This window comes from Enterobacter cloacae complex sp. BZL2005 (genome assembly GCF_049238885.1).
Lineage (GTDB): Bacteria > Pseudomonadota > Gammaproteobacteria > Enterobacterales > Enterobacteriaceae > Enterobacter > Enterobacter roggenkampii.
Genome location: NZ_JBMKGI010000003.1, coordinates 1 through 56,930, shown reverse-complemented (window position 1 = coordinate 56,930; position 56,930 = coordinate 1). Strand labels below are relative to the sequence as shown.

50 protein-coding genes and 3 pseudogenes (1 of these 53 running past the window's edge) are annotated in these 56,930 nt (G+C 56.7%); 16 read left to right on the top strand and 37 right to left on the bottom strand.

What is annotated here, in order from left to right:
• Both ACOTXI_RS07625 and ACOTXI_RS07620 read right to left on the bottom strand, forming a co-directional pair.
• Nucleotides 1-463: the 5' portion of a helix-turn-helix domain-containing protein gene (locus tag ACOTXI_RS07625; RefSeq protein ID WP_021240222.1), read on the bottom strand. 179 nt of this gene lie to the left of the window's left edge; only the first 463 of its 642 coding nucleotides appear in the window; it begins with the start codon at nt 461-463; its stop codon lies beyond the left edge, outside the window.
• Nucleotides 464-584: 121 nt separating this feature from the next.
• Nucleotides 585-1,916, bottom strand: a complete 1,332-nt coding sequence (locus ACOTXI_RS07620) for a 2-hydroxycarboxylate transporter family protein (RefSeq protein ID WP_023327567.1) — start codon at nt 1,914-1,916, stop codon at nt 585-587.
• A 415-nt stretch (nt 1,917-2,331) separates the two neighbouring features.
• Between ACOTXI_RS07620 and ACOTXI_RS07615 the strand changes: the two genes are divergently transcribed.
• Nucleotides 2,332-4,017, top strand: a complete 1,686-nt coding sequence (locus ACOTXI_RS07615; RefSeq protein WP_058654498.1) for an NAD-dependent malic enzyme — start codon at nt 2,332-2,334, stop codon at nt 4,015-4,017.
• A gap of 44 nt (nt 4,018-4,061) precedes the next feature.
• Here ACOTXI_RS07615 and ACOTXI_RS07610 read toward each other — a convergent pair whose 3' ends face one another.
• From ACOTXI_RS07610 to ACOTXI_RS07560, 11 genes and pseudogenes are all read right to left on the bottom strand, one after another.
• On the bottom strand, nt 4,062-5,063 hold the full coding sequence (locus ACOTXI_RS07610) for a Kdo(2)-lipid IV(A) acyltransferase (RefSeq protein WP_021240225.1): 1,002 nt from the start codon (nt 5,061-5,063) through the stop codon (nt 4,062-4,064).
• Between the two features lie 184 nt (nt 5,064-5,247).
• Nucleotides 5,248-5,478, bottom strand: a complete 231-nt coding sequence (gene pptA, locus ACOTXI_RS07605; protein WP_008501760.1) for a tautomerase PptA — start codon at nt 5,476-5,478, stop codon at nt 5,248-5,250.
• A gap of 37 nt (nt 5,479-5,515) precedes the next feature.
• Entirely contained in the window at nt 5,516-6,133 is a 618-nt protein-coding gene (locus ACOTXI_RS07600; RefSeq protein WP_058654499.1) for a glutathione S-transferase family protein, read from the bottom strand.
• Between the two features lie 41 nt (nt 6,134-6,174).
• Nucleotides 6,175-7,062, bottom strand: a complete 888-nt coding sequence (locus tag ACOTXI_RS07595) for an ABC transporter substrate-binding protein (RefSeq protein WP_058654500.1) — start codon at nt 7,060-7,062, stop codon at nt 6,175-6,177.
• Nucleotides 7,063-7,071: 9 nt separating this feature from the next.
• The gene (locus ACOTXI_RS07590) at nt 7,072-7,845 is read right to left on the bottom strand and encodes an amino acid ABC transporter ATP-binding protein (RefSeq protein ID WP_008501763.1); all 774 of its coding nucleotides are present in this window, start codon (nt 7,843-7,845) and stop codon (nt 7,072-7,074) included.
• Complete coding sequence (locus ACOTXI_RS07585; RefSeq protein ID WP_103786757.1) at nt 7,829-8,755, bottom strand: amino acid ABC transporter permease; 927 nt, start codon at nt 8,753-8,755, stop codon at nt 7,829-7,831. The genes ACOTXI_RS07590 and ACOTXI_RS07585 overlap by 17 nt, the downstream gene beginning before the upstream one ends.
• A gap of 9 nt (nt 8,756-8,764) precedes the next feature.
• Nucleotides 8,765-9,274, bottom strand: coding sequence for a GNAT family N-acetyltransferase (locus ACOTXI_RS07580; RefSeq protein WP_008501765.1), 510 nt, complete (start codon nt 9,272-9,274; stop codon nt 8,765-8,767).
• Between the two features lie 9 nt (nt 9,275-9,283).
• Nucleotides 9,284-11,547 (bottom strand): annotated as a pseudogene (locus tag ACOTXI_RS07575) (NtaA/DmoA family FMN-dependent monooxygenase).
• Nucleotides 11,548-11,563: 16 nt separating this feature from the next.
• A complete protein-coding gene (locus ACOTXI_RS07570) occupies nt 11,564-12,685 on the bottom strand; it encodes an amidohydrolase (protein ID WP_058654502.1) in 1,122 nt (373 codons plus the stop codon).
• Nucleotides 12,682-13,683, bottom strand: a complete 1,002-nt coding sequence (locus ACOTXI_RS07565) for an LLM class flavin-dependent oxidoreductase (protein ID WP_058654503.1) — start codon at nt 13,681-13,683, stop codon at nt 12,682-12,684. Before ACOTXI_RS07565 ends, ACOTXI_RS07570 begins: the two co-directional genes overlap by 4 nt.
• 110 nt (nt 13,684-13,793) lie before the next feature.
• Nucleotides 13,794-14,333, bottom strand: a complete 540-nt coding sequence (locus ACOTXI_RS07560; protein ID WP_039266486.1) for an AAA family ATPase — start codon at nt 14,331-14,333, stop codon at nt 13,794-13,796.
• 340 nt (nt 14,334-14,673) lie between these two features.
• On the opposite strand from ACOTXI_RS07560, the gene ACOTXI_RS07555 reads away from it, so the two are divergent.
• Nucleotides 14,674-16,209 (top strand): methyl-accepting chemotaxis protein, encoded by a 1,536-nt coding sequence (locus ACOTXI_RS07555; protein WP_058654504.1) that lies wholly within the window; start codon nt 14,674-14,676, stop codon nt 16,207-16,209.
• Here ACOTXI_RS07555 and ACOTXI_RS07550 read toward each other — a convergent pair.
• The gene (locus ACOTXI_RS07550; protein WP_021240234.1) at nt 16,206-16,604 is read right to left on the bottom strand and encodes a (R)-mandelonitrile lyase; all 399 of its coding nucleotides are present in this window, start codon (nt 16,602-16,604) and stop codon (nt 16,206-16,208) included. The genes ACOTXI_RS07555 and ACOTXI_RS07550 overlap by 4 nt on opposite strands.
• Nucleotides 16,605-16,712: 108 nt before the next feature.
• Here ACOTXI_RS07550 and ACOTXI_RS07545 point away from each other — a divergent pair, with 108 nt between their 5' ends.
• Both ACOTXI_RS07545 and ansP read left to right on the top strand, forming a co-directional pair.
• Complete coding sequence (locus ACOTXI_RS07545; protein WP_008501773.1) at nt 16,713-17,627, top strand: LysR family transcriptional regulator; 915 nt, start codon at nt 16,713-16,715, stop codon at nt 17,625-17,627.
• A gap of 304 nt (nt 17,628-17,931) precedes the next feature.
• Nucleotides 17,932-19,428, top strand: coding sequence for an L-asparagine permease (gene ansP / locus ACOTXI_RS07540; protein WP_008501774.1), 1,497 nt, complete (start codon nt 17,932-17,934; stop codon nt 19,426-19,428).
• Nucleotides 19,429-19,520: 92 nt separating this feature from the next.
• Here ansP and ACOTXI_RS07535 read toward each other — a convergent pair whose 3' ends face one another.
• Complete coding sequence (locus ACOTXI_RS07535; protein ID WP_058654505.1) at nt 19,521-20,582, bottom strand: YncE family protein; 1,062 nt, start codon at nt 20,580-20,582, stop codon at nt 19,521-19,523.
• A gap of 241 nt (nt 20,583-20,823) precedes the next feature.
• Between ACOTXI_RS07535 and pqqU the strand changes: the two genes are divergently transcribed.
• Entirely contained in the window at nt 20,824-22,938 is a 2,115-nt protein-coding gene (gene pqqU, locus ACOTXI_RS07530; protein WP_039025307.1) for a TonB-dependent receptor PqqU, read from the top strand.
• A 119-nt stretch (nt 22,939-23,057) separates the two neighbouring features.
• Here pqqU and ACOTXI_RS07525 read toward each other — a convergent pair whose 3' ends face one another.
• The 3 genes from ACOTXI_RS07525 to ACOTXI_RS07515 form a co-directional block, all read right to left on the bottom strand.
• Nucleotides 23,058-23,726 carry a GntR family transcriptional regulator gene (locus ACOTXI_RS07525; protein WP_058654506.1) on the bottom strand — a complete coding sequence of 223 codons (669 nt, stop codon included), beginning with the start codon at nt 23,724-23,726 and terminating at the stop codon, nt 23,058-23,060.
• 255 nt (nt 23,727-23,981) lie between these two features.
• The gene (locus ACOTXI_RS07520; RefSeq protein ID WP_058654507.1) at nt 23,982-25,022 is read right to left on the bottom strand and encodes an NADP-dependent oxidoreductase; all 1,041 of its coding nucleotides are present in this window, start codon (nt 25,020-25,022) and stop codon (nt 23,982-23,984) included.
• A 65-nt stretch (nt 25,023-25,087) separates the two neighbouring features.
• A complete protein-coding gene (locus ACOTXI_RS07515) occupies nt 25,088-25,663 on the bottom strand; it encodes a helix-turn-helix domain-containing protein (protein WP_045352451.1) in 576 nt (191 codons plus the stop codon).
• 148 nt (nt 25,664-25,811) lie between these two features.
• Between ACOTXI_RS07515 and ACOTXI_RS07510 the strand changes: the two genes are divergently transcribed.
• Nucleotides 25,812-26,330 (top strand): GNAT family N-acetyltransferase, encoded by a 519-nt coding sequence (locus ACOTXI_RS07510; protein ID WP_023292298.1) that lies wholly within the window; start codon nt 25,812-25,814, stop codon nt 26,328-26,330.
• Complete coding sequence (locus ACOTXI_RS07505; RefSeq protein ID WP_058654508.1) at nt 26,327-26,776, top strand: DMT family transporter; 450 nt, start codon at nt 26,327-26,329, stop codon at nt 26,774-26,776. Before ACOTXI_RS07510 ends, ACOTXI_RS07505 begins: the two co-directional genes overlap by 4 nt.
• Before the next feature lie 3 nt (nt 26,777-26,779).
• Here ACOTXI_RS07505 and ACOTXI_RS07500 read toward each other — a convergent pair whose 3' ends face one another.
• Nucleotides 26,780-27,013, bottom strand: a complete 234-nt coding sequence (locus tag ACOTXI_RS07500) for a YdcY family protein (protein ID WP_058654509.1) — start codon at nt 27,011-27,013, stop codon at nt 26,780-26,782.
• A gap of 100 nt (nt 27,014-27,113) precedes the next feature.
• Nucleotides 27,114-28,712 (bottom strand): ABC transporter substrate-binding protein, encoded by a 1,599-nt coding sequence (locus ACOTXI_RS07495; RefSeq protein WP_087855424.1) that lies wholly within the window; start codon nt 28,710-28,712, stop codon nt 27,114-27,116.
• 283 nt (nt 28,713-28,995) lie between these two features.
• Between ACOTXI_RS07495 and ACOTXI_RS07490 the strand changes: the two genes are divergently transcribed.
• From ACOTXI_RS07490 to ACOTXI_RS07480, 3 genes are read left to right on the top strand one after another with little or no spacing between them, the layout of a single operon-like run.
• Nucleotides 28,996-30,345: an SrfA family protein gene (locus tag ACOTXI_RS07490; protein WP_058654511.1), complete on the top strand. Its 1,350-nt coding sequence runs from the start codon at nt 28,996-28,998 to the stop codon at nt 30,343-30,345.
• Nucleotides 30,346-30,349: 4 nt separating this feature from the next.
• Nucleotides 30,350-33,331, top strand: a complete 2,982-nt coding sequence (locus ACOTXI_RS07485; RefSeq protein WP_058654512.1) for a virulence factor SrfB — start codon at nt 30,350-30,352, stop codon at nt 33,329-33,331.
• Nucleotides 33,328-35,505 carry a virulence factor SrfC family protein gene (locus ACOTXI_RS07480; protein ID WP_087855422.1) on the top strand — a complete coding sequence of 726 codons (2,178 nt, stop codon included), beginning with the start codon at nt 33,328-33,330 and terminating at the stop codon, nt 35,503-35,505. The genes ACOTXI_RS07485 and ACOTXI_RS07480 overlap by 4 nt, the downstream gene beginning before the upstream one ends.
• A gap of 70 nt (nt 35,506-35,575) precedes the next feature.
• Here the strand turns inward: ACOTXI_RS07480 and ACOTXI_RS07475 are convergent, their stop codons facing one another.
• From ACOTXI_RS07475 to ACOTXI_RS07435, 9 genes are all read right to left on the bottom strand, one after another.
• A complete protein-coding gene (locus ACOTXI_RS07475; RefSeq protein WP_058654513.1) occupies nt 35,576-36,331 on the bottom strand; it encodes an alpha/beta fold hydrolase in 756 nt (251 codons plus the stop codon).
• Nucleotides 36,332-36,417: 86 nt separating this feature from the next.
• A complete protein-coding gene (locus tag ACOTXI_RS07470; RefSeq protein WP_013096478.1) occupies nt 36,418-36,591 on the bottom strand; it encodes a GhoT/OrtT family toxin in 174 nt (57 codons plus the stop codon).
• A 182-nt stretch (nt 36,592-36,773) separates the two neighbouring features.
• Nucleotides 36,774-38,198, bottom strand: a complete 1,425-nt coding sequence (patD, locus tag ACOTXI_RS07465) for an aminobutyraldehyde dehydrogenase (protein WP_058654514.1) — start codon at nt 38,196-38,198, stop codon at nt 36,774-36,776.
• Nucleotides 38,199-38,222: 24 nt separating this feature from the next.
• Nucleotides 38,223-39,029, bottom strand: coding sequence for an ABC transporter permease (locus tag ACOTXI_RS07460; protein WP_021240250.1), 807 nt, complete (start codon nt 39,027-39,029; stop codon nt 38,223-38,225).
• Nucleotides 39,019-39,963, bottom strand: coding sequence for an ABC transporter permease (locus tag ACOTXI_RS07455; RefSeq protein WP_023292289.1), 945 nt, complete (start codon nt 39,961-39,963; stop codon nt 39,019-39,021). Before ACOTXI_RS07455 ends, ACOTXI_RS07460 begins: the two co-directional genes overlap by 11 nt.
• Nucleotide 39,964: 1 nt before the next feature.
• Nucleotides 39,965-40,978, bottom strand: coding sequence for an ABC transporter ATP-binding protein (locus ACOTXI_RS07450; RefSeq protein ID WP_058654515.1), 1,014 nt, complete (start codon nt 40,976-40,978; stop codon nt 39,965-39,967).
• A 17-nt stretch (nt 40,979-40,995) separates the two neighbouring features.
• The gene (gene ydcS / locus ACOTXI_RS07445) at nt 40,996-42,141 is read right to left on the bottom strand and encodes a putative ABC transporter substrate-binding protein YdcS (protein ID WP_058654516.1); all 1,146 of its coding nucleotides are present in this window, start codon (nt 42,139-42,141) and stop codon (nt 40,996-40,998) included.
• Between the two features lie 270 nt (nt 42,142-42,411).
• Nucleotides 42,412-43,821, bottom strand: coding sequence for a PLP-dependent aminotransferase family protein (locus tag ACOTXI_RS07440; protein WP_008501287.1), 1,410 nt, complete (start codon nt 43,819-43,821; stop codon nt 42,412-42,414).
• A gap of 82 nt (nt 43,822-43,903) precedes the next feature.
• Nucleotides 43,904-44,092, bottom strand: coding sequence for a hypothetical protein (locus tag ACOTXI_RS07435; RefSeq protein WP_058654517.1), 189 nt, complete (start codon nt 44,090-44,092; stop codon nt 43,904-43,906).
• Nucleotides 44,093-44,483: 391 nt separating this feature from the next.
• Between ACOTXI_RS07435 and ACOTXI_RS07430 the strand changes: the two genes are divergently transcribed.
• The 4 genes from ACOTXI_RS07430 (at nt 44,484) to hslJ (ending at nt 47,586) form a co-directional block, all read left to right on the top strand.
• Entirely contained in the window at nt 44,484-45,884 is a 1,401-nt protein-coding gene (locus ACOTXI_RS07430) for a cytochrome ubiquinol oxidase subunit I (protein WP_008501285.1), read from the top strand.
• The gene (cydB, locus tag ACOTXI_RS07425; RefSeq protein ID WP_039024941.1) at nt 45,884-46,894 is read left to right on the top strand and encodes a cytochrome d ubiquinol oxidase subunit II; all 1,011 of its coding nucleotides are present in this window, start codon (nt 45,884-45,886) and stop codon (nt 46,892-46,894) included. Before ACOTXI_RS07430 ends, cydB begins: the two co-directional genes overlap by 1 nt.
• Nucleotides 46,894-47,022 (top strand): DUF2474 domain-containing protein, encoded by a 129-nt coding sequence (locus ACOTXI_RS07420; protein ID WP_008501283.1) that lies wholly within the window; start codon nt 46,894-46,896, stop codon nt 47,020-47,022. The genes cydB and ACOTXI_RS07420 overlap by 1 nt, the downstream gene beginning before the upstream one ends.
• Nucleotides 47,023-47,148: 126 nt before the next feature.
• Nucleotides 47,149-47,586: a heat shock protein HslJ gene (gene hslJ, locus ACOTXI_RS07415; RefSeq protein ID WP_008501282.1), complete on the top strand. Its 438-nt coding sequence runs from the start codon at nt 47,149-47,151 to the stop codon at nt 47,584-47,586.
• Here hslJ and ACOTXI_RS07410 read toward each other — a convergent pair whose 3' ends face one another.
• Entirely contained in the window at nt 47,587-47,853 is a 267-nt protein-coding gene (locus tag ACOTXI_RS07410; protein ID WP_008501281.1) for a DUF333 domain-containing protein, read from the bottom strand.
• Between the two features lie 272 nt (nt 47,854-48,125).
• Between ACOTXI_RS07410 and nifJ the strand changes: the two genes are divergently transcribed.
• The gene (gene nifJ / locus ACOTXI_RS07405) at nt 48,126-51,650 is read left to right on the top strand and encodes a pyruvate:ferredoxin (flavodoxin) oxidoreductase (protein ID WP_058654518.1); all 3,525 of its coding nucleotides are present in this window, start codon (nt 48,126-48,128) and stop codon (nt 51,648-51,650) included.
• A 388-nt stretch (nt 51,651-52,038) separates the two neighbouring features.
• Nucleotides 52,039-53,148 carry a porin OmpC gene (ompC, locus tag ACOTXI_RS07400; RefSeq protein WP_044596536.1) on the top strand — a complete coding sequence of 370 codons (1,110 nt, stop codon included), beginning with the start codon at nt 52,039-52,041 and terminating at the stop codon, nt 53,146-53,148.
• A gap of 338 nt (nt 53,149-53,486) precedes the next feature.
• Here the strand turns inward: ompC and ACOTXI_RS07395 are convergent, their stop codons facing one another.
• From ACOTXI_RS07395 to ACOTXI_RS07365, 7 genes and pseudogenes are all read right to left on the bottom strand, one after another.
• Complete coding sequence (locus ACOTXI_RS07395) at nt 53,487-53,564, bottom strand: hypothetical protein (protein ID WP_223239581.1); 78 nt, start codon at nt 53,562-53,564, stop codon at nt 53,487-53,489.
• A 68-nt stretch (nt 53,565-53,632) separates the two neighbouring features.
• Nucleotides 53,633-54,057 (bottom strand): annotated as a pseudogene (locus ACOTXI_RS07390) (GFA family protein).
• Nucleotides 54,058-54,059: 2 nt separating this feature from the next.
• Nucleotides 54,060-54,257: a hypothetical protein gene (locus ACOTXI_RS07385; protein WP_008501277.1), complete on the bottom strand. Its 198-nt coding sequence runs from the start codon at nt 54,255-54,257 to the stop codon at nt 54,060-54,062.
• Nucleotides 54,258-54,296: 39 nt separating this feature from the next.
• A complete protein-coding gene (locus ACOTXI_RS07380; RefSeq protein ID WP_058654519.1) occupies nt 54,297-54,746 on the bottom strand; it encodes a hypothetical protein in 450 nt (149 codons plus the stop codon).
• Between the two features lie 177 nt (nt 54,747-54,923).
• Nucleotides 54,924-55,277: a DUF1294 domain-containing protein gene (locus tag ACOTXI_RS07375; protein ID WP_021240259.1), complete on the bottom strand. Its 354-nt coding sequence runs from the start codon at nt 55,275-55,277 to the stop codon at nt 54,924-54,926.
• A 95-nt stretch (nt 55,278-55,372) separates the two neighbouring features.
• A pseudogene (locus tag ACOTXI_RS07370) lies at nt 55,373-56,554 on the bottom strand (EAL domain-containing protein); the annotation flags it as partial.
• 13 nt (nt 56,555-56,567) lie between these two features.
• Nucleotides 56,568-56,762, bottom strand: a complete 195-nt coding sequence (locus ACOTXI_RS07365; RefSeq protein ID WP_255411064.1) for a GNAT family N-acetyltransferase — start codon at nt 56,760-56,762, stop codon at nt 56,568-56,570.
• Between the last annotated feature and the right edge of the window lie 168 nt (nt 56,763-56,930).

Here is a 56,930-nt window from a genome sequence, read left to right as displayed (position 1 = left end):
ACAGCCCGTTGTCCAGCGCCAGTTTGAGGCGTTCCTTTGGCGCTTTCACCTGCTGGGCAATTTGTCGGTAAGACGCTTCCGTCGCGCCCGTGGCGTCACTGCGCTGGATCCGCGTCTTCAGGTGATAGGTAAACTCGTCAGGTATGCCGTCCAGATCCCGTTTAAGGCTGTAGACGCAGCCAAAGCGCTTGCCATTGAAAAGAACATTTTTCTGACTGAGCTGAAGCTCTTTCCTGACGGCATCAATCAACTGGGGCGCACGGGTGAGAAGCAACCTGAAGGGCAGCTCGAAGCTGGTGACGTAATCCACATTAAGCAACGCGAGGCGCAGCCGCTCCTCTGCACCGGCCTTTTGCTCACGACACTCCTCCAGAACTTCTGCCCACTGGCGCGTCAGGCGCTCCGGTTCGGCAGCTTCGGTCAGGAGATATTTTTCAATCTGATAATCAACTCTTCCGGTCATCGTGTGGTATCCCGTCGCTGTGGCTGCGGTAATTCTATACAGCGCGGTGAGTTTTATAAAGGACTGAACCGCAGCCACACGCTGTAAATGTCGTTGCGATTCAGTATCCTGACGATTCGAATCAGTGCGCCATAATCCAGCCCATCAGCAGCGTGGCGAAAATCACCGTTGAGGCACCGCCAATACGCGTCGCGATCTGCGCGAATGGCATGAGCGACATGCGGTTGGAGGCGGACAGAATGGCCACATCTCCCGTACCGCCCAGCCCACTGTGGCAGCAGGTCACAATCGCCGCTTCCACGGGATACATATTCAGACGCGACGCAATCACGTAGCCGCTCAGCGCCATCGCAATCACCACCGATCCGCATACCACTACATAGCCCACCGAGAAGACCGACACCACGCTTTCGAGCGGCACGTATAGCATCCCGAGGCCGATCATCAGCGGCCAGACCAGCGCAGCCGAAACGAATTTATAGCAGCTGTGCGCCCCCTGCTCCATTGAGGCCGGGATCACCCTGAAGTATTTACACAGGACGGCAATCAGGATCATCAGCACCGGGCCGGGAATATGGACCAGTTTTTCAAACAAGCCTCCGACGATGAAAAACGCGCACACCATCAGCAATCCGCCGCCCATCAGATGAAAATCCGTCTGCTGAGCGCCAGGCGCCCCGGCGAACAGGCTGGCGTCGTCTTTACTCCGCGTGAGCATGCCATTTCCTGAAAGCGCAGGACGTTTCGTCCCGAGACGCGCCAGCGAGCCGGCACAAATAATGGCGAAGATATTTCCGACGACCGCAGCGGGAGCCAGCTGCGCCACGTAGACGTCCGGCGTCTGCCCCAGGATTGCCGAATAGGCCAGAGACAGGGGCAAAATCCCCTCGCCAATTCCACCGCCAATGATAGGGACAATGATAAAGAAGAAGGTGTGGTAAGGCGTATACCCAAACAGCGTTCCCACAATAAGCCCGCTCAGCACGGCCATCAGTGTTCCCGCCACCAGCGGAACAAACATGCGCATCATGCCCTGGATCAGCAGCACCCGGTTCATCCCCAGAATGCTGCCAACCACCAGGCAGGCGATGACGAAATAGAGCAGATTCGCCTCCTTCATCAGCAGATGCACCGTATCAAGGGTTTGTTTCCCGAATGCGCCAAAATAGACCAGCACGGAAGGCACCATCAGACACAGGATCGCCGGGCCGCCGATGTCCTTCAGCACGGGGATTTGACGGCCCACTTTGGCAAACGCAAAACCAAGGGTCATGATGACCGCCAGTCCGCCAATCATATTTTTCGGCAGCAGCCCTGCCCAGGCGGACGTCGCCACAATCGCGGCAATCCCGACGAACAGCATCAGCGGAACCGCGCCCACCTCGGTCGTGTTAAGCCCAAAAGCAAAACGCGAGGTCGACAGCGCGGAAGTCGGTACAGGATTATCTTTCATATAATCACCTGAAATTTGTGTTCGGATATACAGAGAAAGGAATAAGCGGAAAACTATTCCTGTTTCGAATAAATGTTCTTAAATTGAAAATAATGACTTTGGTGGCCTTTTCTCAAAAACAGGCTCAGCGTGAAATTAACATGGGCTTTCGAAGAGAAATGTGAACACAACAGCCCTTTCCTTTTAAATAATTTAATTCATTATTATGTAACTAAAGTTATTCATGGCATTCAATGCAATTCTTTTGAAATTAATAAAACCAGAAATAATGTGACCCTTATCACTCCTGCTCCGTTAGCTAAGCGCTAAATTAGCTCCCCAACAAAACACAGAAAACCCCGTGTCTTTATCATCCTTTAAGTCACTGTTTCTGCTCGACTTATTTCTGTTTCGTTTAAATATTCAGGAGTTAACCATGTCTCGTAAAGACGTTCTGTACACGCCCTATAATGGCGCCGTACTGCTGGAAAATCCGTTATTAAATAAAGGCCTCGCCTTTATTAAGGAAGAGCGGGATAATTTTAATCTGCATGGATTATTGCCGCATAACGTTGAAACCATTGAAGAGCAAACGGAGCGCGCCTGGGTGCAGTTCTGCCATTTTAAAAGCGACATTTCCCGCCATGTTTATTTGCGCAATATTCAGGACACCAATGAAACCCTCTTTTACAACCTCCTGCGTTCGCATCTGAAAGAGACGTTACCGATTATCTATACCCCGACGGTGGGTGAAGCCTGCGAGCATTTCTCCACGATTTATCGCCGCGCGCGCGGCTTGTTTATTTCATGGCCTAACCGCCACCGCATTGATGAGATGCTGCAAAGTTTCTCGCGCAACGACGTTCGGGTGATTGTGGTAACGGACGGAGAACGCATTTTAGGCCTCGGCGACCAGGGTATCGGCGGTATGGGCATACCGATTGGCAAGCTGTCGCTGTATACCGCCTGCGGAGGGATCCATCCGGCCTCCACCCTGCCGATTATGCTGGATGTCGGCACCAATAATCAGCAACACCTCGACGACCCGATGTACATGGGCTGGCGTCACCCGCGCATCAGCGACGACCAGTACGCTGAATTTATGGATATGTTTATCAGCACGGTTAAGGCGCGCTGGCCCAACGTTCTCCTGCAGTTTGAAGACTTTGCGCAGAAAAACGCCACCCGACTTCTGCAGCGCTACCGCGACCAGCTGTGCTGCTTCAATGATGATATCCAGGGCACAGCAGCCGTCACCGCCGGGACGCTGATCGCGGCGGCGCACGCGGCGGGGACGCGCATTCGCGACCAGCGCGTGGTGTTCCTGGGCAGCGGCTCTGCCGGATGCGGGATTGCTGAAAAAATTGTGGCGCTAATGGTCGATGACGGCCTGAGCGAGTCGGAAGCCCGCAGCCGGATCTTTATGGTCGATCGCTTCGGCCTGCTGACCGACGACATGACCAACCTGCTCGATTTCCAGAAAAACCTGCTTACCGCGCGCGACGCCGTTAGTCGCTGGCAGGTAGACTCGCAAAATATTTCCCTGCTGGACGTGGTGAAGAACGCGCATCCCACGGTGATGATCGGCGTTTCAGGCCAGCCGGGGCTGTTCAGCGAAGAGATCGTCAAAGAGATGCATCGCCACTGTCCGCGCCCGATTATCATGCCGCTCTCGAACCCAACGTCACGGGCGGAGGCCCAGCCTCAGGACCTTATCGCCTGGACCCAGGGTGCCGCGCTGGTGGCCACCGGCAGCCCGTTCGCCCCGGTATTCTGGGAGAATGCGCACTATGAGATTGCCCAGTGCAACAACGCCTATATCTTCCCGGGCCTGGGGCTGGGCGTGCTGGCCTGTAACGCTCGCCGGGTGACGGAAGAGATGCTGATGGCAGCAAGCCGCAGCCTGGCCGCGCAGTCTCCGCTCGTGACCACGGAAAGAGGAGGATTGCTGCCGCCGGTAGATCAGATTGAAACGGTCTCACGCCAGATTGCCGTTGCCGTCGCCCGGGCCGCCGTTGAACAAGGCGTGGCGCCAGCGTTAGATGATGAAACCCTGATGGCGCGTATCGAGAAAACCTGGTGGCAGGCGGACTATGCGCCGTACCGCCGATCCGCGCTGTAGCGCCGGTCATGCCCTCACCGCAGGGTGAGGGCATCGCTGTGGTGTCAGTGCTGTATGCGTGAACGGTCAGAAAAATCGCTGGCGGTGAGACTATCACCCCGAGTTGCCGCCTGTTTCAGACGGGCATACCGGTCAGGTACCCCTTCAGGACGGGTTTTGAAGCGACGGTGCAGCCACATATATTGTTCAGGCGCCATGCGTACGGCCTGCTCAATTGCCCTGTTCATCTGCGTCGCCACGGCTTCTTTATCGCCGCCCTGCATCGCCTCGCTGATATCCTCCAGAATAATCAGCTCGTAACCGGTGCCATCCGCCCTGCGGCGCGGCACAAAGGGGATAACGGCAGGGTTAGCGCTTTTGACCAGCATATAGCTGCCCGCCGTCGTCGCGGCATCCGGCACCGCAAAGAACGGCACAAACACGCTGTTGGTTTTGCCATAGTCGTGATCCGGGGCGTACCACAAAATTTCATTCTGCTTCAGCGCGCGGATCATGCCCTTTAAATCATGGCGATCGAGCATGGTTTTGTTGGCGCGCAGACGCCCGCGCGTCTGAAGCCAGTCCAGCAGAGCATTGTTATTAGGACGATAGACCCCGATACCGGGGTTAAGCATGCCAAATATCCGCGCGCCCAGCTCAAGGGTCAGAAAATGTATCCCTACCAGCACCACGCCTTTTCCCTGCGCCCTCGCCTTTTCCATGTGCTCATAACCCTGCACGGTAAAGCATTTCTTTACCCGCCACGCAGGCCAGAACCATGCCATTCCGGTTTCGATTATCCCCATTCCTACCGATTCAAAATTACGCTGCAGCAATGACTCGCGTTCATCCTTTTTCATCTCCGGGAAACAAAGCTCCAGGTTGCGGCGGGCAATCTCAACGCGGCGAGGCAGTAAGCGCATCGCCAGTCGACCCAGGCCATGACCGATTCTGAACAGAAGCGGATAAGGGAGCAGCATGATGAGCCACAGAGCCGCAATGCCGGCCCAGCTTAGCCAGTAACGGGGATGAAGAAAGGCGAATGAAAAACGGGGTAATTTTGTCATCAGAAAATTATCCTTTAACGTGTCTGTCCTTAATTGATTCTGTTGGAGATCTTTCCTAAGGATGAATAATATGCCAGTCAGAAACGTTAATTGTAGCGGAAAAGACAAAACGCATTTTTATCGATTTTTGCGAAAAACGGGAAGACGAGCCGGGAAGGATTTATCCGCTCCCCGGCAGAAGATCTTACATCGAATACCCGGGCTTCTTAATAAGCTCCTCCAGCTTCGGTCCAATTTCGGTATCCCAGACCTGCGCCTTCCAGTCTTCAGGCGCGATCTGCTTCAGCGCCACCGACACGGAACTGTCTTTGCTGTTGAAATGGCGAATAATCACGTCGGCAATATCCGCCGCCAGGGCAGCTTTCTGTTCGTCGTTTAAATCACGGGGAAAACATTTAATATCTACGTGTGGCATGTGCAGGCTTCCGGTTGTGAATGTGGGTTCCACGTTATCAGATAATTTTGTTTGCCTTTAACACCTTGTGCAGTTCCGGTCGCTGACATACAGCGTCCGCAATCGCCGTGAATTTAGGGGTATTTTCGGCAAACCAGGCGTAACGGGGCCCCCAGGTGCGCGCTACCGCAATATACACATCCAGCAGCGTCAGCCGTTCCCCCAGCGCAAACGGGGTAGCCTTAAGCTGGCTTTCGAACCACAAATAAAGAGATTTCCGGTATTCGATGCAGTTTTTCTGCAGCTGTTCCGGCGCATCCGGCACCCAGCGTTCGGGATAGTCTGCATAGGTAAACGTGGGATAGACGTTGGCTACGAACCAAATGAGCAAACGCAGAAACGGCTGACGTTCAGCCTGCCCCACGGGCGGGGCGAGATCGGGACACCGGTCGAGCACCATCAGGGCAATCGCCGCCGTTTCGGTCATGATGGCGCCATTTTCCAGCGCCAGCGTCGGCACCTGGCACAGCGGATTGAGCTTGTGCAGCAATTCACGCTGCGGACCGGGCTGGTCAAACCCGTCCACGTTGATGAATTGATAAGGGATATCAGCCAGGGTCAGCATCACCTCACTGATTGCCGAGCCCCAGCCGGGTACGCCATAGAGTTTAATCATGTTGCCCCCTCAGGAGTGAAAATCCTAAGTGTAGAGCACCATTAGTAGGTTATCCCAGGCGGGTTGACCTCCGATTGCGTCACCGCTTCGCCCTGCTCGCCCCAGCGCGCCAGCACCTTCTGGTACTCTCCGCGCTCAATCGCACCGTTCAGCGCGGCCTGCAGGGCATAAACCAGTTGATTGCCTTTTTTGGTCGTGGTGGCGACATAAGCTTTCTTCGGCCCTAAACCGACCACGCGGGTTTTGCCGGTGAGCGCCGCTTTGTAAGCTGAAACCGACTGGGGGCCGAAGAACACATCCGCCCTGCCGGACTGGATATAGAGATTGCCCGAGGCATCGTCGTGAAGATAGACCGGCAGCGCAGGCGCCCGCCCCGCCTTTTTATTCTCTTCGTTCCAGCCCAGCAGGATGCGCTCCTGATTGGTACCCGAGCCGACAATCACCTTTTTCCCGACCAGATCTTCCGCGCTTTTGATTGACTGAATCTCGCTGGTGGATTTCACCGAAAATGCCAGCGAATCGACGCGGTAGGTCGCAAAATCAAACTTCTCTTTACGCTGTTCGGTCACCGCAATGTTCACCAGCGCCACGTCGTAGCGCCCGGAAGCGATCCCCAGCGGCCAGTCTTCCCACGCCGTCGGCACCAGCTTTAGCTTCAGCCCCAGGCTGCCCGCCAGCAGGCGGGCAATATCCGGGTCGCTGCCGATCCGCGTGCGGTTATCGCTGGCCAGCAGCGCCAGCGGCGGGGAGTTCAGCATCGAGACGGCGACCGTCAGCGTACCTGGCTCAACGAATTTATACCCGGCGGGGATCTTCGCCACGGCCTGCCGATCCACCGTCACCGGCAGCGGCTGCTCGTTGGCTTTCAGATCGATGCTGGCGTGGCTCGCCGTCGTGAAGACCAGCCCCGCCAGAAGTCCATATTTCATCTGCGCTCCTTACAGCACTTTTGACAGGAACTGGCGCGTTCGCGCATGTGACGGACGGTTTAATACCTCGTCACTGCTGCCCTGCTCGACGATTTTTCCGTCGACCATAAACACCACCTGATCCGCCACCTCGCGGGCAAAGCCGATCTCGTGGGTCACTACCACCAGGGTAGTGCCGGACCGGGCCAGCTTTTTGATTACGTCCAGCACTTCCCCTACCAGCTCCGGGTCCAGCGCCGAGGTGGGTTCATCAAACAGCATCACGCGGGGACGTAACGCCAGCGCGCGGGCAATGGCAATGCGCTGCTGCTGGCCGCCGGAGAGATGGCGGGACCAGGCGTCGGCTTTATCCCGCAGCCCGACCACGTCCAGCAGGCTGTACGCGCTTTCCACCGCCTCTTTTTTGCTGAGCTTTTTATGCGCGATGGGCGCCTCAATCAGGTTTTCCAGCACCGTGAGATGGGGAAAGAGATTGAAGTTCTGGAACACATAGCCCACGTTGACGCGCTGTTTGAGGATCTCTTTCTCCTTCAGCTCGTAGAGCTTGTCGCCCTGACGACGGTAGCCAATGTAGTCCCCGTCGATCTGAATAAAACCTTCGTCGACGCGCTCCAGGTGGTTTATGGTGCGCAACAGCGTCGATTTGCCCGAGCCTGAGGGCCCAAGAATGACCGTCACGGATCCCGGCGGGATCTCAAGCGACACGTTGTCGAGCGCCTTATGGCGACCAAAATATTTGCTGACGCCGGTAATCGAGATATGTCCTTCAGGAGAGGCTTGCATGGATAGGCTCCTGTGCTGGCGTGGTGGTGACGGAACGGGTGCGACGGGCGGCACGGTTCTGATTAACCGCAGAGCGGCGTTCGCTGCGGGCGAGTGCGCGCTCAACACCGTACTGGATAGCGGACAGGACGGTGGTGATCGCCAGATACCAGGCGGCACCGACCATCAGCAGCGGGATCACCTCCTGCGTGCGGTTGTAGATCATCTGAATGGTATAAAACAGCTCCGGCATCGCCAGGACGTACACCATCGCCGTGCCCTTGGCGAGGCTGATGATTTCATTGAACCCCGACGGCAGGATGGTGCGCAGCGCCTGAGGCAAAATGATGCGCACCGTGCGGCGCCAGGCCGGCAGGCCGAGCGCGGCGGCGGCCTCATACTGCCCGTGATCGACCCCGAGGAAACCACCGCGAATGATCTCGGCGGTATAGGCGCTCTGCACCAGCGTTAGCCCCACCACGGCGGTAGAGAACTGCCCCAGCACGTTGATGGTTTCAAAACTGCCCCAGGTAATACCGGTGAACGGCACGCCGAGCGAAAGCGTGTCGTAGAGATAGGAAAAGTTGTACAGGATAATCAGCACGACGATCAGCGGCAGCGACCGAAACAGCCAGATGTACGCCCACGCCAGGCTGCTCAGCAGCCAGGATGAAGAGAGTCTCGCCAGCGCCAGCATGCCGCCAAACACCACGCTCAGCACGGTGCAGATCAGCGTCAGCAGCAGGGTCTGCCCGACGCCTTCGAGGATCACCGGGTCGAAGAACCAGCGGGCGAACACCGCCCACTCCCAGCGCGGGTTAAAGGCGACTGACTGAATCACGACCGCCAGGACAAACAGCGCCACCGCGGCGCCGACGGCCCGCAGCGGATAACGCGCCGGGACCACCTTAATGGTTTCAACGTTGCTCATCGTCGTTCCTCATGCGGTTTTGCTGAACGCTTCACGTACCAGCGTTTTGGTGAAACGCAGCCGACCGTCAAACGGCGGCTGGCTATACTCTTCCGGATCGCGGTTCAGATCGAACTGCGGCTGATAGCCCTGGCTGAGATAGAGCCTGACCGCCTCCGGCTGACGAAAGCCGGTTGTCAGGTAGATTTGGCTGTACCCTGCCAGCACCGCCCTGCGCTCAAGCTCCTGCACTACGCGCCCGGCAAGCCCCTGCTGACGCAGGGTTTTGTCCGTCCAGATGCGTTTGATTTCCGCGGTGCGTTCGTCGAACGGTTTGTACGCGCCGGTGGCGATAATCTTCCCGTCGCGCTCCAGGACGATAAACAGCCCCTGCGGCGCTAAATACCACTCGGTGAGCTCCACTTCCGCGTCTTTGGAAAAGTAGTCCCCGTAGCGGGCCGCATATTCACCGAACAGCCCCTCGATAATGGGCTGAAGTTCGGCATCTTCCGGTGAAACATCACGAAATCGTTCGCTCATCACGCCTCCTTAATCGCCCAGGCCCGCCGGGTTCACTTCGGACTGAGGAATGCGCTCAACCCCTTCTCCCCAGCGGTTCAGCACTTTGTCGTAATCGCCGTTTTTGATGACGCCGTTCAGCGCGGTCTGCACCGGCTCAACCAGCCCGCTGCCTTTTTTCAGCGTCACCGCGATGTGCGCCGCCTTCGGCCAGCCGCCGTCGACGCTGCCCACCAGTTTGGTTTTCCCGTTCAGCGCCGCTTTCCAGGCGCCAATCACGTTCGGGCCAAAGTAGGCATCCGCGCGCCCGGACTGCAGCGCCAGGGTTTGGGCCGCATCGTCTTTGGTGTAGATCGGGGTAAAGGGCTTCAGTCCCTTCTTCAGGTTTTCAGCATTCCATGCCAGCAGGATGGCCTCCTGGTTGGTGCCGGAGCCCACGATAATCTTCAGCCCGGCGATGTCTTCCGCCTTCTGAAGCGATTTGATCGGGCTGGTCGATTTCACGTAGAAACCGAGGGAATCCTTACGGTAGGTGGCAAAATCAAACTTCTGTTTGCGCTCTTTAGTGACGGTGATGTTGCTGATGGCGGCATCGTATTTCCCGGACGCGACGCCCAGCGGCCAGTCTTCCCAGGAGGTGGGCACCACGTTCAGCTCCAGCCCGAGGCTGTCGGCGACCAGACGCGCGACGTCAACTTCGCTTCCCAGCAGCGTTTTGTTGTCGTCGGAGAAGACCGTCAGCGGCGGCTGATTGAGTCCCGCCACCGCCACGGTAAATTTCCCCGGCACGGCAAAGCGATAGTCTTTCGGCAGCTGCGCCACTGCCTCGCTATTTTTCGCGGTGTTAATCGGCGTTTTATTGGCCTCGATGCTCACGCCGGTGCCGTTAATATTGACGTTCTCTGCCCAGACGGCAGGGGTAAAGGCCAGCGCGAGCGCCAGAACAAGCGATGATTTCTGCATAGCGGGGTTCTCTTTTATTGTTGTGTGTACTGGTTTTTCGGTTGATCTAAGCCAAGGCTTTCGCGCAGCGTGGTGCCCGGGTAGTCGGTACGGAACAGGCCGCGAGACTGCAGAATCGGTACCACCTGGTCAACAAAGCGCGGGAAGGTGTCCGGCGTACCGCCCTGAATGATGAAGCCGTCTGCGGCATAACCTTCAAACCAGGCCTGAAGACCGTCAGCCACCTCCTCCGGGGTGCCGGAAAAGCGCGGGCGCGGCGAAGCGGCTTCAAGCGCCACCTGACGCAGGGTTAAGCTGCGTTCGCGGGCGTTACGCTTGATTTCATCCGTGGTGCTGCGGAAGCTGTTTTTGCCTAAGTCGCCGATATCCGGGAACGGCTCGTCGAGCGGATACTGGCTGAAATCGTGATGTTCGAAATAACGCCCGAGGTAATTGAGGGCGTCATTAATAGACACCAGCGCCGCCGTGGTCTGGTACTGGTGTTCCACGTCATCGGCATCTTTCCCCACAATCACGCTAACGCCCTGGAAAATATGGAGATCCGACGCGCGGCGGCCGTTTGTTTCCAGCTGCTGTTTTACGTCCTGATAAAAGGCTTTTGCCTCGTCGAAGGTCTCGTGGTGGGTAAAAATGGCGTCGGCATGTTTCGCCGCCAGCTTTTTCCCGTCGTCCGACGCCCCGGCCTGAAAGACAATTGGTCGCCCCTGCGGCGTGCGGCCAATATTCAGCGGACCGGCGACATGGAAGAAGTCACCGTGGTGATCGAGCGTATGCAGTTTCGCCGGGTCAAAAAACTGGCCGCTCTCTTTGTTGCGGATAAACGCGTCCCCTTCCCAGGAATCCCACAGCCCTTTCACCACGTCGAGATACTCATCGGCAATCCGGTAGCGCAGCGCATGCTCGGGGTGTTTTTCGCGGGAAAAGTTCTTCGCCGACCCCTCCAGCGGTGAGGTCACCACGTTCCAGCCCGCGCGGCCATTGCTCAGGTGATCGAGGCTGGCGAACTGGCGCGCCGTGGTAAAGGGTTCGCTGTAGGAGGTGGATAAGGTTCCCACCAGGCCCAGGCGCGAGGTGATGCTGGCCAGTGCGGAAAGCACCGTTAACGGTTCAAACCGATTCAGAAAATGGGGGATCGATTTCTCGTTGATATAGAGACCATAGGCCACGAAGAGAAAATCGAGCTTCCCTTCCTCAGCTTTTAACGCCGTCGCTTTCACAAAGTCGAAATTAATACTGGCGTCGGCAATCGCCGCAGGATGGCGCCAGGCGGACATATTCCCGGATGCACCATGCAGAATGGTGCCCAGCCGCAGTTGTCGGGTTGCAGACATCTTTACCTCTCCTGAATTAAACGTGTTGCAGGGCTTTTTCCGCAAGCTGTGCAAAATAGCGGGCGGCGGGCTCAATCAGTGCTTCATCCGGGTTAAAGGCCGGGTGATGTAAACCAAACGGACTGTTGCTGCCAATGCTGACAAACGCGCCGGGAACAGACTGCAAATAGACCGCAAAATCATCCCCGCCCATATGCAGTTCCGCGTGACGGGTTTCATAACCGGCCTCACGCGCGACCGAGGTGGCGAAGTCGGCCCAGCGTTCGTCATTCACCAGCGCGGTAGGCCCGGCATACCAGGTGATATCAATCTGCGCGCTGAAGGCGCTGGCAAACCCGGCGGCAATTTCACCCACGCGGGCTTTCACATTCTGCTGTACCTCCGTGCGATGGGTACGCAGCGTGCCTTCCAGCTCGACGCTTTCCGGCAGCACGTTCCAGGTGTTACCGCCCGAGATGCGGGTCACGCTCAGCACCACCGAATCCAGCGTGTTGACGTTGCGGCTGGCGACGCTTTGCAGCGCCGTTACCAGCTGGCTTGCCAGCACGATGGCGTCGTTGCCTTCATGAGGACGTGCGGCGTGCGCGCCTTTACCGGTAATGCGGATCACGAAGCGGTCGACGTTGGCGTAGAACGGCCCGCCGCGTGTGGCGAACTCACCAACCGGCAGGCCAGGCTCGTTGTGCATACCGAAAATCGCGCTGACATCGCGCAGCGCACCGGCCCGCACCATGCTCTTCGCACCGCCAAAGTTCTCTTCAGCAGGCTGAAACAGGATACGCACCCGGCCGTTAAGCGAGGCCTCCCGCTCTTTCAGCTTTAACGCGGCGCCGAGGATGACGCTGGTGTGGATATCGTGTCCGCAGGCGTGCATCACCCCGGCATGCTGTGAGCTAAACGGTACGCCGCTGCGCTCCTCTATCGGCAGCGCGTCAATGTCGGCGCGCAGCGCAACCAGCCTGCTGCCCGTCCCGATTTCCGCCACCAGCCCGGTCGACAGATCGTAAGGCTGCGGGGCGATCCCGGCGTTGGTCAGCCACTGGCGCAGGCGCGCGGTGGTTTCGACCTCCTGGCCGGACAGCTCCGGGTTCTGGTGCAGTTCGCGGCGCCAGGCAATCAGTTGTTCGCCAAAACTCATACGGTGACCTCCTTGTTAAGACGCGCCCCGGCCAGCAGACGCAGCGACGCGACGCGCGTAGCCCCCTCCGCCACCGGCGTGTCGATGATAAATTCGTCAATGCCCCACTGCTGGTGCAGCGCGTTGAGCTGTTCCACTACCGACTCAGCGGTACCCGCCAGCAGCGACTGCGCCCGGCGTGCAATGCGCACCGGCTCACTGCCCGCCTGGCGCGCAAACGCGTAGGCCTGCTCTTCGCTGGCCACGGTGACACGCTGCCCGTTTGCCAGCTCAACGCCCCACACTTCGACCTTCTGCGCCAGCGCGTCTGCCTCGGCCTGCGTCGGCGCGACAATCGCCTGCACCGCCACTATCACGTCCCGCTCGCTGTTCTCACGCCAGGTCGATACCACCTCGCGCAGCAGGTCCGGGTCACCGTTCAGGTGCGCGGCAAACACAAAGTGCCAGTCGAGCCTGGCGGCCAGCAGCGCGCTGTCGGTACTCGCGCCCAGCAGGAACCCCTCAGCAGGCAACGGCGGCAGCGGCGTGGCGCGGACGGCCTCTTCAATAGCGTGATGCTCAGGACGGATCCAGCGGTCGAGCTGGGCCAGCTGTTCGGCAAAGCTGCCCTTTTCCTGTTGATTCAGGCCCTGCTGTAGCGCGCGGGTTGAGAGCGGTAATCCACCGGGGGCTTTCCCAACGCCGAGATCGACGCGGCCAGGCGCCAGCGCGGCCAGCACGTTGAAGTTCTCGGCGACTTTATAGGGGCTGTAGTGCTGGAGCATTACGCCGCCAGACCCGACGCGAATGCGCGTGGTTTGCCCGAGGATCCAGGCAATCAGCAGCTCCGGCGAGGGGCTGGCAAGCTGTGGGGTGTTGTGGTGTTCGGCAATCCAGAAGCGGTGATAGCCCAGATTTTCTGCCTGCTGCGCCAGCGCCAGGGTACGCGCCAGTGCATCGGCAGCCGTTTCGTTTTCAGCGATGGGGCTTTTATCCAGAATGCTGATTCGCCATGACATGTTGCGTTCTCGTTTGACTTAACATGTCGACATTATTAAAGGCGCATTTCACCACTGAGAAACAATTAATTTACATTTAGTTTGCCGGAAAACAGATATATAAAACCCTGCTAAGAATAAGACTTTAAGGAGGCAATCAGCGTTTCCACCTGCTCCCGACGGGTAATGCGGACGAAGCGAATATGGCTATATTGCGGGTTTTGCAGGTCGGCTTCATAGCGCGTACGGTTATTACGCCAGGTTTTGATCGTCCAGATGATAATGGATTCTCTGCTGAAGAACGCGCGCCGGAAACTCTCTTTGTTTCCCGTTCCCGGCCAAAGCTCGTGTTTATGCCAGGCCCGTTTTATTGCTCGGGTGACGGCCTGCCAGAGGGTGCGGGTAAACCCATAATCCACCCACACCACCACATCGACATCGCGCCATTTCAGCGGTCGCGTGCGGTTGTAGTTACCGTCGAGCACCCAGTCTGACGAAGCCTGTAGCGCCTGCGCCAGCTTTGCCTGAAACTCGTCGTCCGGCGTGCCCTGCCAGTCAGAGCGCCAGTAGAGTCTGTCCATCTCGATACAGGGAATAGACAGCGCGGTCGCAATCTGCTTCGCCAGCGTGCTTTTTCCGCTCCCGCTGGTACCGATGACGTTAATTTTCACCTCAGCCTCCCTGTATTTACGAAAATGTGACCAAATGATAGCGTTTTCATCCTGTTAACGAAACGCTATTTCAGCATGACAATTTTTCCAGAGAGACGATCTCCCTCTTGCAGTTTGGCTTATGTCATTTATTTAAATCGATTCAAAATAACACCCACTAAAATATTTTCAATTTTATTACATTCGACAACATTAACATATTAAAAATAATGGGTGCCGGGTATTTCGGAGGATCTCAATTTCAGCGAGAATATGCACAGACCGTTATTAAAATAATCAGTTTTATCTTGCCGGAGCGCTTTCCGGGTTTTTATTCTTGCACAACATCATGGAGTTACTCATGAGGCGTAACACCCCCGTTACACAAAACGAGTATTTACTTAACGCTGGTTCGACGTTAATGTCCACCACCGATATAAAAAGTCATATAACTTATGCCAACTCCGCTTTTATAGAAGCCAGCGGATATAAAGAAGAGCATCTTCTGGGGGAGCCGCATAACCTCATCCGCCATCCCGACATGCCTGCCGAAGCGTTTGGCGACATGTGGTTTACCCTCCAGCAGGGCGAGACCTGGACAGGGCTGGTGAAGAACCGTCGTCATAATGGCGATCACTACTGGGTGCGGGCCAACGTGACGCCGGTCTGGCAGGGGGAATCCCTGACCGGCTATATTTCGGTGCGCAATATCCCCTCACGGGAGGAGATCGCGGCCAGTGAAAATCTGTATGCAAAAGTACGTAATAATGAATTAAAACATTATCGTTTTTATAAAGGACTGTTCGTTCGGCGCGGTTTATTTTCCTTTTTGTCGCTCTTTAAATGTCTCAGTACCGGAAAACGAATTCAGCTTGGAATTACTGTGACAGCATTACTTTCCTGCCTGGCGATGTATTTATTCCGCGATCGTCTCGTTCAGGCCACCACTCTGGTGCTGCTTTTTTCTGCGCTGTCCTGTTATCTCCACGCGCAGATCGCCCGGCCGGTAAAATCCATTGTTCAACAGATGCAGCGCGTGGTTTCAGGACGTAAAACGGACTATTACCATTTTGACAGGATCGATGACATCGGGTTGATGATGCGCCTGGTGAATCAGTCTGGTTTAAACCTGAACTCGCTGGTTGATGATGTCGGGGCGCAAATCAGCGGTATTGGCACCATCAGCCAGCAGGTCGCGAAAGAAGGCGCGGCGCTGCAGGCGCGTTCTGAAGAAACCGCCGATTTCTTGCAGCAAACCGCATCTGCGGTGGAAGAGATCGCCAGCGCCGTGAAGCAGACGGCCGAAACCGCGAACGAGGCGATTCAGATGGCGGATCGCACCCGCGACAGCGCCCACTGCGGGGAAGCGATGATGAAAGAGACCATCGGTATGATGCAGTCCGTTTCGCAGGATAACGGCCAGATCGTCGATATTATCAGCGTTATCGATCGTATTGCCTTCCAGACCAATATTCTTGCGCTGAATGCCGCCGTGGAAGCGGCGCGCGCGGGTGAAGCCGGCCGCGGCTTTGCCGTGGTCGCGGCTGAGGTGCGCAATCTTGCGCAGCACTCCGCGACGGCGGCGAAAGAGATCAAAGCGCTGATCGAGAAAAACGTTGCCAGCGTCAACGCTGGCGTGGAGAAGGTGGGACAAACCGAATCACAGCTGACGGTTATGATCGACAACGTGCTGCGGGTCTCCTCCCTGATTAAGGAGATCGGCCACGCTACGCAGGAGCAAACCCAGGCGCTGACGCTCATCAACGCCTCCCTCTCCCGTATCGGCGCAATGACCCAGAGCAATACGGGGATGGTGGATAACGTCACTCACGCCGCGAATCACCTGACGCAGCGGACGACGCGCCTGCAGCAGGCGATTGCCGTTTTTGGCGGTTAGCCGTTCGGGTACTGCTCGTCGGTCACTTTTTCCAGCCACGTTACCGGGCTGCCGTTTACCGCTTCGGCGATGGCAAGATGCGTCATCGCCGTTTGCGCACTTGCGCCGTGCCAGTGCTTCACGCCGGGTGGGATCCAGGCGATATCGCCCTGATTCAGGATTTCCGCCTCTTCGCCCCACGCCTGTAACCAGCCGCGACCCTGCGTCACAATCAGCGTTTGTCCCAGGGGATGCGTATGCCAGGCCGTGCGCGCGCCCGGCTCAAAGGTTACGGTTGCCCCGCCGACGCTGGCAGGTTCGGTCGCCTGAAAGGGCGCGTCAATGCGAACAGCCCCGGTAAACCAGGCTTCCGGTCCTCGTACTGAAGGTAATGAACCGCTGCGGATAATTTTCATCTTATGCTCCTCGTTGACTGTTGCGTTAACAGTAGCGCAAAGCACTCCGCAGCATTAGGGTGCATAATCAGATAGGACACATGACTGAAACTCATAAATAGAACCGCGATGCTAAAAGATAATTTCAACGATCTGCTCTCCTTTATGGTGGTGGCCCGCGAGCGTAGCTTTACGCGCGCAGCGGCGCAGCTGGGCGTCTCGCAATCGGCACTGAGCCATGCGATGCGCAAGCTTGAAGCACGATTAGACGTTCGCCTGTTAACCCGCACAACCCGCAGCGTGGTTCCGACACCCGCGGGTGAGCAGCTTTTTTCGCGCCTCAGCCCGCATCTGCTGGAGATCGAACAGGAACTCACGGCGCTTCGCAGCAGCCGCGACAAACCCGCAGGCGCTATCCGCATCGTCGCCGGCGAGCACGCGATGGACGCCGTCCTCTGGCCGGTACTGAAGGCTTTTATGCTGCAATATCCTGACATTAACGTCGAAGTGACGGTCGACAATGGCCTGACAGATATCGTCGATGGCCGCTTCGACGCGGGGGTTCGCCTGGGTGAACAGGTGGCAAAAGACATGATTGCGGTGCGGATTGCGCCGGACATGCGCATGGCGGTCGTCGGCTCCCCGGATTACCTGGCTCGTTTTGGCGTGCCGCTCGTGCCGGAGCAGCTGGGTGAACACCGCTGTATCAATCTCCGCCTGCCCACCCGAGGGGGATTGTATGACTGGGAATTTGAGCGCGACGGGCGCGAGCTTCGCGTGCGGGTTGACGGACAGCTTACGCTCAATAACCTGTCGCAGCGCATCGACGCCGCGGAGAATGGTCTCGGATTAGCCTACGTGCCCGAGTCCTCGGTTCTGGACGCTCTGAATCAGGGACGGCTGGTCAGGGTCCTTGAATCGTGGTGCCCCACGTTTGAAGGATACCACCTCTATTATCCGAGCCGTCGGCAGCACACAACCGCGTTCAGGTTACTTCTCGATGCCCTGCAGCAGCAAAAATTTATACCATCTGGTAATAATTAAGAGAATCTGATGATTAAATAATCAACCCCACCATTGTTTTGACTAAAAACTCATCACGTTTCAGCGTGTTGTGATCCCCGTCTGCTCTGACCACACGATTTCCTTCGACGTGCATCACTTTCGGCACGGTTATATTTTGCGTCGCTTATGAATTGCAGGTAGGATGCCTCGCCATGTTTCGCCTTATCCATACGCAGAATGACTGGGAAGGCGACATGTGTTTGCGCAGAAGCAATCGTTTGTATTGCGCTCTGCCAGGCAGGACTATCACGATAATGGTTCAGACAGGCAAACAGGTAACTCAATGAAAACAAGCAATAAAAGCGCAGCCGATCATCACGCTGCTAAACGTCGCTGGTTGAACTCCCACGAAGAGGGCTACCACAAAGCGATGGGCAACCGTCAGGTTCAAATGATCGCCATCGGCGGCGCTATCGGAACGGGTCTGTTTTTAGGTGCGGGTGCACGTCTGCAGATGGCTGGCCCGGCTCTCGCCCTGGTCTATCTGGTGTGCGGGATCTTCTCTTTCTTCATTCTCCGCGCGCTGGGCGAGCTGGTACTGCATCGCCCTTCCAGCGGCAGCTTCGTCTCTTACGCCCGTGAATTCCTCGGTGAAAAAGCCGCTTACGTCGCGGGCTGGATGTACTTCGTCAACTGGGCGATGACCGGTATCGTCGACATCACCGCCGTTGCGCTGTATATGCACTACTGGGGCGCGTTTGGCGATGTGCCGCAGTGGGTCTTTGCGCTTGGCGCCCTGGCGATTGTCGGCACCATGAACATGATCGGCGTGAAGTGGTTCGCGGAGATGGAGTTCTGGTTTGCGCTGGTTAAAGTGCTGGCCATCGTGGTGTTCCTGGTCGTGGGTACCGTCTTCCTCGGCAGCGGTAAGCCGCTGGATGGCAATGCCACCGGCTTCCACCTGATAACCGATAACGGCGGATTCTTCCCGCACGGTCTGCTGCCTGCGCTGGTGCTGGTTCAGGGCGTCGTGTTCGCCTTCGCCTCCATCGAGCTGGTGGGCACCGCAGCAGGTGAATGTAAAGATCCGCAGACGATGGTGCCAAAAGCCATCAACAGCGTGATCTGGCGTATCGGTCTCTTCTACGTCGGCTCCGTGGTGCTGCTGGTGCTGCTGCTGCCGTGGAACGCCTATCAGGCGGGCCAGAGTCCATTCGTCACCTTCTTCTCGAAGCTGGGCGTGCCGTACGTGGGCAGCATCATGAACATCGTGGTCCTGACCGCAGCGCTCTCCAGCCTGAACTCCGGCCTCTACTCGACCGGTCGTATCCTGCGTTCCATGTCCATGGGCGGTTCTGCGCCGAAGTTCATGTCCAAGATGAGCAAGCAGCACGTGCCGTACGCCGGTATTCTGGCGACGCTGGTGGTCTATGTCTTCGGCGTGTTCCTGAACTATCTGGTGCCGTCTCAGGTATTCGAAATCGTTCTGAACGTGGCGGCACTGGGGATTATCGCGTCCTGGGGCTTTATCGTGGTCTGCCAGATGCGTCTGCGCAAAGCGATTAAAGAAGGAAAAGCCGCTGACGTCAGCTTTAAGCTGCCTGGCGCGCCGGTGACTTCCTGGCTCACCCTGCTCTTCCTGTTCAGCGTGCTGGTGCTGATGGCCTTCGACTACCCGAACGGCACCTACACCATCGCGACCATTCCGCTGCTGGCCGTTCTGCTGATTGCGGGCTGGTTCGGCGTGCGTAAACGCGTTCATGAAATTCACAGCACCGCGCCGGTTCATCCTGACGATGAAAAACACGACGCCCCGCTGGTAGAAGAAACCTCGCGTTAATAAAAAAGCCGGGTGGCGGATTCGCCTTACCCGGCCTACATTTCATGGTTTTGTAGACCCGGTAAGCGGCAGCGCCACCGGGCAATCCCATCTTACAGAGCAATACGCATCACATCGTCAGGCTGGGTGGCTTCCTGCTGGCGGGTAGATTTCTGTTTCACCGTCACGTACAGGGTTTTGCCATCCGCTGAAAGCGCCAGGCTGTTCGGGTAGACCGGCGTGTCGAAGGTTTTCGTCACCTTAAACGATTTCGCGTCAATCACGCTCACCTTACCGGCTTCACGGTGCGTCACATAGGCTTCATTGCGGGTCGGGTTAAACAGGACCGCCAGGGATGCCGGCGCGGCGATTTTCTCGATCACGCTACCGTCTTTCAGGCTCACCACCAGCACTTCCGGCTGTTTTGAATCGGTCAGGAACGCGCGCTGACCGGCAGTGTCGAGGCTCAGGTTCAGGTAGAAGTGCTCTTTACCGTCATCCTGCACCTTTTTACGGGCAATAATTTTATTGCTGGCCGTATCAATCGTCACCAGTTCGCCGTCCGCATTCGTGGTGTACAGACGTTTCGCCTGCGCATCCAGCGCCAGGCCGGTGCTGTAGGTGCCCGTATTGGCAATGGTTTCTTTCAGCTTCAGCGTGGCGCCATCCACGACCCAAATCACGCTCTCTTTACCGACACCGGTAATGTAAATCGTGTTGCTCGCGTCATCTGCCACCAGCTGGCGCGGCTGCAGCGGTTTGACGGTTTCGCTGCGCTGACGCCCGTCCAGCACCAGCCGCCCTTTTACGTCACCCGTTTTTGCATCAATCGCGGTTACCGCGCCGTTGATCGTATTGCCGAACCACAGCGTTTGAGTCGCCTTGTCAAAGGTGGCACCAAAGGGTTTCAGATCGCTATGGATTGCCTGCGTCACGTCCAGCGTGACCGGATCAAGACGGTAGACAACCCCGCCCTTGTCGGTTTTACGGCTTTGCGAGGTCGCCACCCACAGCGCATTCTCCTGCTGGCTCACGGCCATTTCATACGCCCCTTTGCCCACCGCTTTACGCAGTACCTCTTCGGCGGCATGCACCTGGAACGTCCCGGCAAGCAGTAAAGTGGCAGACAGCAGCGACAGGCTCAGACGCGGCGAGCACAGTTGACGTAAAGACATATCAATTCCTTTTCTGAAAAGTGGGGTTGGGCTGACATCACTTCCGGCAGACAACGTCATGGCATTGTCTTTTGATAATGAGAATAGTAATCATTAATGTGTTAAATGTGGAGTTTTTCTTTCCCGCTTCGCCTTCCATTAACGCAATGTGCGGTTATAGTTTTCAAAACTTTTACAAAACCTTTAACATATATGGACATGTTCCATTTGGTTCGTTTATACACCACAACCGGTTTTATTCATGAAAATCATTTCTGCCCGTAAGGCTTCTCTCCCGCTGCTGCTGGTTCCTGTTATTTTTGCGCCGCTCACCGCCGTGAGCGCAGAGGAACAGACCATGATCGTCAGCGCCACGCCGCAAACCGTATCGGAGCTTGATACTCCGGCCGCGGTCAGCGTCGTCAATGGCGACGATATGCGCCAGGCCGCGCCCCGCATTAACCTGTCTGAATCCCTTGGCAGCGTACCCGGGCTGCAAATTCAGAACCGTCAAAACTACGCCCAGGATCTCCAGCTTTCGATGCGCGGATTTGGCGCCCGCTCAACCTTCGGGGTGCGCGGTATCCGTATGTACGTCGATGGTATTCCAGCCACCATGCCGGACGGACAGGGTCAGACCTCCAACATCGACCTTTCCAGCGTGGAGAGCGTTGAAGTGCTGCGCGGTCCCTTCTCTGCCCTGTACGGCAACGCCTCTGGCGGCGTAATCAACATCAACACCCAGACCGGGCAGCAGCCGCCAACCATTGAAGCCAGCAGCTATTACGGCAGTTACGGGACCTGGCGCTATGGCATGAAAGCCACCGGCGCGATGGGTGACGGCACCCACGCCGGGGACGTGGATTACACCGTCTCCACCACCCGCTTCACCACCAAAGGCTACCGCGACCACAGCGGCGCGCGGAAAAATCTCGCTAACGCCAAACTGGGTGTACGCATTGACGACGCCAGCAAGCTGACGCTGATTTTCAACAGCGTGGACATGAAGGCCAACGATCCGGGTGGACTGAATTACCAGGAGTGGCGGGACAACCCGCGTCAGTCGCCGCGCGGCGATCAGTACAACACCCGTAAGACCATCAAGCAGACCCAGGCCGGCCTGCGCTACGATCGCCAGCTCAGCGCTCAGGACGACCTGAGCGTGATGATGTACGCCGGCGAGCGTGAAATGACGCAGTACCAGTCGATTCCGTATCAGCCGCAGCTAAAAGCCACTCACTCCGGCGGGGTGATTGATATGCAGCGCCACTATCAGGGCGTGGACACTCGCTGGACACACCGCGGCGAGCTGCTGGTGCCGGTGACCTTCACCACCGGTCTGAACTACGAAAACATGAGCGAAGACCGTCGCGGATACGAGAACTTCGTGATGCGCAACGGCGTGCCGGACTACGGCGTCAAAGGCGATAAACGTCGTGACGAACGCAACCTGATGTGGAACGTCGATCCTTATCTGCAAACGAGCTGGCAGCTGACGCAGAAACTCTCTGTCGACGCGGGTGTCCGCTACAGTTCGGTCTGGTTTGATTCCAACGACCATTACGTTACGCCGGGCAACGGCGATGACAGCGGTGACGCGAGCTACCACAAGTGGCTCCCGGCGGGCGCCGTGAAGTATGCGGTGACGGATGCGTGGAACCTCTATGCTGCCGCAGGGCGTGGCTTTGAAACGCCAACCATCAACGAGCTCTCCTATCGCGCCGATAACCAGGGCGGTCTGAATATTGGCCTGAAGCCGTCCACGAATAATACGTATGAAGTGGGCAGCAAAACCCGAATCGGCAACGGCCTGCTGACGGCGGCGTTGTTCCGCACCGATACGGATGATGAGATCGTGGTGGACTCCAGTTCCGGCGGCCGTACAACCTATAAAAATGCCGGGAAAACCCGTCGTCAGGGTGTCGAAGTTTCCCTGGATCAGCAGTTCGCTGAGAGCTGGAAGCTGAAGATGGCCTGGACGTACCTGGATGCCACCTACCGGACTAACGTCTGCAGCGACGCAGACTGTAACGGTAACCGTATGCCGGGGATTGCGCGCAACATGGGCTTCGCCTCGTTTGGCTGGCAGCCGGAGGAAGGCTGGTATGCGGGGACAGACGTGCGCTACATGAGCGATATCATGGCCGACGACGAAAACACCGCGAAAGCGCCGTCCTATACGGTAGTCGGGCTGAATACCGGGTATAAATTTAACTACGGCAACTGGGGAATGGACGTCTTTGGCCGCGTCGATAACCTGTTCGACAAAGAGTACGCGGGATCGGTAATTGTCAACGAGTCCAACGGTCGTTATTACGAGCCTGCACCAGGCCGTAACTATGGCGTCGGACTGTCGGTCTCTTATCGCTTCGAGTAAGCAAAAAGAAAAGTTTATTTTATAAATGAAATAACCCTCCTGATGGCATTAAGCCATCAGGAGTTATTCACCAGATAAATAATTAGCGGCGGTATATAGTCGCTCTAATAAATAATCTCTCAGTTAAAATATTGTCGCTGTAAAAGAGAATCTGCTTCATCAATCAACTTATCAATCGCCTTCTGGTTCGCATCAACATCTCTCCGCTCAAGGGCCGAAAGAAGCTCGTCATAGTGATACGTTGCCGTTTTGATGTCGTTAAGTTCGTGATGCAGGTAGTTCATGCAGGGCCCGATGCGGACCCATAGCTGTTCAATTAAGGCATTAAGCGTAGGCATTTCCGCATACTGATAAAGCGTGAACCTGAAGATACGATTCGCATGCAATGCCTGCTGAACGTTTCCATTGCGCATGGCCTCATGGAAAGCCTCTGACATTTTGCGCAACGCCTCCAGCTTGCCGTCTGACATCTTCTGGCATGCTGCGGCGACCGCCATTGGCTCAAGCTGTTTTCTGATGGCGTTAATCTCGTTATAACGCTCCAGCGTCACTTCAGGGACCAGAAACGCCTGTGCGGGCGTGGCGTGAAGCGCGCCTGAGGAGACCAGGCGCAGCAGCGCTTCTCGGACCGGCGTAATACTGGTGCCTAATTTATCAGCAATCTCTTTCGTAATCAGTCGTGCTCCTGGTTTGAGAGAGCCTGTAATTAACGCCCCTTTCAAACTGTGTTCAACCTGCATGGTAAGGCTAACCCTTTGGGCTTTTTCTAAGTGATCCAAATCAAGCATGTGGAATTCCTGTAGCTAAAACTTAATGCTATTTTTAAACGCCAGTTTTAATAAAACGGCGCCGGTACGATATATCCTGTATCGTCATGCCTGGTGGTGGGAAGTACAAAAAACAGCAAAAAAAGTAAACGTCATTTTTTTTATCGTTTTCGGGCTCATCGGGGATGATGGCGCGAAAAGTCATGTCCAGTAATTAAAGACAATATATCGTATCTTCACAAATAAATATGGCGGGAAACCCCGCCATATTGCGCTTTATTTATTGTCACTCGCGACGCGAATCACGACTTTGCCGAAGTTTCGTCCTTCCAGCAGGCCAATGAGCGCCTCGGGGGCGTTTTCCAGCCCGTCCGTGACCTGTTCGCGATAGTGGATTTTTCCCTCCTGCACCCAGCGCCCCATCTCTTCCTGGAACTCATGGATGCGATGTCCATAGTCCTGGCCGATGATAAAGCCCTGCATCCGAATGCGTTTCTTGAGAAGGATCGCCATCAGAAGCGGCAGGCGGTCTGGCCCGTCAGGCAAACCCGTCGCGTTGTAGCCGCTCACCAGGCCACACACCGGCACGCGCGCGGAGGTGTTCAGCAGGGGCAGCACGGCGTCAAACACTTTCCCGCCGACGTTTTCATAGTAGACATCAATGCCGTTCGGGCAGGCCTGCTTGAGCTGGTCGGCAAAATCCGCCGCGTGGTGATCCAGACACTCGTCAAACCCGAGCACCTCAACGGCATGGCGGCATTTCTCTGCGCCACCGGCGACGCCGACCACCCGGCAACCTTTGATTTTGCCGATCTGCCCAACCGTCGCGCCAACCGGGCCGGTCGCCGCAGCCACCACCAGCGTTTCACCCGCTTTCGGTTGCCCGATATCCAGCAGCCCCATATAGGCGGTAAAGCCCGGCATACCCAGTACGCCCAGCGACCAGGAAGGATGAGACGGATTTTCGCCCAGCTTCACCAGGCCGCTGCCGTCCGAGAGTTCATATTCCTGCCAGCCGCTGTAGCCCAGCACCCATTCACCGGCTTTGAAGTCGGGATGGTTTGACTGTTCAACGCGGCTGACCGTTCCCCCCACCATCACCGCACCGAGCTCAACCGGCGGTGAATAGGATGGCGCGTCGCTCATGCGACCCCGCATATAAGGATCCAGCGACAGCCAGACGGTACGAAGCAAAAGCTGCCCCGCCCCTAGTTCCGGAACAGGCTGCGTTTCCAGACGAAAATTTTCCGCGACCGGTGCGCCCTGTGGACGAGAGGCCAGCACCCAGCGGCGGTTATGCGAAACAGAGTGATTCATCAGGATCTCCTTCTGGTACAAATGTCATTACAGCCTGGCTCACGTTCGGCGTTATCGCATTAGCATTACGAGCCGGACTGGTTAAGCCGTACAACCAGATAGATGCAGGTTTCGTTCGTCTCGTTAATGAACCGGCAGTCATTAGGCGGCCCCAGCTCAAGACAGTCTCCGGCGTGCATCTCGTGGCGCGTATCGCCCTCCTGAAACACCAGCTCACCGGACTGCAGCCAGATAAGCTGACGCGCCAGCGCGTAAGAAGAGGCCGGCATCGGAACATCGCTGCCCGCAGGCAGTTCAATCTGAACAAGGTCGATGGGCAGATCGGTACGGGGAGAAACATGGCGGCGAAGGTAGTGCGTCTGCGGGTCGCGCCAGACGGGCTGATTTGCCAGGCGCAGCAGCTTGCCCTCCTGCATTTCGGCCCGGGCAATGAGCGTTGACATGCTGATGCCAAACGCCCCCGACAGGCGGGCAAGCAAGGTGGCTGTCGGGCTACTGTCCCCGCGCTCGATTTTATGGATCATGGCGCGGGAGACGCCTGCCCGGTCCGCCAGCTCGCTCAGGGACCACCCGCGAGACTCGCGTTCAAGGCGAATTCTTGCGCTAATCCGTTGATTCATTGTGTCTGTTATGGTGTTCATGACGTCATACTATAGTGTATGAACGGCAATTCAATGGGCTTTTGATAACAAAAAAATATGGCTTATGCCGTAGCGATCGGGCGATACAGCTGTGTAATATCGTAGCGATAACGTAATACTATAGTGAACAACACACAGAGGCTTCATCATGATCGTTCGTCATGCCTGCAAAGAAGACTGCGCTGCGATAGGCGAGATTTACAACCACGCGGTGCTGCACACTGCCGCGATCTGGAACGATAAAACCGTCGATACCGATAACCGAATCGCCTGGTTTGAGGCGCGCTCGCTTGCGGGCTACCCGGTGCTGGTGAGCGAGGAAGACGGCGTAATCACCGGCTACGCCTCTTTCGGCGACTGGCGCGCCTTTGACGGCTTCCGTCATACGGTTGAGCACTCGGTCTACGTCCACCCGGCCCATCAGGGCAAAGGGATTGGCCGCACGCTGATGAAGGCGCTGATTAACGAGGCCCGCGCCATCGGGAAACACGTGATGGTGGCCGGGATTGAAGCGCAAAACCATGCCTCGATTCATCTCCACGAAACGCTCGGCTTTGTGACGACGGGACAAATGCCGCAGGTGGGAACTAAGTTTGGCCGCTGGCTGGACTTAACCTTTATGCAGCTGCAGCTGGACGAGCGCAGCGACCCGGACGCGATCCCATGAATCAGTCACTGACGCTGGCGTTTCTGGTGGCGGCGGGCATTGGCCTGGTGGTGCAAAACACCCTGATGGTGCGTATCACCCAGTCCTCCTCCACCATTCTTATCGCGATGCTGCTGAATTCGCTGGTCGGCATCGTGCTGTTTGTCAGCATTCTGCTGCTGAAACAGGGCGTCGCCGGGTTCAGCGAGCTCGCCGCAACGGTGCGCTGGTGGACGCTTATCCCGGGGCTGCTGGGGTCGTTTTTTGTGTTTGCCAGCATCAGCGGCTATCAGAACGTTGGCGCGGCGACGACCATCGCCGTACTGGTGGCAAGCCAGCTGATTGGCGGGCTGGTGCAGGACGTGCTGAGGAGCCAGGGCATCCCGCAGCGCGCCCTGATCGGCCCGGTGTGCGGCGCGGTGATGCTGGTGATCGGGGCCTGGCTGGTGGCGCGACGCCAGTTTTGATGGTTACAGTATGGTACCGCCTTTCGTCAGCTGTTCCTCACGCGCGTCCATCTCCTCTTTATGCTGCTTACCGTGGTGCGAAATCGCGGTGCGCAGACGCTGCTGCTGAGTGTAGCGCTCTTCACGGCTCAGCTCCGCATCATCGCTTAATTCAATCAGCAGTTCGTTCATGTGGGTAATCACGCTCTCTTCGATGGCGGCATCGACGCGGGCGATAACTTCGTTAAAATGTGACATTGTCACTCCTCGTTATGTGCCCGGTGGCGCTACGCTTACCGGGCCTACAGGTGCCAAATGTAGGCCCGGTAAGGCGGAGCCGCCACCCGGCTAAAAAGGCTTAGTTCAGCTTCGCTTTTGAGAAATCGCTGCCCATCAGGCTTACGCTGTACCCGGTCACATTGCTGCGGGTCGCGTAGAACGTTTTCCCGTTTGCGAGCGCAATCCACGGCGCCTGCTGATAGAAAATCTCCTGCGCCTGGCCATAGAGCTTCGCGCGCTCGGCCGGGCTGCTGGTCAGCTTCGCTTTTTGTACGAGGGCATCATACCCCTTATCGCACCAGCGCGCGGCGTTTGAGCCGGTTTTAATGCTGTTGCAGCCGAGCAGCACGTCGGCAAAGTTGTCCGGGTCGCCGTTGTCGGACATCCAGCCAAACAGCGCGGAGTCATGTTCGCCTTTACGCATTCCGGAGAGATATTCGCCCCACTCGTAGGAGACAATTTTGGCCTTCACGCCGACTTTCGCCCAGTCGCTCTGAATCATCTCCGCGATACGACGCGAATTCGGGTTATACGGACGCTGCACCGGCATTGACCACAGCGTGACTTCCGCGCCCTTCTCCAGACCCGCCTGCTTCAGCAGGGCTTTCGCTTTTTCAGGATCGTAGCTGTAGTCCTTCAGGTCTTTATTAAAGCCCAGCATATTCGGCGGGATCGGCGATTTTGCCACCGTGCCCGATCCCATAAAGACCGCATTAACGATGGCCTTCTTGTCGGTCGCGTAGTTGAGCGCCTGACGCACCAGCACGTTATCAAACGGTTTTTTCTCGGTGTTAAACGCCAGATAACCGACGTTCAGCGCATCGACGGCGTGCAGCGTCAGGTCTTTGTTGTTCTTGATGGCGTCAAACTGAACCGGGGATGGCGCAGGAACGATCTGGCACTCGTTGGTCTGCAGCTTCGCCAGGCGGGTTTCCACGTTTGGCGTAATGGAGAAGATGAGATGCTTCGTCGGCACCTCGCCTTCCCAGTAGTTCGGGTTCGCGACGTAGCGGATCAGCGAATCCACTTTATACTGCTGCAGCACGTATGGCCCGGTACCAATCGGCCAGGTGTCAACGTTTTCAGGCGTGCCTTTTTTTAGCATCGCGTCGGCGTATTCCGCGGAGAGAATCGAGGCGAAATCCATCCCCCAGTCGGCCAGAAACGCGGCGTTGGGTTCGCTGAGTGTGAACTGGACGTGGTAATCATCGACCTTTTTAACGTCCTGGATCAGCTTATCGAGACCCACATCGTTAAAGTATTCGTAGTTGCCCTGCGACACGTTGTGGTACGGGTGTTTAGGGTCTTTCTGGCGCATGACCGAGAAAATAACGTCATCGGCATTAAAATCGCGCGTCGGTTTGAAGTATTTGTTGCTGTTGAACTTCACCCCTTTACGCAGGGTAAAGGTATAGGTCTTGCTGTCCGGGGAGATTGTCCAGGACTCCGCCAGCGACGGCACCGGAGTATTTTTCACCGGGTCGAAATTGATCAGGCGGTTATACAGCACCTGAGAGCTGGCCACAAAAGACGGGCCAGAGCTGGCGATTTGTGGGTTGAAGGACTCGGGGGAGGCTTCTGAACAGTAAATAAGGGTGTCGTTGTTTGCCGCCCATGCGGCACCGGCTGGTAACAGCGCGCTCAGCGCAAGGGCGAGCAGTGTTTTCCCTGTAGACATGGTTATAACCCTGACAGTTTTATTATATAGGACAGTAATAACAGCACAGGCGTTTTGACCTGGCAAATAACGAAACACTATCAGGTTATTCTAAAGCCGCGGTTTTTGCTGTTTTAACCGCCAGCGCTCAAAAAGATGATTTGCCTTAAGTGCCATTATTCGTCAAGCACAACCGTCACTTTCTATGCCGCAAGAAATCGGCGCTTTTAGCGTCTCTTCCTCCGTTTGGTTGCTTCCTCGTTTCGTTAAAGTAATGGTGTGAAGAAGTATATGGGATCAAATCGTGGCAAAAACTCTTTTACGCAGCGGTAATCTGGATGATTTTCAGGCCGTTGGCGGCGGCGGACAAGCCGTTTTCGAATCAGCGTTGCAAATCCGGGAAGCGCTCCGTTTGCGCAAACAACAGGCCATCGTCGACTGTCTGGCGATTCCTCAGGTCAACGACAGCGGCGACCGCGTGGACTGGTACTCCCCGGTTGAAGGGTGCGTAATCAGCTGGAAAGCGGCCGATGAAGATGATCGCTATCGCGCCCTGCGCTATCTGGAAAACACGCTCGCCAGCGTCGAGTCATTAAGCAAGAAATGCCTGCAGTCGCCCAAAACCGCGCAACAGCTCTTTGGCTCTCTGCTGTCGAAGGCATTTCAGTTCCCGGGCGAAAACTTCCTCTTCCTGGTGGACGGAAAGCCGGTCATCAGCTTCTGGGGGTTTGTAAACCTCAACGAGAACGCGCGCGACGATGTCCTCGACTGCCTGCGTGAGTCCCTGATCCCTGAGCCAGCCCCCGTTGTGATTGACGATCCTGAACCCGAGCCTGAGCCAGAGCCGGTGATGACCTTTGAGCACGCTGACGAGCCGCTGGTCGCCCCGTCCACCGTGGTGCGTATTACGCCGGAGGAGCTGTATGAGCCCGAACCGGCCCCCGTCGTTGCGCAACCAGTCCAGGAACCTGTTCCGGCGAACATCGTGAAAAAGCGCCGCGTTCCCCTGTGGACCCTGCCGGTTGCCGCCGTGATCGTCGCCGCCGTTGCCGCCCCGCTGCTGTGGCCAAAACAGGCGCCTTCCGCTGAGCCCGCCCCGGCGCCCGCACCTGAACCCGTGGAGATTGCGCCAAAGCCGATCAAGGCGGTTGAACCGCTGGCGATGAAGCTACCGCTGCATCAGGCAGAGGTCGTGGCCAGCAAAGAAAAAGAAGCGGCTCCGGCTGAAGCTGCGCCACAACCCGCTCCGGTGGTGATTGTCGCCATTCCGAAAGACGCCATGGTGATGGAAGCGAATCAGGTGAAAGCGGGCTCGACGCGCTTCCTGAACGGCACCTGGCGCGCCATCCTCGACGTGAAGGATCCGGTGACCGGCAAGCCGCCGTCGCTGCGCTATCAGATCCAGAACAATAAAGGTTTCGCCCGCGTTGTCCACGGCGACAACATTGTCTGCCGCGCGGAGGTCTTCTCCGGGCTGCACAGCAATGGCGAGCTGATGATTAAGAGTCGCGGTACTGCCCGCTGCACCGACGGTTCCCGCTACCCGATGCCGGAAGTGGCCTGTAAAGCAGGCACCAGCGATATCGCAGAATGTCGCGCCCGTTATGATGCCAACACCGTCGTCCCACTGACGTTCAAGAAAGCAGGTGCCTGATCCTATGCTGGTAAATCTTTGCGACTATAAACAAAGCGTCACGCTTATTGCCAACAGCGGCGTGCAGTTCCTCGATTTCGGTCTGACGCCGCAGGACTCCGCCAGCAACGGGCGCTTCGTACGTAAAACCGCGAACGGCCCGCTGTTGCGCCTCGATTTCGACCTGGTCAACGGTCGCTATACCCTGCCGGGCATGAACGGCGGCCAGCCTGAAGTGGTCAAGCCGGAAACCACTATCCCGCTGCATCAGTCGCTGACGGTACTGGATGGCGTCTGGCTTCCGGTTCCTTTCCTGCGCTTCAACCCGCCGCGGACGTTTGTGGAAGGGCCGGATAACTGGGCGCGCGTTCAGGTGCGCAAGCTTGAGACCCCCGACACGGCAGGCAATACCCACCGCGTGACCCTCGCGCTTGACAGCCAGATTGCCGACCATGCCACGTCCGCACTCTCCCCGGTGGAAAACGATATTCTGAACGGCACCCGCTTCGCGCTGGCCTGGCGCGATAGCGAGGTAGACAGTTTCCTCGATCAGACCTGGATTGACGGCTGGCTGCGCGAGGCGTTTATCCAGTATGCCGACGGCGTTGAGAACCGCTCTGAACGCGACCTGCAGCAGGCGATGCGCAGCTTTGAGTATCAGGCCCACTGGCTCAACCTGCTGACCATGCTCGGCGAACAGCTCACCGTGCCGGAAGTAAAATTTGTCACCCATACGCTCAGCACGCCTGCCATTCCGGTCGACCTGATCCTCGACGTGGGCAATACCCACACCTGCGGCGTCATTATTGAAGACCACGGCGATGCCAACGATGGGCTGCGCCAGACCGCCGAGCTGCAGGTCCGCTCGCTCAGCGAGCCGCAGTTCCTGAACGAACCGCTGTTCACCAGCCGTCTCGAGTTTTCGGAAGCGCGTTTTGGCAAGCAGCACTTCTCGGTGGAAAGCGGTCGCGAAGACGCCTTTGTCTGGCCGTCGATTGTCCGCGTCGGCGATGAGGCCCGCAAGCTGGCGATGCAACGTCTGGGCACCGAGGGCAACAGCGGTATCTCCAGCCCGCGTCGCTACCTGTGGGATGAAACCCCGGTCGTACAGGACTGGCGCTTTAGCCAGATGAACAGCAAGACCCAGCGTGAACCGCTTGCCACCGCGTTCCCGCTGATGAACCTGATGAACGATGACGGCGAGCCGCTCTTCACGCTGCCGCAGGACGAGCGCCTGCCGGTCTTCTCGCCGCAGTACAGCCGCAGCACCCTGATGACCCATATGCTGTGCGAGCTGCTGGCACAGGCGCTGGGGCAGATCAACAGCGTCGCCACGCGCCTGCGCCTGGGCTTCCCTGCCTCGCCGCGCCAGTTGCGCACGCTGATCCTGACGCTGCCCTCCGCCATGCCAAAGCAGGAGCGCGAGATCTTCCGACGCCGCATGTTTGAAGCCATCGCCATTGTCTGGAAAGCGATGGGCTGGCACCCGCAGGATGAGGATTTTGTCACCCGCAAACAGCAGGAAAAAAGCGTGGTGCCGGTACCGGAAATCCAGATGGAGTGGGATGAAGCCAGCTGCGGTCAGCTGGTCTGGCTGTATAACGAAGCCATCTCCCGCTTTGGCGGCCAGACCGAAGCCTTCTTCGCCTCCCTTGCCCGTCCGGACCGTGAGCCTGAGCCGGGCAGCCAGCCGGGACGCGCGCTGCGCGTCGCGTCCATCGACATCGGCGGCGGCACAACGGATATGGCAATCACCCATTACCAGCTGGACGACGGCTCCGGCAATAACGTCAAAATCACCCCGCAGCTGTTGTTCCGTGAAGGCTTTAAGGTGGCGGGCGACGACACGCTTCTGGACGTGATTCAGCGCTACGTGTTGCCCGCCCTGCAAACGCAGCTGCAAAAATCCGGTATCGCAGACGCCTCGCTGCTGATGGCTTCACTGTTCGGCGACTCCGGGCGCATTGATACCCAGGCCGTACTGCGCCAGCAGACGGCGCTGCAGCTGTTTATGCCGCTTGGCCATGCGATTCTTGCCGGGTGGGAGTCCAGCGACGTTGACGATCCGCTGGCTGGTCTGCACGCCACCTTTGGCGATCTCCTGCCGCAGAAGCCGACCCGCAACGTGATGAACTATCTGCAGCAGGCGATCGACCATGCCCTGCCTGCGGGTTCTGACGCTTTTGACCTCTTCGCCGTGCCGCTGCACGTCAATTTCCGCGAAATGCAGGATGCGATGCTGGCCGGGCAGTTTACGCTGGCCTCCCCGCTCCATGCGGTGTGTGAGGCGATCTCCCATTATAGCTGCGACATTCTGCTGATCACCGGACGCCCGGGCTGCCTGCCTGGCGTTCAGGCGCTGATTCGCCACCTGCAGCCGGTGCCGGTCAACCGCATCGTCTGGCTGGATAAATACCAGGTGCATGAGTGGTATCCGTTCAGCCAGCAGGGGCGCATTGGCAACCCGAAATCGACCGCTGCCGTGGGGGCCATGCTCTGCAGCCTTGCGCTTGACCTGCGTCTGCCGCGCTTCAACTTTAAAGCCGCGGACATTGGCGCGTATTCCACCGTGCGCTATCTGGGCGTGCTGGATAACACCGTCAATACCCTGCGCGAGGAAAACGTCTGGTATCAGGATATCGATCTTGATAAACCCGGTGCGAAGCTTGACGCGCGTCTGCACTTCCCGCTGCGCGGTAACGTCACCCTCGGCTTCCGCCAGCTGGCGAACGCGCGCTGGCCTGCCACGCCGCTCTACACGCTCAGCATTAACTCGGCCGAACTGGCAAAAGCGATTGCCGGCGACGGCGTGCTGAACGTGCGACTCAAACTCTGCGGCGGCAGCAAGCAGGAAGGCCCGGAGGCCTTCGAGCTGAGCGATGCCTGGCTGCAGGACGGCACGCCGGTGGCGCCTGACGCCTTAACCTTCAAACTGAATACCCTGGCCGACCGCCGACACAGCGGCAGCCACTACTGGATCGACAGCGGGAGCGTATACCTGAAATGACAGCGACGACCACCACCACTCAGGCCTTAATCGGGTGGATCAACGAGACGCGCCTGAACGCCCCCGTGCTGGATAACGATGCCGACGCCCTGCTTGCCCGCATCAACGCGGCGCAGGCGCGCGAGCAGGCCATTGAACGCGCTATGACCCGCCAGAGCAGCATCGGGCTTTACGGCCATTCGCAGAGCGCGAAAGCGCACCTGCTGTTGTCGCTGTGCGGCAGCGGCAATGGACGCCTGAACGTGACGCCAGGCCAGCGCACCTTTGACTATTTTTCGCATATCAATCCGGGACATGCCCTGACCAACATGGCCGTCCGCTTCACCCGGGAAACCCCGGAAGCGCTTGACGAGGCGTTTCCGCTGCGCCTGAGCCTGGTCACCGAGGCCGAGCTGGTGCAGCTGTTTATTGCCCGCACGACGCTGCACCCGCAGATGCGCGCGGTGGATAAGGCGGTCATCGAGACCCGCCTGGAGAAATGGCGCGGCCTGCGCCAGCCGCAGAGCGTGCCCGGCATCACGGCGCAGGACGTGGGGGCGATTGCCCGCTTCTGGCAGAGCACGGTACCCGCCGCGAAACAGCAAATTGATGATGCCCTGTGGCACGAGTTCGCCCAACTGGTGCCTTCGCTCGATCTCAGCACCCGCGCCAGCGTGTGGTCGCTGCTGTGGGGCGAGCAGCAGGAACTGACCCAGCAGTGGTTAAATCTGGCCCATGTGCTGCACCAGACCAGCCATGCCAGCGAGATTGCTGCCCACCTTAGCCTGCTGGTGGACAGCTTCGGGCTGCCTGGCGAAGGGTTCCTGACGCACGACGGCTCGGTAGCGCTGCAGAATACGCAAGAGACGCTTCTCCATCCGCTGAACAACGGTGAGATGCTGAACGCCATCAGCCTCCCCGTCGATGTGCTGGCCTTCCTGACCCGTGAACTGGTGCTTCCGGTTGAGAACGGCGCGCTGGATAATGTCGATATCATTGATATCCCGGTGTTTGAAGACCGCCATGCCGATCCGCTACGCCAGGCAAAATCCCAGTGGCTGCTTGAGCACTACCGTCAACAGCTCCAGCCGGATGTGCTGGTCATCTGCAACGCGACGGCGCAGCACGAACAGACGGCCAAAAAAGCAAAAGTGTTAATGAACTGGGTCAGGGAGACGCAGCCTGCGGAAGAGTCTGCCCTGCCGGGTCTGGTATGGGCGATCACCCCGCACGACGCGCGCTTTACCACCCGGCAGAATCTCGATGAAGCCGTACAGCATCTGCTCGGGAAGCCCGGCCTGCGCTGGGGCACGCTGCAGGCTCTGGACAGCCACAGCATGCAGCGCGTCATTGAGTGGCTGTCTCAGGCCACGCTGCCCGCGCAGCGACAGAAGCGTCTCGGCACGCTCAAAAACGCGCTGCGTCTGGAGCTCTCGGCGATGATGCAAAGCTACCTGGCACCGCTGGTTGAGGAGCCAGGTATCCGACGTGCTCAGGCAGAAAACATGGTGCGCACGCTGCAAAGCAGCGCCGCCCGCCACGGCGAGCTGCTTGAAGGCCTGCTGCCGCCGCTGAAGGCCTTTGAAACACTGTTGGCCGTTCAGCAGCCGCGCGAGGAGCAGGTTAACGGGCTATTTACGGATACCATTGACCTGTTTGCCGAGAACGCCCAGGAAAGCGCCGGTCTGTACCAGACCAAAGACAAAGCGCGCCTGGCACACAAAGTCTGGATAAATCATCTGCGCCAGTGGAGCCGCAACGAGGCGACAGCCGCCCGTCTTGGGCTGGATCCTGCGGTGTTGCAGCAAATTGCGGATGTGCTGGTGGTCACCAGCTACCGGCTGGATCTGCCTCAGCAGCTGCAGCGAATTGTCGAAGCGGATAAGAGTAGCGCTGCGCAACTGCATGCCGTGATGGGCAATTTCGTTGGCTGGCTGGGTTACGATAAGACCCCCGTGGCGACGCGCCCGGCAAGCCGCATCCGCAAGGGGCAGGCCATCTTCGTCACCCCGGTGGTGAGCAGCGCCGAGCCCCGCCTGACGCGTCTGGGTGAACAGCCGGTCCATGCGGCTACCGCGTACGTTTACGACTGGCTGGTCGCGCTCTATAGCCGCGCGATCGAGAACATTGATTACCATCACCCGCATGATGTTCAGCCTGACGCTCGTCAGGCACTACGTGCTTTAATAATGTAGCCGCCTTCTTGCCGGGTGGCGCTGCGCTTACCCGGCCTACATTTCGCAACGATGATACATTGCACAATAATCACATCGTCATACACCCGGCTAAGGCCTGCGCCAGCGCAGAGGGGTTTTCCCACGACATAGAGTGCCCTGCCGCAGGGATAATTTTTACCTCAACGCCTTTCTGTTGCAGATTTTCCACATCGTCATCCGGCAGAGAGAGCTCGCCAAAAATCAACGTTACCGGGCAAGGAAGTGATAGAAACTGCGCTTCCCATTCCGGTTCAACGCCCGCCACCAGGCTGGATGCACCGCGCCAGACGGCATAAGCCGCATTGCTCTGCAGGCACCCTGCCCACGCCGATTTTTCTGCGCTGAGCATGGCGTCATAACCCTGTTCCAGAAACTGTTGCTCGCTTTGCGCCGCGATTGACCGGCTGAACATCCCCCCACCCGCGTGAAAATTGGGTTCTGACACCATCAGCCCCTTCACGCGCGTAGCCAGCAGCCCCGCCGTTTCGATAGCAATACTGCCGCCCATGCTGTGGCCGTATAACCAGAAGGAATCCAGTTTAAGATGGTCAATCAGCTCCGCCACAACGTGCGCCTGGTCAGTGGTTTTATAGCTGTAGTGCTCAGGCTTATCGCTGTAGCCGCTGCCGGGCAAGTCGATGAGAATCGCTCTGCGCGCGCCAAAAAGCGGGTCAAAAACGACGCGGGGATATTCATAGGAAGCGGCGCAGCCCAGCCCGTGAATGAACACCACGGGATCGCCGGAGCCGGGCAAGTCGTGCCAGCGCACGGTGCAACCGGCCTGTTGCGAGTAAAAACTGTTCATAAGCACTCCTTTTACGATGCACTGTGTATTTATACAGTTATCACATCAGGAATGCTATGTTCATCTTTTAAAACTGGAAGCGTGCTTCAGAAAAGCGAGACCAGCAGCGCAACGGGAAAGCTCATTGGCCAGGTTGACCCCACCAGGAAAGCGCTCAGCAGGCGGATACGTTTGCGGTCTTTTGAGAGGAACCAGGTGATTAACGCGCAGATGGAAGCCATGATTGCGTAAAAAACCAACATCTTTTGATACAACGTCATTCTGTATACCAGAGCCGAAAAAATAACCGCACGCAATATGCGTCATATGTTGACACAGATCAAGTTTTTTCGTTACAGAATAACCACTTAAAAATTACGGCTAATAACAATTGAGTATCTTACGTAACACATCTGGCGGGCAAAGAGAACGCCTGACCGCGCAAGCGGCCAGGCTAAGCGGATCAGTGTTTGATCATGACATGCCGGACAACCGTATAATCCTCAAGCCCGTAGATCGACATATCTTTCCCGTAGCCCGATAATTTCATGCCGCCGTGCGGCATTTCGCTCACCAGCATAAAATGGGTATTCACCCAGGTGCAGCCGTACTGCAGGCGCGCGCTCAGGCGATGGGCGCGCCCCACGTCTTTGGTCCAGACCGATGACGCCAGTCCGTACTGCGAATCGTTTGCCCAGGCCAGCACCTGCGCCTCGTCATCAAACTCGGTGACGCTCACCACCGGGCCAAACACCTCGCGCTGAACGATGGCGTCGTACTGTTTTGCCCCCGCCAGCAGGGTTGGCTGGAAGTAGTAGCCCGCCCCCTCTTTTTTGCTCCCGCCGGTGACAACCCGGATATGGCCGAGCGCTTTCGCCTCATCGACGGCCTGACAGACGCGTGACAGATGGGCGGCCGAGCTGAGCGGTCCCAGTTCGGTCGAGGTGTCTTCAGGCGCCCCCATTTTAAGGCTGGCGACTGCGGCACCCAGTTTTTCAACCAGTTGGGCATAGATTCCCTTCTGGGCATAAATGCGGCAGGCTGCCGTACAGTCCTGCCCGGCATTGTAGAAGCCAAACGTCCGCACCCCTTCGACCACCGCATCCAGATCGGCATCATCAAACACGATCACCGGCGCTTTGCCGCCCAGCTCCATATGGGTGCGTTTAATCGAGGACGCCGTATGGCCGATGATATGTTCCCCGGTCGCAATCGAACCGGTCAGCGAAACCATGCGGACCTTCTCGTGCCCGGTGAGCGGGTCGCCGACCGTTTTCCCGCGACCAAACAGCACGTTCAGAACGCCCGCCGGGAAGATATCTTTTGCCAGCTCTGCCAGCTTCAGCGCGGTCAGGGGCGTGATCTCAGAGGGCTTTATCACCACGCAGTTCCCTGCCGCCAGCGCGGGGGCCAGCTTCCAGGCTGCCATCATCAGCGGGTAGTTCCACGGCGCGATAGAGGCCACCACGCCCACCGGATCGCGGCGGATCATCGACGTGTGGCCGTCAAGGTACTCGCCCGCTGCCAGACCGTTTAGGCAGCGAGCGGCCCCGGCAAAGAAACGGAAAACGTCGACCACCGCCGGAATTTCGTCCCCCAGCGCGCAGTGCAGCGGCTTGCCGCAGTTGAGGGACTCGAGCCGGGCAAACGCCTCACCGTGCGCTTCAATCGCATCCGCCAGCTTCAGCAGGCACTCGGCGCGGGTTTTCGGCGTCGTTTGTCCCCACGCCGCAAAAGCACGGTCAGCCGCCAGCACCGCCGCGTCGACCTGGGCCGCTGACGCCTCAGCAATTTCCAGCAATACCTCTCCAGTGGCCGGGTTATAAACCGGCTGTTTTTCCCCCTCTCCGGCAACCAGCTCACCGTTTATCAGCAGATGTTTTTGCATAGCATTTTCCTGTTGAAATCACTGTTATTTCCCGCTGCCAGCAATGTTTTCGCCGTCGCGGGTTAGCCACCAGGCTCCCAGAATGGGGATAGTTGTCACCAGCATCACCAGCAGAGCCACGACGTTGGTGACGGGCACGTCGCGCGGACGCCCGAGCTGGTTGAGCAACCACAGCGGTAACGTGCGCTCGTGTCCCGCCGTAAACGTTGTGACGATGATCTCGTCAAACGACAGGGCAAACGCCAGCATTCCCCCGGCCAGCAGCGCGGAACCCAGATTGGGCAGCACCACATAGCGGAAGGTTTGCCACCCGTCAGCCCCGAGATCCATTGACGCTTCCACCAGGCTCCAGGAGGTGCGTCTGAACCGGGCAATCACGTTGTTAAACACCACCACCACACAGAAGGTGGCGTGTCCGACCACGATGGTGAAAAACCCCGGCTCAAGATTGATCGTTTTGAAAGCCGTCAGCAGCGCCAGGCCGGTGATGATCCCCGGTAACGCAATCGGTAACAGCAGCAGCAGAGAGATCGCATTCTTGCCAAAAAACGCGCTTCGCCACAGCGCCGCTGCAGCAAGCGTGCCAAGCACAAGGGCAATAGCGGTAGAGAGCGCGGCAATCTGAAGTGACAACGTCACGGAATCGATGATATCGCCGCGCCCCGCCGCCACGCTAAACCATTTCAGCGTCAGCCCCTGCGGCGGAAAGCTGAAGGCGGCGTCCTCGGTGTTGAAGGCATAGGTCGCGATGATCAGCAGCGGGAAGTGCAGGAAGATGACGCCTCCCCAGGCTGCCACTTTCAGGAACAGCGGTGCGCGTTCAGAGTGCATCGAATGCTCCCAGACGTTTCACGAACGCCAGATAAAGAGAAATCAGCACGATAGGTACCAGCGTGAACGCGGCGGCCATCGGCATATTGCCGATAGCGCCCTGCTGGGAGTAGACCATGTTACCAATGAAGTAGCCCGGCGGCCCCACCAGCTGTGGAACGATGAAATCCCCCAGCGTCAGGGAAAAGGTGAAGATTGAACCCGCCGCAATGCCCGGGATGGCCAGCGGCAGAACGACATAGCGGAACGTCTGCCGGGGACGCGCGCCGAGGTCGGCTGAGGCCTGCAGCAGCGAGGCCGGAAGGCGTTCCAGCGCCGCCTGGACGGGCAGGATCATAAACGGCAGCCAGATGTACACGAAGACCAGAAACCGTCCCAGCCCGGAGGTGGACAAGGTGTTGCCGCCAATTGCCGGGAGCGTCAGGATTGAGGTCAGAATCGGCTCCAGTCCGAGATGGCTGAGAAACCACTGTGCCACGCCGTCCTTCGCCAGCAGCAGCGTCCAGGCGTAGGCTTTAACGATATAGCTCGCCCACATTGGCAGCATCACGGCGATATAGAAAAACGCTTTCCACTTGCCGCTGGTGTATCGCGCCATGTACCAGGCCATCGGGAACGCAAGGATGGCGCTGGCAATGGTCACCGCAATCGCCATCGTTAACGTGCGCAGGATGATGTCGTAGTTTGCCGGGTTGAAGAGCGCCTGAATGTTCGCCAGCGTGAGATCCGGCGTGACCGCCATGGTGAAATCGTCAAAGGTGTAAAACCCCTGCCACAGCAGCGTCAGCAGCGATCCTAAATAGACGATGCCAAACCACATCAGCGGCGCAAGCAGAAGCAGGAACAGACCGAGCGACGGCTTTCGCCAGAACAGGGCCGTCATGCGGCTCAGGCGGCCGCGCGGGGCGGGAGGATGCGCAACGCTCATATCCATTTCACCTCTCCTCGTGAAGGCGGATCATCGCCTCGCGCGACCATGACGCCATGACCGCCTGCCCCGGCGCAATGCCGTTCAGCGGCGAGGCGTCACTGAAGTTAGCCTGGCTCACCAGCAGTTTGGCGCCATCGGCGAGCTTCAGCTCCAGACGCGTGGCAGCCCCCTGATACTGTACGGCCTGCACGACGCCCTGAACCTGAACGTCACCCTGTTCATTAAGGCGAATATGCTCCGGGCGCAGGGAAAAGGTGCCCTCCATGCCGCAAAGCGTCTGCGCAAGGCCCGCATCAAAAACGTTGGAGGTGCCGACAAAACCGGCGACAAACGGCGTGCGCGGACGCATGTAGAGATCGCGTGGGGTATCCACCTGCTCGATGCGCCCGTTATTGAACACCGCCACCCGGTCCGACATGGAAAGGGCCTCGCCCTGATCGTGGGTGACAAAAATAAAGGTGATACCGAGTTCCTGCTGAAGTTTCTTCAGCTCGAACTGCATTTGTTCCCGCAGCTTGAGATCGAGCGCCCCTAAAGGCTCGTCCAGCAGCAGGACGCGCGGTTCGTTTACCAGCGCGCGGGCGATTGCGACACGCTGACGCTGGCCGCCGGAAAGTTGCGACGGTTTGCGGGCGATGGCAAAGCTCAGGCCCACTTTTTCCAGAGCATCGCGGGCCTGGGCATGGCGTTTTTTCTTGTCGACGCCTTTGACCATCAGCCCGTAGGCAACATTGTCGAGGATCGACATATGCGGGAACAGCGCGTAGTCCTGAAACACGGTGTTCACGTCCCGCTCCCAGGGGGGCAGTTCGCTCGCCTCTTTGCCGAAGATGGAAATCGTCCCGCCTGACAGCTGTTCAAAACCGGCGATCAGACGCAGGCAGGTGGTTTTGCCGGAGCCCGAAGGCCCCAGCATGGAGAAAAACTCTCCGTCGCGGATCGCAATGGTGACCCCATCCACCGCCCGGACGTCGCCGTACAGACGGGAAACATTGTTAAACTCGACTGCGTACGTCATGTTCTGCTCCCGGGCAATTAACGACCGCCCATGATGGCGATGTAATCCTGCGTCCAGCGGCTGTAAGGGACAAATTTGCCGCCTTCTGCGATGGGGGTTTTCCAGAACATGATTTTGTCGAACTCGTTATAACCGTTTGTTTCGCAGCCTTTATCGCCCAGCAGCGTGCTGGCTTTACACCCTTCCGGCACCACGGGCAGGGAGCCAAACCATGCGGCCAGATCGCCCTGCACTTTCGGCGTCAGCGACCAGTTCATCCATTTGTAGGCGCACATCGGGTGTTTAGCCTGCGCGTGCAGCATGGTGGTGTCCGCCCAGCCTGTCACCCCCTCTTTCGGGAAGACGGTGGCAATGGGCTGGTTCTCGGCCTTCAGGGCATTCGCCTGATACGGCCAAGCGCTGGAGGCCACCACGCCCTCGTTTTTGAAATCGCTCATCTGGACGGTGGTGTCATGCCAGTAGCGGTGGATCAGCGCATGCTGGTCGCGAAGTACCTTAAGCACGGCGGCATACTGTGCTTCGGTGAGCTGGTACGGGTCTTTAATACCCAGCTGCGGCTGCGTCGCTTTAACGAACAGCGCGGCATCGGCGATGTAAATCGGGCCGTCATACGCCTGCACGCGTCCCTGATTGGTTTTACCGTCCGGCAGATCCTGTTTGGTAAAGACGACGCTCCAGCTGTCCGGCGGCGTCGGGAAGGTTTTGGTGTTGTACATCAGCAGGTTTGGTCCCCACTGGTACGGCGTGCCGTAGACTTTACCGCCGACGTTAAACCATTCCCCTTTCACAATCCGCTCGTCGAGGGTTTTCCAGTTGGGGATAAGATCGGGGTTAATCGGCTGGACGCGTTTGCCCATGATCAGCCGCAGGGAGGCATCGCCTGAGGCGGTCACCAGGTCATATCCCCCTTTCGCCATCAGGCTGACCATTTCATCCGACGTGGCCGCCGTTTTGACGTTGACCGCACACCCGGTCTCTTTTTCAAACTGGGTGACCCAGTCGTAGTTTTTATCCGTCTGCCCCCGCTCGATGTATCCCGGCCAGGCGATAATATCCAGTCGACCTTCCCCGTCGCCAATGGCCTTTGCTGGTTCTGCGGCTTGCGCGGCCATGATAGTCATGCCGAGCGCGCACAGGCTGCTGCGGGCAAATTTTTTGCTCATAAAGTTACTCCTGTCGCAATGAAATTTAGCGGCAGCCGTGCCGTAAAAATATCTCCCTTATTAAACGTAGACCGCGCAAATGCGCCGCACCGTTCGGCTTCAGGAAATTTCATCAAGGTGTGACCGAGGGCGCATTCCCCGTTAACTGGATTATAGACAAGGGGTTAGGCGCGAGAGACGGTATGCGGATTTCCTATGACGGGTCACCGCGAAATAGTCGCAGCGCCGTCATCAGGATAAGAATTGATTATTTAAATAACGGAGAAAGGATTATTCCAGCATCGTGCTAATTAATTTTCCTAACTGAATGACCGCCTGCTCTTCCCGCTCTCCCCAGGCCCAGGAGGTATTAAAACGAAAGAACGGCGTCCACGCGTCAGAGGTGGAAAACATTTTTCCGGGAGCAATGCTGATGTGGTGCGTTAAGGCCTTTTCGCTCAGCAGCCCCGCGTCCAGCTGTGCCGGCAGTTCCAGCCATAAAAAGTAGCCGCTGTCGTTATGGTGAATTTTGACGCCTGCAGGCATATGGCGAAGAAGTGACTGCCAGGCCTGCTGCTTTCGCTCGGCCAGCGTACGCCGCAGGCGGCGCAGGTGGGCGTCGTAGCGTTTGGTCGCCAGGTAATCCACCAGCGCCAGCTGCATGGGAGAACTGGTTGAAAGCGTGCTCATCAGCTGCAGCTGCTGAATGCGCGGCGCGTGTTTTCCTGCCGCCACCCAGCCGATGCGAAAACCGGCCACCAGACATTTTGAAAAGGACGAGCAGTGTAGCGTCATGTCCTGACGATCCCACGCTTTCGCCGGGAGCGGCTTTTCACGTCCAAAATAGAGCTCGCTGTAGACGTCATCTTCAATCAGCGGGACGTTGTGCTGGGTTAACAGGGCGACAAGCTGGGCTTTTTTCTCCGCGCTCAGCGTGAAGCCGAGCGGGTTTTGGCTGTTAGTCATGATCCAGCAGGCTTTAACCGGGTACTCATTGAGCGCCTGCTCTAAGGCATTGAGATCGATCCCCTCGCGAACGTCCGTCGCAATCGACAACGCTTTGAGCTTCAGGCGTTCCAGCGCCTGCAGCGCACCGTAAAAACAGGGGTTTTCTACAATCACCCAGTCACCCGGCTCGGTTACCGCCTGAAGGCTAAGATTCAGCGCTTCGAGCGCGCCTGCGGTGATCACGATCTCTTCCGGGGAGATGTTCATCCCCTGCTGCGCGTAGCGGCGGGCAATGGCGTGGCGGAGATCGACGTTTCCCGGCGGCAGGTTCTCAATCACGCTCATCGCCGTCGCGGTTTTGCTGACGTTTGCCAGCGAACGGTTGAGCTGCTGAAGCGGGAAAAGTCTGGGGTCGGGAAACGCGGAAGCAAAGGGAACAACGGACGGGTCGCGGCTGGCCTGTAAGACGTCGAAGATGTAGGTATTGATATCCACCGCTTCGTCACGCATCACCTGAGCGGGTGGCGCAGGCTGTTGTGCGGTCGGGCGCGAGGCAACGTAATAGCCCGACTGCGGTCTGGCGACAATGCGCCCCTGACTTTCCAGCATCTGATACGCGTGGCCAACGGTCATAAAACTCATGCCGCTGCTTGCCACCTGCTCTCGCAGGGAAGGCAGCTTATCGCCCGGCAGCCATACGCCAAGCTCAATCTGCGAGATAATTTGTTGCGCCAGACGCTGGTATTTTTTCATCAGATTCTCCTTAAGACCGACAGTGTATATCAGCAGGAGAAAAAGAGAAGATTTAGCGAACTGTTATAGTCTGGAAGATGAATTACTTACGGTATTCGGTCACGTGGCTCTGAGCGGAGCGTGCGGCGGCCAGGTGGTCGAGCGTGATCATCGGCGATTTGCAAAAAATGCATTTCGCGCCAAACGGGTTTTTCTCAGACACGTCAAAGGCTGAGGTACGGTACTGCGAGCCATGACAGCATGGGCAGCGAAAATGGATATATGAAGTCATAGGTTTCTCCTGAAACGTAAAAACGTAAATTACTAATGGGCCGATTGGGCATAATGGTTTTAAACAAAACGAATCGGAATGTAGATAAAGACCCAAGAGAGGCTGCGGAGAGGCACAACGTGATGAGAACTGCTTTATAAAACTACGTCAGATATTTATTTGAACTCAAAACCAGAAGGCCATTAACGCACGACGCTGACGACAAAGCAAGCGGTTTAATGCGGAAAAATCATAAAAAGAATATTTTTATTCCACAACGGCGAGGTATATCAGATGGCTAAAGCGTGAAATTTACGCCAACTGTTATGGTTAAAATTCGCTTTTCTGCGTCTGCTCGTCCGATCTTCGCCCCTATACCATAACAGCACACCGTTTGACATTGAGGTTGTGCATGTTTGGTTTGGATGCTTTTCACCTTGCGCGGATACAGTTTGCCTTTACCGTATCCTTCCACATTATTTTCCCGGCCATCACCATTGGTCTCGCAAGCTATCTTGCCGTGCTCGAAGGGCTGTGGCTGAAAACAAAAAATCCGGTCTGGCGCTCGCTGTACCATTTCTGGTCGAAGATTTTTGCCGTCAACTTTGGCATGGGCGTGGTCTCCGGGCTGGTGATGGCCTACCAGTTTGGCACCAACTGGAGCGGCTTTTCGCAGTTTGCGGGCAGTATTACCGGCCCGCTTCTGACCTATGAAGTGCTTACCGCCTTCTTCCTCGAAGCCGGGTTCCTCGGCGTGATGCTGTTCGGCTGGAATAAAGTCGGGCCGAGGCTGCACTTCTTTTCCACCTGCATGGTGGCACTTGGGACCATTATCTCCACCTTCTGGATCCTCTCCTCCAACAGCTGGATGCAAACCCCGCAGGGCTATGAGATCGTCAACGGTCAGGTGGTACCGGTGGACTGGTTCGCCGTGGTGTTTAACCCCTCCTTCCCTTACCGCCTGCTGCACATGTCGATAGCCGCGTTCCTGAGCAGCGCCCTGTTTGTTGGCGCATCCGCGGCATGGCATCTGCTGCGCGGGAATAATACCCCCGCCATCCGGGCAATGTTTTCAATGGCGCTGTGGATGACGCTGATTGTCGCGCCCCTCCAGGCCATGGTGGGCGATATGCACGGGCTGAACACCTTAAAGCACCAGCCCGCGAAAATTGCCGCCATTGAAGGTCACTGGGAAAATCCACCGGGCGAGCCTACCCCGCTACTGCTGTTTGGCTGGCCGGATATGGAACAGGAGCGCACCCGCTTTGGGCTGGAGATCCCGGCGCTGGGAAGCCTTATTCTGACACACAGTCTGGATAAACAGGTTCCGGCGCTCAAAGAGTTTCCAAAGGAAGACCGCCCAAATTCCACCATCGTCTTCTGGTCGTTCCGCATTATGGCGGGCCTGGGCATGCTGATGCTGCTGCTTGGGGTAACGGCACTCTGGCTGCGCTATAAAAAGCGCATTTATTCTTCCCGTCCTTTCCTGTGGTTTGCCCTGCTGATGGGGCCCTCCGGGCTGATTGCTATTCTGGCCGGGTGGATCACCACCGAAGTGGGCCGCCAGCCGTGGGTGGTCTATGGGCTCCAGCGCACGAAGGATGCGGTTTCTGCCCATGGCGATTTGCATATGAGCGTGAGCCTGCTGGCCTTCTTCGTCGTTTACACTTCGGTATTTGGCGTGGGTTACAGCTATATGGTGCGCCTCATCCGAAAAGGCCCGCAGCCGCATGAATCTTTCGCCACCGAGTCCGACGGACGTCCGGCGCGCCCGCTTTCTGCCGTCACAACTGAACATAAGGAGCAGCCGTAATGGGTATCGATCTTTCCATTATCTGGTTTGTGATCATCGTCTTTGCCACGCTGATGTATATCGTGATGGACGGTTTTGATCTGGGGATTGGCATTCTGTTCCCGGCCACGCAGAACGCCGACGATCGCGATGTGATGGTTAACAGCGTCGCGCCGGTCTGGGACGGGAATGAAACCTGGCTGGTGCTTGGCGGGGCCGCCCTGTTCGGCGCCTTTCCGCTGGCCTACGCCGTGATTATCGATGCCCTCACCATTCCGCTCACATTAATGCTGATCGGTCTTATTTTTCGTGGCGTAGCGTTTGAGTTTCGCTTTAAAGCCACGCCAGCACACCGTCCTTTCTGGGATAAGGCATTTATAGGCGGTTCCATTCTGGCGACGTTTACCCAGGGCGTGACGGTGGGCGCCGTCATTAACGGCTTTAGCGTCACCGGCCGGGCCTATACCGGCGGCCCCTTTGACTGGTTTACCGCGTTTAATCTGTTTTGCGGCGCGGGCCTGGTGGTGGCCTACGCGCTGTTAGGCTCGACCTGGCTGGTAATGAAAAGCGAAAATGCATTGCAACAGCGGATGCGTCAGGTATCGAAAACCCTGTTAATCGTGCTGCTGGCGTTTATTGCGGCGATCAGCCTCTGGACACCGCTGGCGCAGCCGGCCATCGCGGCGCGCTGGTTTACGCTGCCGAACCTGTTCTATCTGCTGCCCGTCCCGGCCCTGGTGGTGATTTTTAGTTTGTATCAGTGGCGCTGCCTGAATAATCCCGACAGCCATAGCCGACCGTTTATCCTGACGCTGGGGCTGATTTTCCTCGGCTTTAGCGGGCTTGGGATCAGCATCTGGCCGCACATCATTCCACCGTCAATCACCCTGTGGCAGGCCGCCGCACCGACGCAAAGCCAGGGCTTTATGCTGGTCGGCGCGCTGTTGATCATTCCCGTTATCCTGGTCTACACCTTCTGGAGTTACTACGTATTTCGCGGCAAAGTTCAGCATGGGGAGGGTTATCACTGATGCAACAACCGGTCTGGAAAAGATTGCTTTGGCTGGCCATTATCTGGGGCGGCAGCGTACTGGCGCTGGCTGCGGTCAGTATGCTCTTCCGTATGCTGATGACGGCGGCAGGGTTTAAATCACATTAACGTCATCCCGGGCAACCGCTGCGTTGCCCGGCTCCTCCCCGCACTTTCAGATAAACCCCATTAACGCATGGCAGAGTATCGTTACACTGGAAAAAGATTCACAGTGTTTATAGTTTGAGAAGAAAAATGAAAAAGCTCATTGCGTTAAGTGTTATCAGTCTTGTCCTTACCGGCTGCGTTAATCCGGGTAAAGCCTCCGTTCAGCCGGAGCAACTTAAGAACCACCGCTTTGTGCTGGAAAGTGTGGACGGTAAGGCCGTGAAGACCGCGACAACGCAACCTGAGATCGGTTTTAGCGCACTGCCAGATATCAGTCTGGTGAATAACATCAGCGTTTCTGGTCAGATGTGTAACCGCTTCAACGGACAGGGGAAATTGTCCGAAGGCGAGCTGAAGGTGAAAACGCTGGCCATGACGCGCAAGCTCTGTAGTGAGCCGCAGCTTAACGAGCTGGATCAGGCCATCGGCGACATGCTGCGCAAAGGCGCGCAGGTCGACCTGACTGAAGACCAGTTAACGCTGGCGACAGCCGATAAAACGCTGATGTTTAAGCGTGCAGAATAATCAGTAGTTACCGCAGGTTCCAACGGCAAGCGACTGTTCACTGCAGCGTTTGCCGTTTGGCAAGGCGCACATCCCAATAGCTGAACCATCAAGCTGGCGAGCTACCGACAGCGAACCGCCAATCATCGCGCAGTTGGCCTGACCGGAGCTGGACATCGCGGCTTTCATACCCGGCACCACGTGCGCGGCCGTTGCCTGCTGGACAGGTTCACTGCTGCATGCCGACAACAATAATGCGGCACACCCTACCAAAAATGCTGAGCGCATGCTCTCTCCCCCATGAATAATGCGAAACCTATGCATAATAGGCATCCCATCCCGTGTCGTCGAGAGCGGAAGTGCGTATTTATGCGCTCCTGAAACAATTTCTCGCAATTTTTCTGCCAAAAGTTTGATCTACTCATTGATGGCAGGAATAACGAGGACACAAAAGCGAAAATCGAAAAATCCCCCGTTTGCTAGAATACACAGATAATATTCAGGGTTTGTTGCCGTAATACAGACCCCTATTTTTTTGCGCAATGTAAGGGTGTTGTCCTATGCAAACTATTGACGGTAATGGTGCAGTTGCCTCAGTCGCGTTTCGCACCAGTGAAGTTATCGCCATCTACCCGATTACGCCAAGTTCTACCATGGCTGAGCAGGCGGACGCCTGGGCGGGTAACGGGTTAAAAAACGTCTGGGGCGATGTCCCGCGAGTGGTTGAAATGCAGTCGGAAGCCGGTGCAATTGCCACGGTCCACGGCGCACTTCAGACCGGCGCGCTTTCCACGTCGTTTACCTCTTCCCAGGGATTGTTATTAATGATCCCGACGCTGTACAAACTTGCCGGACAACTGACTCCCTTCGTTCTGCACGTCGCTGCGCGTACCGTTGCCACCCACGCGCTCTCTATCTTTGGCGATCATTCTGACGTGATGGCCGTTCGCCAGACCGGCTGCGCGATGCTGTGCGCCAGCAGCGTTCAGGAAGCCCAGGACTTTGCCCTGATTTCGCATATCGCCACGCTCAAAAGCCGGGTGCCGTTTATTCATTTCTTTGATGGTTTCCGTACGTCCCACGAAATTAACAAAATCGTCCCGCTGGCTGACGAGACAATTCTGAATCTGCTTCCGCAGGCGGACATTGACGCGCATCGCGCCCGCGCTTTGAATCCGGAACACCCGGTGATTCGCGGCACGTCGGCGAACCCGGATACCTATTTCCAGTCCCGCGAGGCCACCAACCCGTGGTACAACGCGGTTTACGACCATGTTGAACAGGCGATGAATGACTTTGCTGCCGCAACGGGTCGGGAATACAAACCCTTTGAGTATTACGGCCATCCGCAGGCGGAACGGGTCATTGTGCTGATGGGATCGGCCATTGGCACCTGCGAGGAAGTTGTTGATGAGCTGCTGACGCGCGGCGAAAAAGTTGGCGTGCTGAAAGTGCGTCTCTATCGGCCGTTCTCGGCGAAACATCTCCTCTCTGCGCTGCCGGAAAGCGCGCGTACCGTTGCGGTGCTCGATCGCACCAAAGAGCCGGGCGCGCAGGCGGAACCGCTGTATCTGGATGTGATGACCGCCCTGGCCGAGGCCTTTAATCATGGCGAACGTGAAACGCTGCCGCGCGTGATCGGGGGGCGTTACGGTTTGTCCTCCAAAGAGTTCGGACCGGACTGCGTGCTGGCGGTCTTCAACGAGCTCAGCGAAGCGAAGCCCAAGCCGCGCTTTACCGTCGGCATTTATGATGATGTGACGAATCTGTCCCTGACGTTGCCGGAAAACACCCTGCCCTCGACCGCCAAACTCGAGGCGCTGTTCTATGGTCTGGGCAGTGACGGCAGCGTCTCCGCGACCAAAAACAACATCAAAATCATCGGGAACTCCACGCCGTGGTACGCCCAGGGGTACTTCGTCTATGACTCCAAGAAAGCCGGCGGCCTGACCGTTTCCCACCTACGGGTGAGCGAACAGCCCATCCGCTCTGCGTATCTAATTTCTCAGGCTGATTTTGTTGGCTGTCACCAGCTGCAGTTCATTGATAAGTACCAGATGGCCGAGCGCCTGAAGCCTGGCGGTATTTTCCTCCTGAATACGCCATACAGCGCGGATGAAGTCTGGTCGCGCCTGCCGCAGGAAGTGCAGGCGGTGCTGAACCAGAAAAAAGCCCGTTTCTATGTGGTTAACGCGGCGAAAATTGCCCGCGAATGTGGCCTTGCCGCGCGTATTAATACCGTTATGCAGATGGCCTTCTTCCATCTGACGAATATCCTGCCGGGCGACAGCGCGCTGGCGGAACTGCAGGGCGCGATTGCCAAAAGCTACAGCAGCAAGGGCCAGGAGCTGGTCGAACGTAACTGGCAGGCGCTGGCCCTGGCGCGCGAGTCGCTGTTTGAGGTCCCGCTGCAGCCGGTCAACGCCGCAAGCCCGAACCGCTCTCCGGTGGTGTCTGATGCGGCACCTGATTTCGTGAAGACCGTGACGGCGGCGATGCTGGCCGGGCTGGGTGATGCCCTGCCCGTCTCTGCCCTACCGCCGGATGGCACCTGGCCGATGGGCACCACCCGCTGGGAAAAACGCAACATCGCCGAAGCGATCCCCATCTGGAAAGAAGATCTGTGTACTCAGTGCAACCACTGCGTGGCGGCCTGCCCGCACTCTGCCATTCGCGCCAAAGTGGTGTCGCCGGAAGAGATGGAGGCCGCCCCGGCCAGCCTGCATTCCCTGGATGTAAAATCCCGCGATATGCGCGGACAGAAATACGTTCTGCAGGTCGCGCCGGAAGACTGCACCGGCTGTAACCTGTGCGTCGAGGTTTGTCCGGCGAAAGACAGGCAGAACCCGGAGATTAAAGCCATCAATATGATGTCGCGTCTGGAGCACGTCGAAGAAGAGAAAGTGAATTATGACTTCTTCCTGAATCTGCCCGAAATCGATCGCAGCAAACTGGAACGCATTGATATTCGCACTTCGCAGCTGATCACGCCGCTGTTTGAATACTCCGGCGCCTGCTCGGGCTGCGGTGAAACACCGTATATCAAGCTGCTTACCCAGCTGTACGGTGACAGGATGCTGATTGCCAACGCTACCGGCTGTTCGTCTATCTATGGCGGCAACCTGCCCTCTACGCCGTATACCACTGACGCCAACGGCCGCGGTCCCGCGTGGGCCAACTCGCTGTTCGAGGATAACGCCGAATTTGGTCTGGGCTTCCGCCTGACCGTTGACCAGCACCGCGCGCGCGTGATGCGCCTGCTGGAGCAGTTTGCCGGGCAGATCCCCGCCGGGCTCAATGACGCGCTTCACGCCGACGCGACGCCAGAGGTACGTCGTGAGCAGGTTGCAGAGCTGCGTCAGGCGCTTCAGGGCGTGGCGGGCGCTGAACAGCTGCTGACCGACGCGGACGCCCTGGTCGAAAAATCGATCTGGCTGATTGGCGGCGACGGCTGGGCTTATGACATCGGCTTTGGCGGGCTGGACCACGTGCTAAGCCTGACCGAAAACGTCAATATCCTGGTGCTGGATACGCAGTGTTATTCCAACACCGGTGGTCAGGCGTCGAAAGCCACGCCGCTGGGTGCCGTCACGAAATTCGGTGAGCACGGGAAACGCAAGGCACGCAAAGATCTCGGGGTGAGCATGATGATGTACGGTCACGTTTACGTCGCGCAAATCTCGCTGGGGGCACAGCTTAACCAGACGGTAAAGGCGATCCAGGAGGCGGAAGCGTATCCCGGCCCGTCGCTGATCATTGCCTACAGCCCGTGTGAAGAGCATGGCTACGACCTGGCACTCAGCCACGATCAGATGCGACAGCTAACCGCGACCGGCTTCTGGCCGCTGTACCGGTTCGATCCGCGCCGTGCGGACGAGGGTAAATTACCGCTGGCACTGGATTCACGTCCGCCGTCAGATGCTCTGGCCGAGACGTTAATGCAGGAACAGCGCTTCCGCCGCCTTAACGCGCAGCAGCCGGAAGTGGCCGAACAGCTATGGAAAGACGCTGCGGCGGATCTGCAAAAACGGTATGACTTCCTGGCGCAGCTGGCGGGTAAAGCCGAAAAATCGACCAGCGACTAGTCTCTCTGCCCGGCGCGTCCGGGCATTTTTTTGCCATAAAAAAACCCGGTGTATTCACACCGGGCGAATCCAGATAATCATTAAATATCTATTTAGTTCCCTAAATATTATTCATGCGAATTATGGATAAATAATCTTAAAGGCATATAACGCCATCAAGAATAGCTTAATTTATACCTGATTAATAATTTTAATTTATTATGTTTAGCCTTAAAGCATTCACCAAACCAATGACCATTACCGTTGATGTATTCAGTTTAGATTTTACTTAGTTCGTAACAATTATAATTTATTACTCTTACACGGGAGTGATTTAGCATGAGACAACTTTCGCATTCGGAAAGTTCAACAGGTAATTAAATAAAAACAACCGCAAAGGAATATCAAAATGCAAAGAAAAGTACTGGCCCTGATGATTCCGGCTCTGTTAATGGCTGGCGCAACTCATGCAGCAGAGATTTATAATAAAGACGGTAACAAATTAGATCTGTACGGAAAAGTAGATGGTCTGCACTATTTCTCCGATGATAAAGGCGCTGACGGGGATCAAACCTACATGCGTCTGGGCTTTAAAGGCGAAACCCAGATCAACGACATGATGACTGGCTACGCACAGTGGGAATACAACATCCAGGCCAATAACACCGAAGGGTCTGATAACCAGTCCTGGACGCGTCTGGCCTTCGCCGGTATCAAAGTGGGTGACTACGGCTCCTTCGATTACGGTCGTAACTATGGCGTACTGTACGACGTGGAAGGCTGGACCGATATGCTGCCTGAGTTCGGCGGCGACTCCTACACCAAAGCCGACAACTTCATGACCGGCCGCGCCAATGGCGTGGCAACCTACCGTAACACCGACTTCTATGGTCTGGTGCAGGGTCTGAACTTTGCGCTGCAGTATCAGGGCAAAAATGAAGATGCCAGCAACAATCAGGAAGGCACCAACAATGGTCGCGACACGCGTCACGAGAACGGCGACGGCTTCGGTATCTCTACCACCTATGACTTCGGCATGGGTATTACCGCAGGTGCAGCCTACACCTCTTCTGACCGTACCAACGAGCAGGTGATGAATACCACTGCGGGCGGTGACAAAGCAGATGCATGGACTGCGGGCCTGAAATATGACGCCAATAACATCTATCTGGCAGCCATGTACTCTGAAACCCGCAATATGACGCCGTACGGTGATAACACCGACGCCGTGGCGAACAAAACCCAGAACTTCGAAGTGACCGCACAGTACCAGTTCGACTTCGGCCTGCGTCCGTCCCTTTCCTACCTGCAGTCTAAAGGCAAGGACCTTGGCAACGGCCAGGGCGACCAGGATTTGGTTAAGTACGCTGACGTCGGCGCAACCTATTACTTCAACAAAAACATGTCCACCTACGTTGATTACAAAATCAACCTGCTGGATGAAAATGACAGCTTCTACAAAAACAACGGCATCGGCACGGATGATGTCGTGGCACTGGGCCTGGTTTACCAGTTCTGATTGCCAGAGCCCGCATCAGTATGCGGGCTCACCCATCTCTTGACGTTCGTCACAAAAAGCAGGTTCTGAAATCACGTGGTTGAGGGTAAGTTGAGGTAAAGCTGTTTAAACTCAGGTGATAGCCTTTCCATCACTAAGGATAACAGCGTTGTTTGGTCGTGTATCCGTTGTCGTACTAACTCTTTTAGCGCTCATCTGGATGGCGTTAATTTTTGATTTTGCTGATATTGTCGGGCATCTCAGTGCTGTGTTGAACCACCTGGATGGCGGTTAACAGTATTCCCTGAGAAATGAAAAGCCACCAGCAGTGCCGGTGGCGGGAAAACGCACAGGTTGCGTTATTTTTTTACGGGTTGAGGCTTTTTATCACCTGATTCAGGGGCCTCACGCGGATCGTCTTTTTCAACACAAAGCATAGTTTCTCCTGTTTCAGATAACCACCCTCCACTATAGCCAGGCTAATTACAGAGTGGCCAGGCGGCAATTACGCCTGACCTGTTCCTTTCTTGCGAAAAGAGAGGTAGCCAAACACCCCGCTATCTCCATCCGAGGGATGGTTAACCCCGTCCATCACCGTCACTTCAGGGAAATCGAACGGTGAGACGTTATCAAAGCAGGCTACATTCACGCCGTATTCGTTTGGATTAGAACGCCGCTGATGGAACGTGTAAATTCCGCACACCGAGCAGAAAAAGTGCCGTGCCGTTCCCGTATTGAAGCGGTACTCCGTGAGCTTATCCTCACCTTTGGTCACGGTAATCCCTGACAGCGGCGCAGAGACGACGACCGCACCCCGCATGCGACAAAAGGAACAACTGCAGCGCGCCGCGCGGTATTCAGGCCATCCGTTAGCGCAACGGTAAAGGCCACCGCGCCACAATGGCACTGCGCATGACGAATATCAGCCATGGCTAGATCCCCTTCCTCACCAGGTCAGCAGCCTTGACGAAAACCTCATCTTCTACACCATCGCCTTTCTGCCTGCCGAGCCTGACCAGCTCATCAACAATGCTGTCGCGATCGATTGGTTTCTGGGCAGAAACCAGCCCAATAACGGCCGCCCCAATCGCCAGCCCCACTAATCCTGTTTGTTCGTCTTTGTTCTTCATACTCATGCTCCTGATACAACAAACAAGCGTAGCATGATTTTAAAAGCGCGGGGTTAGCCCGTATTTTGGCGCTTTGATATTTGCCGCCCAAATTTTGATATCGTTTTGCAGGAGAATAGTGAAATCAGATTTCAGATGCGTCACCATGCCATTGACGCTGTCCGCATCCACCACTGAAAAATGTTCAATTCTGTTTTTTCCTATTTGAATACAATTATATTTGGCGGGCAGTACTTTACCATTCACATTAAGCGGCAGATTATTCTCACCACAGCGGCCTTCCGTAATATATGACACCAGCAAATTAGCGGATTTTCTCCCAGGCTGGGATACGCTCACCATGACGGGAAAACCTTCCGAGGTCTGCGTCATATCATAAAGCACCGCATTTTTCATATACCAGGTATTATATTCCCGCTCCTGAAAAGCGGACCAGGCAGGTGCAGAATAAAGCACCAGCGCTGCCAGCGTAATAGAGACTATTTTCATGGGATGTTGTCGTCCGTATTGTTGCACGTATTATTCAGATTGTGCAAAAAACAGCAACAACTTAAGAATAGTCCTACTACTATTGGCAGTGATGGAGGATTTATTCACGACGCGCTATCCGAATGACTGTCTTATCAACGTAGTGCTGGCATCTGAAAAACTCAGGTTAACTTGATGTCAAAACGGCCATAAAGAAGAAACAGGCGAGAAATGGTAAACCGCCGCCATCACGGCGATGCTAACGACAATGCTTAAGAAGAAGTAGGTTTTAAACGGCTGCTTTTGTGTTTTATGGCGAAAGAGCTGTTGGCCTACAATCGCGCCAGGCCAGCCGCCCGTTACGCCAAATACCAGCAGCGTGGCTTCCGGCACCCTGCGCATGCCTTTCCGCGCCGCCATTTTATCGGCACCATACATGACCAACGTCAGCATATTGATGAGCAGAAACCACATAGCCAAAGGGCTCGAGGTAAAAAGACTGCCGATCGCAGCAAAGATCAGAAGTAAATAACAAACGCGATTGAGGGTCATAGTACTGGCCAGAGAAGTGTTGAGCGGTTTTCGACGCCGCATTATACGCTACTTATGAATGTATCGGGCGGGAATTGCTGACAACGGGACAAACGTCACTCCACCCTCACTTTAACCTTTGGCTTCGATAACAGAATTTTTATCAACTCCTTAAAAGGAACGGGTTTGTAGAAGAAGTAGCCCTGTAAAAACGTGATGTTATTGCGCATGAGGTAATCAAGCTGTTCCTGGGTTTCAACCCCTTCCGCCACAATACGGATTGACAGTTTTTTTGCCAGTTCCAGTACTGAATCCAGAATCAGGGTGGAATCCTCATTCTCATTAACCCTGGCAACAAAGCTTTGGTCGATTTTGATGTAATCAATATGCAGGTCCTGCAGGTAGGACAGGCCAGAATATCCCGTTCCAAAATCATCCAGCGCGATCGCAAATCCCTTGTTATGCAGCCCATTCAGGGTCTTAACGAGATGTTCATCTACGTGGAGAGGTTCACGCTCGGTCACCTCCACAACGAGGTTAAGATCCTGTTGCACAAAGCTGCGCTTGTAATTCAGACACTCTTCAAAAAAGGTAGAGGCAACGATATGAGACGCGCTGAAATTAATCCCGACATGAAATCCTTCCGGCAGCAGCGTAGAAATTGCATTCATCTGCGTTGCAACCTGACGCATTAAGCTTTGGGTTAAGGGAATGATTAGCCCTGTTTTTTCAGCAAGAGGAATAAATGACGAGGGAGAAATAAACCCGGATTGCGGATGCTTCCATCTTGCCAGCACCTCTACACCGCGCAAGGTCCCCTCTTTACCGCTCACGACGGGCTGGTAATAGGGTATAATTTCATTTCTGTAGATGGCAGTCCGCAGCGATTCTTCCGGCGAAATATCCTTAGACAGATATCGCTGCAGAAGATAAGCAGAAAGAGAGGAAACGAGCAGCAGAAATAACACCACTCCACCGGCCTGGTCGAATAATCGCGTCAGGCTAAAAAGAGGCGGAGCGTTAAATTGAATCGCGAAGGCATAATCAACGTCTTTTACCGTCAGAACATCGTTGTTTGAATGGGCTGCCGTCAAGACATCGCCTGATTGGCCTAAACGACGATTGCCGACCAGCAGCGAATACGCCACGCCACGTAGTGGCATATTCAGCGCATCCCGGATATGGCTGTCGCTGATGCTCACCATGATTCGGCTTCCGGCATGATTTGTCTGGTATAAGAGAACCGGCAGGCCGTTGACCGTACTTTTCGATGGAACAAGTAACAATGGCGCTTCAGGCAGCGCTGAGCCGTTAACCAACATTTTCTGGATCGGCCACGGCCGCCAGATAAGATGCTCCCACCCGTTCTACAGCGTAATCAACGATCGCTTTCGCTGCCTCTGTAGCATAGCCTTTGCCATTGTGTTCAGGCACGAGGCGCCAGCCAATCTCTAATGGTGCCCCCTCCACGTTTGCCAGGTGCTGGAGGCATGCTGCACCAACGATCGCACCAGAAGATTTCTCTCTGATAGCCCACCACGAGAAGTGATACTTATCCCAGCGAGCCTGTGACCTGCTCCCCGTTGATTAGTACACCCCGATGTTAGTAATGTCTTCATAAGCCACATGAGGACATCCCCATGAAGAAGCGTTTTTCCGACGAACAGATCATCA

Bases quoted from the DNA above. Each gene is read 5' to 3' on its own strand.
- ACOTXI_RS07600 (WP_058654499.1), bottom strand. From the start codon at position 6,133: ATGATTAAACTCTATGGCGTACCCGGCTGGGGCTCGGCAATCAGTGAG.
- ACOTXI_RS07515 (WP_045352451.1), bottom strand. From the start codon at position 25,663: ATGAACACCATAACAGACACAATGAATCAACGGATTAGCGCAAGAATT.
- ydcS (WP_058654516.1), bottom strand. From the start codon at position 42,141: ATGAGCAAAAAATTTGCCCGCAGCAGCCTGTGCGCGCTCGGCATGACT.
- ACOTXI_RS07375 (WP_021240259.1), bottom strand. From the start codon at position 55,277: ATGACCCTCAATCGCGTTTGTTATTTACTTCTGATCTTTGCTGCGATC.
- ACOTXI_RS07565 (WP_058654503.1), bottom strand. From the start codon at position 13,683: ATGTCATGGCGAATCAGCATTCTGGATAAAAGCCCCATCGCTGAAAAC.
- ACOTXI_RS07610 (WP_021240225.1), bottom strand. From the start codon at position 5,063: ATGACAAAATTACCCCGTTTTTCATTCGCCTTTCTTCATCCCCGTTAC.
- ACOTXI_RS07550 (WP_021240234.1), bottom strand. From the start codon at position 16,604: ATGAAAATTATCCGCAGCGGTTCATTACCTTCAGTACGAGGACCGGAA.
- ACOTXI_RS07470 (WP_013096478.1), bottom strand. From the start codon at position 36,591: ATGACGTTGTATCAAAAGATGTTGGTTTTTTACGCAATCATGGCTTCC.
- ACOTXI_RS07380 (WP_058654519.1), bottom strand. From the start codon at position 54,746: ATGAAAATAGTCTCTATTACGCTGGCAGCGCTGGTGCTTTATTCTGCA.
- ompC (WP_044596536.1), top strand. From the start codon at position 52,039: ATGCAAAGAAAAGTACTGGCCCTGATGATTCCGGCTCTGTTAATGGCT.
- ACOTXI_RS07615 (WP_058654498.1), top strand. From the start codon at position 2,332: ATGTCTCGTAAAGACGTTCTGTACACGCCCTATAATGGCGCCGTACTG.
- patD (WP_058654514.1), bottom strand. From the start codon at position 38,198: ATGCAAAAACATCTGCTGATAAACGGTGAGCTGGTTGCCGGAGAGGGG.
- ACOTXI_RS07500 (WP_058654509.1), bottom strand. From the start codon at position 27,013: ATGTCACATTTTAACGAAGTTATCGCCCGCGTCGATGCCGCCATCGAA.
- ACOTXI_RS07385 (WP_008501277.1), bottom strand. From the start codon at position 54,257: ATGAAGAACAAAGACGAACAAACAGGATTAGTGGGGCTGGCGATTGGG.
- ACOTXI_RS07620 (WP_023327567.1), bottom strand. From the start codon at position 1,916: ATGAAAGATAATCCTGTACCGACTTCCGCGCTGTCGACCTCGCGTTTT.
- ACOTXI_RS07495 (WP_087855424.1), bottom strand. From the start codon at position 28,712: ATGTCTACAGGGAAAACACTGCTCGCCCTTGCGCTGAGCGCGCTGTTA.
- ACOTXI_RS07585 (WP_103786757.1), bottom strand. From the start codon at position 8,755: ATGAGCAACGTTGAAACCATTAAGGTGGTCCCGGCGCGTTATCCGCTG.
- ACOTXI_RS07430 (WP_008501285.1), top strand. From the start codon at position 44,484: ATGTTTGGTTTGGATGCTTTTCACCTTGCGCGGATACAGTTTGCCTTT.
- pptA (WP_008501760.1), bottom strand. From the start codon at position 5,478: ATGCCACACGTAGATATTAAATGTTTTCCCCGTGATTTAAACGACGAA.
- ansP (WP_008501774.1), top strand. From the start codon at position 17,932: ATGAAAACAAGCAATAAAAGCGCAGCCGATCATCACGCTGCTAAACGT.
- ACOTXI_RS07590 (WP_008501763.1), bottom strand. From the start codon at position 7,845: ATGCAAGCCTCTCCTGAAGGACATATCTCGATTACCGGCGTCAGCAAA.
- ACOTXI_RS07580 (WP_008501765.1), bottom strand. From the start codon at position 9,274: ATGAGCGAACGATTTCGTGATGTTTCACCGGAAGATGCCGAACTTCAG.
- ACOTXI_RS07485 (WP_058654512.1), top strand. From the start codon at position 30,350: ATGCTGGTAAATCTTTGCGACTATAAACAAAGCGTCACGCTTATTGCC.
- pqqU (WP_039025307.1), top strand. From the start codon at position 20,824: ATGAAAATCATTTCTGCCCGTAAGGCTTCTCTCCCGCTGCTGCTGGTT.
- ACOTXI_RS07525 (WP_058654506.1), bottom strand. From the start codon at position 23,726: ATGCTTGATTTGGATCACTTAGAAAAAGCCCAAAGGGTTAGCCTTACC.
- ACOTXI_RS07435 (WP_058654517.1), bottom strand. From the start codon at position 44,092: ATGACTTCATATATCCATTTTCGCTGCCCATGCTGTCATGGCTCGCAG.
- ACOTXI_RS07480 (WP_087855422.1), top strand. From the start codon at position 33,328: ATGACAGCGACGACCACCACCACTCAGGCCTTAATCGGGTGGATCAAC.
- ACOTXI_RS07420 (WP_008501283.1), top strand. From the start codon at position 46,894: ATGCAACAACCGGTCTGGAAAAGATTGCTTTGGCTGGCCATTATCTGG.
- ACOTXI_RS07450 (WP_058654515.1), bottom strand. From the start codon at position 40,978: ATGACGTACGCAGTCGAGTTTAACAATGTTTCCCGTCTGTACGGCGAC.
- ACOTXI_RS07520 (WP_058654507.1), bottom strand. From the start codon at position 25,022: ATGAATCACTCTGTTTCGCATAACCGCCGCTGGGTGCTGGCCTCTCGT.
- ACOTXI_RS07455 (WP_023292289.1), bottom strand. From the start codon at position 39,963: ATGGATATGAGCGTTGCGCATCCTCCCGCCCCGCGCGGCCGCCTGAGC.
- ACOTXI_RS07555 (WP_058654504.1), top strand. From the start codon at position 14,674: ATGAGGCGTAACACCCCCGTTACACAAAACGAGTATTTACTTAACGCT.
- ACOTXI_RS07475 (WP_058654513.1), bottom strand. From the start codon at position 36,331: ATGAACAGTTTTTACTCGCAACAGGCCGGTTGCACCGTGCGCTGGCAC.
- ACOTXI_RS07395 (WP_223239581.1), bottom strand. From the start codon at position 53,564: ATGCTTTGTGTTGAAAAAGACGATCCGCGTGAGGCCCCTGAATCAGGT.
- hslJ (WP_008501282.1), top strand. From the start codon at position 47,149: ATGAAAAAGCTCATTGCGTTAAGTGTTATCAGTCTTGTCCTTACCGGC.
- ACOTXI_RS07535 (WP_058654505.1), bottom strand. From the start codon at position 20,582: ATGTCTTTACGTCAACTGTGCTCGCCGCGTCTGAGCCTGTCGCTGCTG.
- ACOTXI_RS07410 (WP_008501281.1), bottom strand. From the start codon at position 47,853: ATGCGCTCAGCATTTTTGGTAGGGTGTGCCGCATTATTGTTGTCGGCA.
- ACOTXI_RS07460 (WP_021240250.1), bottom strand. From the start codon at position 39,029: ATGCACTCTGAACGCGCACCGCTGTTCCTGAAAGTGGCAGCCTGGGGA.
- ACOTXI_RS07505 (WP_058654508.1), top strand. From the start codon at position 26,327: ATGAATCAGTCACTGACGCTGGCGTTTCTGGTGGCGGCGGGCATTGGC.
- cydB (WP_039024941.1), top strand. From the start codon at position 45,884: ATGGGTATCGATCTTTCCATTATCTGGTTTGTGATCATCGTCTTTGCC.
- ACOTXI_RS07510 (WP_023292298.1), top strand. From the start codon at position 25,812: ATGATCGTTCGTCATGCCTGCAAAGAAGACTGCGCTGCGATAGGCGAG.
- ACOTXI_RS07545 (WP_008501773.1), top strand. From the start codon at position 16,713: ATGCTAAAAGATAATTTCAACGATCTGCTCTCCTTTATGGTGGTGGCC.
- ACOTXI_RS07570 (WP_058654502.1), bottom strand. From the start codon at position 12,685: ATGAGTTTTGGCGAACAACTGATTGCCTGGCGCCGCGAACTGCACCAG.
- ACOTXI_RS07440 (WP_008501287.1), bottom strand. From the start codon at position 43,821: ATGAAAAAATACCAGCGTCTGGCGCAACAAATTATCTCGCAGATTGAG.
- nifJ (WP_058654518.1), top strand. From the start codon at position 48,126: ATGCAAACTATTGACGGTAATGGTGCAGTTGCCTCAGTCGCGTTTCGC.
- ACOTXI_RS07595 (WP_058654500.1), bottom strand. From the start codon at position 7,062: ATGAAATATGGACTTCTGGCGGGGCTGGTCTTCACGACGGCGAGCCAC.